The organism is Sagittula sp. (assembly GCF_052825245.1).
In genome coordinates this window covers 1-43,403 of the sequence record NZ_JBRBWD010000030.1, presented here as the reverse complement: position 1 = coordinate 43,403, position 43,403 = coordinate 1, and the positions used below count along the sequence as shown (strand labels likewise).

The 43,403-nt window shown below is 68.4% G+C and carries 37 protein-coding genes; 20 read left to right on the top strand and 17 right to left on the bottom strand.

Features of this window, described 5'->3' with window-relative positions; translation table 11 throughout:
• Positions 1-694: 694 nt before the first annotated feature.
• Positions 695-3,196, bottom strand: a complete 2,502-nt coding sequence (locus tag ACU0DV_RS10735) for an adenosylcobalamin-dependent ribonucleoside-diphosphate reductase (RefSeq protein ID WP_446242805.1) — start codon at positions 3,194-3,196, stop codon at positions 695-697.
• Positions 3,197-3,355: 159 nt separating this feature from the next.
• The gene (locus ACU0DV_RS10730; RefSeq protein ID WP_446242804.1) at positions 3,356-4,615 is read right to left on the bottom strand and encodes a SulP family inorganic anion transporter; all 1,260 of its coding nucleotides are present in this window, start codon (positions 4,613-4,615) and stop codon (positions 3,356-3,358) included.
• A 146-nt stretch (positions 4,616-4,761) separates the two neighbouring features.
• On the opposite strand from ACU0DV_RS10730, the gene ACU0DV_RS10725 reads away from it, so the two are divergent.
• The gene (locus tag ACU0DV_RS10725) at positions 4,762-5,193 is read left to right on the top strand and encodes a DUF1489 family protein (RefSeq protein ID WP_100929285.1); all 432 of its coding nucleotides are present in this window, start codon (positions 4,762-4,764) and stop codon (positions 5,191-5,193) included.
• A gap of 55 nt (positions 5,194-5,248) precedes the next feature.
• Here the strand turns inward: ACU0DV_RS10725 and ACU0DV_RS10720 are convergent, their stop codons facing one another.
• Both ACU0DV_RS10720 and ACU0DV_RS10715 read right to left on the bottom strand, forming a co-directional pair.
• Entirely contained in the window at positions 5,249-6,142 is an 894-nt protein-coding gene (locus ACU0DV_RS10720) for a hypothetical protein (RefSeq protein ID WP_446242803.1), read from the bottom strand.
• A 125-nt stretch (positions 6,143-6,267) separates the two neighbouring features.
• Positions 6,268-6,744 carry a YdcF family protein gene (locus ACU0DV_RS10715; RefSeq protein WP_446242802.1) on the bottom strand — a complete coding sequence of 159 codons (477 nt, stop codon included), beginning with the start codon at positions 6,742-6,744 and terminating at the stop codon, positions 6,268-6,270.
• Positions 6,745-6,813: 69 nt separating this feature from the next.
• On the opposite strand from ACU0DV_RS10715, the gene yghU reads away from it, so the two are divergent.
• Together yghU and ACU0DV_RS10705 are read left to right on the top strand one after the other, a co-directional pair.
• On the top strand, positions 6,814-7,647 hold the full coding sequence (gene yghU, locus ACU0DV_RS10710; protein WP_446242801.1) for a glutathione-dependent disulfide-bond oxidoreductase: 834 nt from the start codon (positions 6,814-6,816) through the stop codon (positions 7,645-7,647).
• A gap of 109 nt (positions 7,648-7,756) precedes the next feature.
• Positions 7,757-9,070 carry an ABC1 kinase family protein gene (locus tag ACU0DV_RS10705; RefSeq protein WP_446242800.1) on the top strand — a complete coding sequence of 438 codons (1,314 nt, stop codon included), beginning with the start codon at positions 7,757-7,759 and terminating at the stop codon, positions 9,068-9,070.
• A gap of 93 nt (positions 9,071-9,163) precedes the next feature.
• Here ACU0DV_RS10705 and hisG read toward each other — a convergent pair whose 3' ends face one another.
• From hisG to hisS, 3 genes are read right to left on the bottom strand one after another with little or no spacing between them, the layout of a single operon-like run.
• Entirely contained in the window at positions 9,164-9,859 is a 696-nt protein-coding gene (gene hisG / locus ACU0DV_RS10700; protein WP_100929280.1) for an ATP phosphoribosyltransferase, read from the bottom strand.
• Complete coding sequence (locus tag ACU0DV_RS10695; protein ID WP_446242799.1) at positions 9,856-10,950, bottom strand: ATP phosphoribosyltransferase regulatory subunit; 1,095 nt, start codon at positions 10,948-10,950, stop codon at positions 9,856-9,858. The genes hisG and ACU0DV_RS10695 overlap by 4 nt, the downstream gene beginning before the upstream one ends.
• A complete protein-coding gene (gene hisS / locus ACU0DV_RS10690; RefSeq protein ID WP_446242798.1) occupies positions 10,947-12,497 on the bottom strand; it encodes a histidine--tRNA ligase in 1,551 nt (516 codons plus the stop codon). The genes ACU0DV_RS10695 and hisS overlap by 4 nt, the downstream gene beginning before the upstream one ends.
• A gap of 141 nt (positions 12,498-12,638) precedes the next feature.
• Here hisS and ACU0DV_RS10685 point away from each other — a divergent pair, with 141 nt between their 5' ends.
• Positions 12,639-12,845 (top strand): SlyX family protein, encoded by a 207-nt coding sequence (locus ACU0DV_RS10685; protein ID WP_254698121.1) that lies wholly within the window; start codon positions 12,639-12,641, stop codon positions 12,843-12,845.
• A 253-nt stretch (positions 12,846-13,098) separates the two neighbouring features.
• Here ACU0DV_RS10685 and ACU0DV_RS10680 read toward each other — a convergent pair whose 3' ends face one another.
• The 3 genes from ACU0DV_RS10680 to dnaE all read right to left on the bottom strand — a co-directional run bounded on the left by ACU0DV_RS10680 (position 13,099) and on the right by dnaE (position 18,413).
• A complete protein-coding gene (locus tag ACU0DV_RS10680; protein ID WP_446242797.1) occupies positions 13,099-13,725 on the bottom strand; it encodes a glutathione S-transferase family protein in 627 nt (208 codons plus the stop codon).
• A gap of 75 nt (positions 13,726-13,800) precedes the next feature.
• The gene (locus ACU0DV_RS10675) at positions 13,801-14,760 is read right to left on the bottom strand and encodes an MGMT family protein (protein ID WP_446242796.1); all 960 of its coding nucleotides are present in this window, start codon (positions 14,758-14,760) and stop codon (positions 13,801-13,803) included.
• A 152-nt stretch (positions 14,761-14,912) separates the two neighbouring features.
• Positions 14,913-18,413: a DNA polymerase III subunit alpha gene (dnaE, locus tag ACU0DV_RS10670; protein ID WP_100929275.1), complete on the bottom strand. Its 3,501-nt coding sequence runs from the start codon at positions 18,411-18,413 to the stop codon at positions 14,913-14,915.
• A gap of 269 nt (positions 18,414-18,682) precedes the next feature.
• On the opposite strand from dnaE, the gene ACU0DV_RS10665 reads away from it, so the two are divergent.
• The gene (locus ACU0DV_RS10665) at positions 18,683-19,579 is read left to right on the top strand and encodes an alpha/beta hydrolase (protein ID WP_446242794.1); all 897 of its coding nucleotides are present in this window, start codon (positions 18,683-18,685) and stop codon (positions 19,577-19,579) included.
• A gap of 219 nt (positions 19,580-19,798) precedes the next feature.
• On the opposite strand, the gene ACU0DV_RS10660 is transcribed toward ACU0DV_RS10665, so the two are convergent.
• Positions 19,799-21,307 (bottom strand): MDR family MFS transporter, encoded by a 1,509-nt coding sequence (locus tag ACU0DV_RS10660; protein ID WP_446242793.1) that lies wholly within the window; start codon positions 21,305-21,307, stop codon positions 19,799-19,801.
• Positions 21,308-21,484: 177 nt separating this feature from the next.
• Here ACU0DV_RS10660 and ACU0DV_RS10655 point away from each other — a divergent pair, with 177 nt between their 5' ends.
• The 12 genes from ACU0DV_RS10655 (at position 21,485) to ACU0DV_RS10600 (ending at position 33,695) form a co-directional block, all read left to right on the top strand.
• On the top strand, positions 21,485-22,084 hold the full coding sequence (locus ACU0DV_RS10655) for a MarR family winged helix-turn-helix transcriptional regulator (RefSeq protein WP_100929272.1): 600 nt from the start codon (positions 21,485-21,487) through the stop codon (positions 22,082-22,084).
• An 89-nt stretch (positions 22,085-22,173) separates the two neighbouring features.
• Positions 22,174-22,506 carry an ArsR/SmtB family transcription factor gene (locus ACU0DV_RS10650; protein WP_446242792.1) on the top strand — a complete coding sequence of 111 codons (333 nt, stop codon included), beginning with the start codon at positions 22,174-22,176 and terminating at the stop codon, positions 22,504-22,506.
• Positions 22,503-22,958: an SRPBCC family protein gene (locus ACU0DV_RS10645; RefSeq protein ID WP_446242791.1), complete on the top strand. Its 456-nt coding sequence runs from the start codon at positions 22,503-22,505 to the stop codon at positions 22,956-22,958. Before ACU0DV_RS10650 ends, ACU0DV_RS10645 begins: the two co-directional genes overlap by 4 nt.
• A gap of 94 nt (positions 22,959-23,052) precedes the next feature.
• Complete coding sequence (locus ACU0DV_RS10640) at positions 23,053-23,550, top strand: SRPBCC domain-containing protein (protein WP_446242790.1); 498 nt, start codon at positions 23,053-23,055, stop codon at positions 23,548-23,550.
• 298 nt (positions 23,551-23,848) lie between these two features.
• Positions 23,849-25,207: a xanthine dehydrogenase small subunit gene (locus ACU0DV_RS10635; protein WP_446242789.1), complete on the top strand. Its 1,359-nt coding sequence runs from the start codon at positions 23,849-23,851 to the stop codon at positions 25,205-25,207.
• Positions 25,208-25,331: 124 nt separating this feature from the next.
• Positions 25,332-27,782: a xanthine dehydrogenase molybdopterin binding subunit gene (xdhB, locus tag ACU0DV_RS10630; protein ID WP_446273543.1), complete on the top strand. Its 2,451-nt coding sequence runs from the start codon at positions 25,332-25,334 to the stop codon at positions 27,780-27,782.
• Entirely contained in the window at positions 27,779-28,723 is a 945-nt protein-coding gene (xdhC, locus tag ACU0DV_RS10625; RefSeq protein ID WP_446242787.1) for a xanthine dehydrogenase accessory protein XdhC, read from the top strand. The genes xdhB and xdhC overlap by 4 nt, the downstream gene beginning before the upstream one ends.
• Positions 28,690-30,213: an ABC transporter ATP-binding protein gene (locus tag ACU0DV_RS10620; protein WP_100929265.1), complete on the top strand. Its 1,524-nt coding sequence runs from the start codon at positions 28,690-28,692 to the stop codon at positions 30,211-30,213. Before xdhC ends, ACU0DV_RS10620 begins: the two co-directional genes overlap by 34 nt.
• Before the next feature lie 39 nt (positions 30,214-30,252).
• The gene (locus ACU0DV_RS10615) at positions 30,253-31,341 is read left to right on the top strand and encodes an ABC transporter permease (protein WP_100929264.1); all 1,089 of its coding nucleotides are present in this window, start codon (positions 30,253-30,255) and stop codon (positions 31,339-31,341) included.
• The gene (locus tag ACU0DV_RS10610) at positions 31,338-31,580 is read left to right on the top strand and encodes a hypothetical protein (protein ID WP_446242786.1); all 243 of its coding nucleotides are present in this window, start codon (positions 31,338-31,340) and stop codon (positions 31,578-31,580) included. The genes ACU0DV_RS10615 and ACU0DV_RS10610 overlap by 4 nt, the downstream gene beginning before the upstream one ends.
• 6 nt (positions 31,581-31,586) lie before the next feature.
• On the top strand, positions 31,587-32,510 hold the full coding sequence (locus ACU0DV_RS10605; RefSeq protein ID WP_198521722.1) for an ABC transporter permease: 924 nt from the start codon (positions 31,587-31,589) through the stop codon (positions 32,508-32,510).
• Between the two features lie 111 nt (positions 32,511-32,621).
• Positions 32,622-33,695, top strand: coding sequence for a BMP family ABC transporter substrate-binding protein (locus tag ACU0DV_RS10600; RefSeq protein ID WP_100929262.1), 1,074 nt, complete (start codon positions 32,622-32,624; stop codon positions 33,693-33,695).
• A gap of 95 nt (positions 33,696-33,790) precedes the next feature.
• Here ACU0DV_RS10600 and ACU0DV_RS10595 read toward each other — a convergent pair whose 3' ends face one another.
• Positions 33,791-34,426, bottom strand: coding sequence for an MliC family protein (locus tag ACU0DV_RS10595; protein ID WP_446242785.1), 636 nt, complete (start codon positions 34,424-34,426; stop codon positions 33,791-33,793).
• Between the two features lie 483 nt (positions 34,427-34,909).
• Positions 34,910-35,608 carry a vWA domain-containing protein gene (locus tag ACU0DV_RS10590; RefSeq protein WP_446242784.1) on the bottom strand — a complete coding sequence of 233 codons (699 nt, stop codon included), beginning with the start codon at positions 35,606-35,608 and terminating at the stop codon, positions 34,910-34,912.
• A 237-nt stretch (positions 35,609-35,845) separates the two neighbouring features.
• On the opposite strand from ACU0DV_RS10590, the gene ACU0DV_RS10585 reads away from it, so the two are divergent.
• Entirely contained in the window at positions 35,846-36,775 is a 930-nt protein-coding gene (locus ACU0DV_RS10585) for an aldo/keto reductase (RefSeq protein WP_446242783.1), read from the top strand.
• A 66-nt stretch (positions 36,776-36,841) separates the two neighbouring features.
• Here ACU0DV_RS10585 and ACU0DV_RS10580 read toward each other — a convergent pair whose 3' ends face one another.
• From ACU0DV_RS10580 to ACU0DV_RS10570, 3 genes are all read right to left on the bottom strand, one after another.
• Complete coding sequence (locus ACU0DV_RS10580; RefSeq protein ID WP_446242782.1) at positions 36,842-37,522, bottom strand: nitroreductase; 681 nt, start codon at positions 37,520-37,522, stop codon at positions 36,842-36,844.
• The gene (locus ACU0DV_RS10575; protein ID WP_446242781.1) at positions 37,519-38,595 is read right to left on the bottom strand and encodes a CaiB/BaiF CoA transferase family protein; all 1,077 of its coding nucleotides are present in this window, start codon (positions 38,593-38,595) and stop codon (positions 37,519-37,521) included. The genes ACU0DV_RS10580 and ACU0DV_RS10575 overlap by 4 nt, the downstream gene beginning before the upstream one ends.
• 159 nt (positions 38,596-38,754) lie before the next feature.
• Positions 38,755-39,981 (bottom strand): M20 family metallo-hydrolase, encoded by a 1,227-nt coding sequence (locus ACU0DV_RS10570; RefSeq protein ID WP_446242780.1) that lies wholly within the window; start codon positions 39,979-39,981, stop codon positions 38,755-38,757.
• Between the two features lie 121 nt (positions 39,982-40,102).
• Between ACU0DV_RS10570 and ACU0DV_RS10565 the strand changes: the two genes are divergently transcribed.
• The gene (locus ACU0DV_RS10565) at positions 40,103-40,813 is read left to right on the top strand and encodes a FadR/GntR family transcriptional regulator (RefSeq protein ID WP_283981190.1); all 711 of its coding nucleotides are present in this window, start codon (positions 40,103-40,105) and stop codon (positions 40,811-40,813) included.
• A 36-nt stretch (positions 40,814-40,849) separates the two neighbouring features.
• Here ACU0DV_RS10565 and ACU0DV_RS10560 read toward each other — a convergent pair whose 3' ends face one another.
• Entirely contained in the window at positions 40,850-41,545 is a 696-nt protein-coding gene (locus tag ACU0DV_RS10560) for a DUF1028 domain-containing protein (RefSeq protein ID WP_446242778.1), read from the bottom strand.
• 120 nt (positions 41,546-41,665) lie between these two features.
• On the opposite strand from ACU0DV_RS10560, the gene ACU0DV_RS10555 reads away from it, so the two are divergent.
• Positions 41,666-43,243, top strand: coding sequence for an ABC transporter substrate-binding protein (locus ACU0DV_RS10555; RefSeq protein WP_446242777.1), 1,578 nt, complete (start codon positions 41,666-41,668; stop codon positions 43,241-43,243).
• The last annotated feature ends 160 nt before the right edge of the window (positions 43,244-43,403 follow it).

The window sequence follows — 43,403 nt, the reverse complement described above, 5'->3', positions numbered from 1 at the left end:
GGACCCTGACCACCGCAATCGCCCGCCCCGCTGCGCGAGATGAAAGCTCCGCGCGCCGGGCGATTGCTCAACCTGCGCCAACCGGCGTAAACACTAACCGGGCTCCGGTCGTGGCTGGATGAAAGTTCAGTGGCAGGTCAGCCTATGTCCAGATCCTATTTTAGCGATATTAAAGCGCGAAATCAGTCCGATGAAGGATGGTGCCCAGCTCCATTTCGGCCCGACGTGTCGTTGGGACGCGGCGCCTACCGACGCCTCCTTCTGTCCGAACACCTCCGCTGGCGCTTAGCTACCCTTACGGCTGACACCTTGCGCGGCAGTAGAACGTCGGCTCCCGGGAGTTCGGCCTACAAGAGCAGGTCGAAGCCGAGTCGCGCCTTCAGGCCGACACCGGCAGCAACCAGCGCCAAGATGAACGGGGCAATTAGCCTGCTCCTGACAAACTAAGATCTGATACAGGCGGAACCGCAACCACTTGCTGCGCCTGTCTTCGTTCATACGATCACACGATGCGCAACGAAGGTCGACTTCGCCTGCTGCCCAGCAAAACACCACTAGGCGTCGCCACAGCCAGACCTGCAAACGGCCTCGGGTACGCCCCGAGGCCGTTTCCTTATCACCTCAGCCAAAATGACCTTGTGAGACGGTTAGGTCATGTCGCGTGGCGCGCCACATGACTATCACAAGCCCCCACTCACCCGCACTTCGAGTGGCCGCAGGAGGCGCAGGTCATGCAGCCTTCGACCATCATCATCGTGAACTGGCCGCAGGAGGGGCAGGCCTTGCCGCGGGGGGCGTCGAGGCCAACGACCTTGGCGGTGGGGTCGGACTTCAGGCCCTTGCCCTCGCCCTCCAGGAAGCCGATCGCGATCATGTGGCGTTCGATCACGCCGCCGATGGCCGCGAGGATCGAGGGGATATACTTGCCCTGCACCCATGCGCCACCGCGCGGGTCGAAGACGGCCTTGAGTTCCTCGACCACGAAGGATACGTCCCCGCCGCGCCGGAAGACCGCCGAGATCATCCGGGTCAGCGCCACGGTCCAGGCGAAATGCTCCATGTTCTTGGAGTTGATGAAGACCTCGAAGGGCCGGCGCCGTCCGCCTACAATGATGTCGTTGATCGTCAGGTAGATCGCGTGTTCGCTGTCGGGCCACTTCAGCTTGTAGGTGTTGCCCTCCAGGTGCTCGGGCCGGTCGAAGGGTTCGGACATGTAGATCACGTCGCCGTGCGGGGTCTGGGGTTCGGCGTCGGAATTGGCGACGACCTCGGGAGGGGCGGCCCGGGACATGAACCCGTCAACATCGAGACCGAATGCACGGGCGATCGCGATCGCATTCTCGGCGTTGGTAGAGCTGCCCTCCCGTGAGAGAAGCTTGTTGATCACGTCACGCGAAACACCCGACTCGGAAACGACTTCGGTGATCTTCTTTCCGGTCGCTTCCATGCGCCATTTCAAAGCTTCACCGAAACCAATGAACTTCTCGGCCTTCTTCTCCTCCGACACGCTCAGCACCGACCCGGTCACGTCGTTGGGGCGGTAGGTGGTGCAGCCTTTGCAGCCCGTCTCGTAGGCCGCCATGTAGACTTCCTTGAAGTCCTCGAAGGAGATGTCCTCCGGGCAGTTGATCGTCTTGGAGATCGAGCTGTCGACCCACTTCTGGGCGGCGGCCTGCATCCGGACGTGTTCCAAAGGCGCCAGCGTCTGGGCGTTCACGAAGTAGTCGGGCAGCTCCGCTTCCTCGCCGTGCACCGCGCGGTACATCTGCACCGCGTAGTCGACGACCTCTTCCTCCGTCCGGGTGCCGTCCTTCTGCAGCACCTTGCGGGTGTAGGCGTAGGCAAAGACCGGCTCGATCCCCGACGACACGTTCCCGGCGTAAAGCGAGATCGTCCCGGTCGGCGCGATGGAGGTGACCAGCGCGTTGCGGATGCCGTGCGCGCGGACCGCCTCGCGGACGTCCTCATCCATCGCCATCATGTTGCCGGAGGCGAGGTACTTCTCGGCGTCGAAAAGCGGGAAGGCGCCCTTCTCCTTCGCCAGCTCGACAGACGCGAGGTAGGCGGCGCGGGCGATCCGTTTCAGCCAGCGTTCGGCCTGATCGGCGGCGGCCTCGGACCCGTAGCGCTGGCCCATCATCAGAAGCGCGTCCGCCAGCCCGGTCACACCCAGGCCGATGCGGCGCTTGTTCTTCGCCTCCTCGGCCTGCTGCGGCAGGGGGAAGCGCGAGGCGTCGACCACGTTGTCCATCATCCGCACGGCGCAGGTCACCAGTTCGTCCAGCGCCTCCTCGTCGAGGCGGGCGGCCTCGGTGAAGGGCTCGGCCACCAGCCGGGCAAGGTTCACCGATCCCAGCAGGCAGGCGCCGTAGGGCGGCAGGGGCTGCTCGCCGCAGGGGTTGGTGGCGGCGATCGTCTCCACGTAGTTGAGGTTGTTGGCCTTGTTGATCCGGTCGATGAAGATCACCCCCGGCTCGGCGTAGTCGTAGGTCGCGCGCATGATGCGGTTCCACAGGTCGCGCGCCTGCACGGTGTGATAGACCGTGCCGTCGAACTGCAGCTCCCACGGGCCGTCGGCCTTCACCGCCTCCATGAAGGCGTCGGTCACGAGCACGGAGAGGTTGAACATCCGCAGCCGGGCGCTGTCGGACTTTGCGCCGATGAAGGCCTCGATGTCCGGATGGTCGCAGCGCATGGTCGCCATCATCGCACCGCGGCGGCTGCCTGCGGACATGATCGTGCGGCACATGGCGTCCCAGACGTCCATGAAGGACAAGGGGCCAGAGGCGTCGGCGGCCACGCCCGTGACCGGCGCGCCCTTGGGCCGGATGGTGGAGAAGTCGTAGCCGATGCCGCCGCCCTGCTGCATGGTCAGCGCGGCCTCCTTCAGCATGTCGAAGATGCCGCCCATGGTGTCGGGGATAGTGCCCATGACGAAGCAGTTGAACAGCGTGACGGAGCGGGCCGTGCCGGCGCCCGCGGTGATGCGGCCCGCGGGCAGGTACTTGAAGTCCTCCAGCGCGGCGTAGAACCGCTCTTCCCAGGCCGACGGCTCCGCCTCGACCTTCGCCAGCGCGCGGGCGATGCGCCGCCAGGTGTCTTCCACCGACAGATCGACGGGTGTGCCATCCGCCTCCTTGAGGCGGTACTTCATGTCCCAGATCTGTTCGGCAATGGGCGCGGCGAAACGAGTCATGGCGGGTGATTCTCCTTCGACGAGGGAAGACAGGCTGAACGGGGGCAAGTCACGCAACTTGTTGGAGTCGGGGATCAGACGGACACCATATCGTGCGGAAGTGCTGTTGGCCAGCGAAGGTATTGCGACGTCACCGGAGGGGGCCTAGCTGTCCGGTACTCAGCGGTCGCGCGGCTCCCAGTCGGCGTCCGGCACCTGCCGCCGGGCGAGGCGCAGTGCCAGCCCCAGCGCCACGCCGGTCCCGATGGCCACCGTCAGGTCGGCCACCACCGTCAGCACGAAGGTCAGCACCAGCAGCACCTGATCCGAGCGGCGCTCTTTCAGGTAAGCGGCCCAGCGGTGCGGTTCGCTCATGTTCCACGCGGTGAGGATCAGCAGACCGGCCAGCGCGGGCATCGCCATGTACCCGGCCAGCGGCGCCGCCACCAGCATCACCACGAGGATGGTCACCGCGTGCACGAGCCCCGCCACCGGCGTCCGCCCTCCGGCGCGCACGTTGGTCGCCGTCCGGGCGATGGCGCCGGTGGCGGGCAGACCGCCGAACAGCGCCGACCCGACGTTCGCCGCGCCCTGCGCCAGCAGTTCCGCGTTGGGGCGGTGGTGGCCGCCGCTCATCCGGTCCGCGACCATGGCAGACAGCAGCGACTCGATCCCGGCGAGGAAGGCGATGATCAGGGCGGAGGGCAGCAGTTCCGCCAGCCGCGCCAGCGTGACCTCGGGCATGGCGGGCAGCGGCAGGCTGCGCGGCAGGTCGCCGAACCGGCTGCGGATGGTGTCCACCGGCAGGTCCACCACCGCCACCACGGCAGAGACCAGCGCCACCGCGACGATCAGCCCCGGCAGCTTCGGGAAGGCCCGGCGCAGCGCGACGATCAGCACCATCGCGGCGATCCCCGCCCCCAGGGCCGCACCGCTGACCGCGCCGCGCGCGTCCCAAAGCGCGCCCAGCTTGGCGAAGAACTCCGCCGGGACAGCCGCGTCGAGACCCAGCAGGTCCTTCAGCTGGCTGGTGGCGATGATCACCGCGATCCCGATGGTGAAGCCGTTTATCACCGGCTCCGGCACCAGACGGATCAGCCGCCCGGCCTTCAGCGCGCCCGCGACCAGCAGGATCAGCCCGCCCATCAGCGTCGCCAGAACCAGCCCGTCGTAGCCGTGCTCGGCGATCACCCCGTAGACCACCACGATGAAGGCACCCGTCGGGCCGCCGATCTGCACCCGGCTGCCGCCCAAGAGCGAGATCAGGAAGCCGCCGACGATGGCCGTCACCAGCCCCTTCTCCGGCCCGGCCCCGGATGCCACCGCGATGGCAAGGCTCAGCGGCAGCGCCACCATGGCCACCGTGATCCCCGCCAGCACGTCGGCGCGCAGGGTCTCCCGGTCGTATGTTTTCATCGTTGTCAGGATCTTCGGCGTCATCACGGCCTCCGCGCACACGCTTGACCAGTCATGCCCCCGCCGCGCCCGCCATGCAAGACGGTCGCGCGGGCTTGCGTCCGCAGGGCAACACCTTATCTTGTAGCTCCCGACAGGGGCACCCCAACCCAAGCGCCGAGGCCGTCACGATGCCTGCCACCGTCCACCTCCTGAAACTCTCCGTCGGCACCGAGTCGGTCGAGGACTTGGCCGCGTGGCAGACCGCGCAGGCGCCGCGCTGGCCCGAAGGGATGCCCCGCCACGTCACACGCATGTGGCCCCGGCGCGAGTCCGAGGTGCTGAACGGCGGCTCGATCTTCTGGGTCATCAAGGGCCTGATCCAGGCCCGGCAGCGAATCGCACGGCTCGACCGGGTCACCGGGCAGGACGGCATCGAACGCTGCGCCATCGTGCTGGAGCCCGGGCTGATCCGCGTGCAGACGACGCCCAAGCGCCCCTTTCAGGGCTGGCGCTACCTCGCCCCCGGCGACGCCCCCGCCGACCTGCCCGCCTCCCGCGCGGCAGAGGACCCGCTGCCGCCCGAACTGGCCGGCGCGCTGGCAGAGATCGGCGTGATCTGAAACGCAAAAGGGCGGCCCGCAGACCGCCCCCTCGCCGTAACGTGCCGACAGGCCTTCAGAACCCGAAGGACCCGAAAAGCCCCGACAGTCCGTTGCGCTCGCCGCGCAGCGTGTTGTGCGTGACCGTATGCGCCGGCGTCCGCTTCTGCTGCGCATCGCCCAGAAGGATCGTCGCGCCCAGCGACACGCGGTTGCCATCGGACGACCCCAGCATCGAGGACCCGCTGGCCGAGGCGTATTCGCCGCTCAGCATGACTTCCTGTCCGCCCACGAACGTCGTCCAGGACATGCCGATCGCCGCCACGTTCACGTCGCCGCCGGTGCCGTCGATCTCGCTCGACTGGTAGCTGGCGAAGGTGCTGAAACCGTCGTTGACCATCAGGCTGCCGCCGATTCCCCAAGTGCGGGCGTCCGAGTCGGTCTCCTCGATATCCGACCGCACCATGCTGCCCCAGACGCTCGCCTGCGGCGTGAGGTCGGCGCGCACCCGCAGGCCCACGTCCTTCGTGGTGGCGTCGAGCCCCAGCAGGTCCACGTCCGTCTCGCCGACGAACAGCGTGCCGCTCATCGCGGCCGCACGCACCTGCGCCTCGACACCGTAGCTGTTCAGGGTCAGGTCCGTGCCCTCGAAGTCGAGCGTGTCCCGCGCGCCGTAGACGCCGATGCCGAAGCCCGGGGTGAACCAGTAGGACGGCGCGATCTCGACCGATGTCTGGTCGACCCGCGAACCGTCTTCATTCAGCCGGTTGAAGCCAAGGTCGACCCCCGTCTCGATCTGACCGAAGCGCAGGATGCTCTCCCCTTCGAGGGAGTACGCATTCGCCCCCTCGCCGTCGAGCGACAGGTGGCTGTAGCCCAGCCCGATTGCCGTGGAATGGTCGAGTTGCTGCGCACCCGCAGGCACAGCCCACGCAAGGCCGCACAGGGCGACCGTCAAAATTCTGCTCATTACTGCCTCACAGTTTTTTCTGTTTGTTCTGGGGCGATGTTAACCTTCGCGGCACCATTCCGGCAAGCCGAAACGCCCCTTCGGCGCAACGCTTCGGATGGTGGCCCGTCCACCCGGCCCGCCCTTCAGCGCCCCGTTCCGCGCAGCAGGCACAGCGCCAGCGCCGCCCCCTCCCGCGCCCTGAGCAGCAGCCGTCGGCGCAGCGGCAGCGGCGGCGCCTCCGGACAGGAGAGCCGCACCGCCATCCCCATCCGCCGCGCCAGAAGCCGCACCCTGGGCGCGTGGAAGCCGTCCGTCACGACCACCACCTCGGCCGCGTCCAGCGCCTCCAGCAGCGGCCGCGACAGCATCAGGTTCTCCGCCGTCGACCGGGCCGCCTGCTCCAGCGTCAGGACCGCCTCGGGCACGCCCGCCTCCGCGCAGACCCGCGCGATCACCGCCGCTTCGCTCGGACCGCCCCACAGCGCCCCGCCGGAGGCAAGGATGCGGCCCACCTCGCCCCGCAGGTACAGACCGGCCGCGTGCTCTGCCCTGCGGCGCAGCGCGGGCGACGGCGCGCCGTCCTCCTGAACCTTCGCTCCCAGCACAAGTGCAACGCGCATCCGCACAGATCCCCCTCTGGCATTCCCCGTCCCATCCCTTACGTTGCAGGCAAGCGACAGGAGACCACAATGACCGAATACGTTCCCCCGAAAGTCTGGACCTGGGACCAGCCGTCCGGCGGCACCTGGGCCAACCTCAACCGTCCGGTTGCAGGCGCCACGCACGACAAGGTCCTGCCCGTGGGCGATCATCCCTACCAGCTCTATTCCATGGGCACGCCCAACGGCCAGAAGGTGACCATCCTCTTCGAGGAGCTGCTGGCCGCAGGTCACGCGGCGGAATACGACGCCTGGCTGATCAGGATCGGCGACGGCGACCAGTTCGGCTCCGGTTTCGTCGAGGCGAACCCCAACTCCAAGATCCCGGCGCTGATGGATCACACCGGCGACGCGCCCGTGCGGGTCTTCGAATCCGCCGCCATCCTCATGCACCTGGCCGAGAAGTTCGACGCCTTCCTCGGGCCCAAGGACCAGCGGGCCGAGATGCTCTCTTGGCTGTTCTGGCAGATGGGCAGCGCGCCCTACCTCGGCGGCGGCTTCGGGCACTTCTACGCCTACGCGCCGGAGAAGTACGAATACCCGATCAACCGCTTCACGATGGAGGTGAAGCGCCAGCTCGACGTGCTGGATCGCCACCTCGCCTCCAGCCGCTACATGGTGGGCGACCACTACACCATCGCCGACATGGCGATCTGGCCGTGGTACGGGCGCACCGTACACGGGCAGGCCTATGACGCGGGCGAGTTCCTCGACGTGCAGAGCTACAAGAACGTGCTCCGCTGGGCGGACGAGCTGCAGGAGCGTGAACCGGTGCAGCGTGGCCGCATCGTCAACCGCACCGGCGACGGCTTCGTCGAGGAGCGCCACAGCGCGGCGGACATCGACGCCGTCCTCAAAGGCTGACCCACACAAGGCAGGGCGGGGCTTTGCGCCGCCCAGCCCTCCCCACCGTCGCGTCACATCCGCGACAGCCCGTCTGGCCGGACCCGCGGACCCCGCTATCTGGCGCAGCATGGACCCCAAACGCCCCCGCGCCGTTCCCCGCTCCCGCTTCGCCCGTGCCGCCGGTCTGGGCTCCCTTGCCACCGGCATCGCGGGCAGCGCCGCGCTCGGCGCCGCGGGCAGCATGCTGCGCGGCGAGCGGCCCGACCGCCGCGCCCTCCTCCTGACCCCCGGCAACGTCAACCGTCTGACGCGCGAACTCGCCCGGATGCGCGGCGCCGCGATGAAGCTGGGCCAGCTCCTGTCGATGGAGAACAGCGACCTCCTGCCGCCCGACCTGGCCCGCGTGCTGGCCCGCCTGCGCGACGATGCCCACCACATGCCGCCCCGCCAGTTGAAACAGGTGCTCATGGCGGAATACGGCCCGGACGCGCTGAAACGTTTCCGGCAGTTCGATCCCCGCCCGCGCGCCGCCGCCTCCATCGGGCAGGTCCACCGCGTGACCGCCGCCGACGGGCGCGACCTCGCCCTCAAGATCCAGTATCCCGGCATCGCGCAGGCGATCCGCGCCGACGTGGCCAACCTCGGCACCCTGCTGCGCGCCTCGGGCCTCCTGCCCAGGACGCTCGACCTCGCGCCCCTGCTGGCAGAGGCCACGGCGCAACTGGAGGAAGAGGCCGACTATGCCCTCGAGGCCACCCGCCTCGCGCGCTTCCACGACCTCCTGAAGGACGACCCCGCCTTTGTCGTGCCCCGCCCGCACGCGGACCTCTCGACGCCGCGCATCCTCGCCATGGACTTCATCGAGAGCCATCCGATCGACACGCTGGAAGACGCAGAACAGGCACAACGCGACACCGCCCTCACCCGCCTCTTCACGCTCTTCCTGCGGGAACTCTTTCACTGGCGGCTCGTCCAGACCGACCCGAACTTCGCCAACTACCGGCTGACACCGGACGGCAGCCGCATCGTGCTCCTGGACTTCGGTGCCACCCGCGCCTTCACACCGGAAAGCACCGCCCGCTTCCGCGCCCTCCTGGACGCCACCCGCCGGGGCGACCCCGACGCGCTCCGGCAGGCACTGGCGGACACCGGCTTCATCACCGATACGACGCCCGCCGATCAGGTTAACACGATCCTCGACATGGCCGCGCTGATCCGCCCGGTGCTGACATCCGGGGCGCCCTTCGACTTCGGCGATACCACGCTGCTCAACACGTTGCGGCGGATGGGCGAGCACCTGACCCTGACGCAGGGCTACGCGGAGGTGCCGCACATGGACGCTCTCCACCTGCAGCGCAAGCTCGCCGGTCTGGTGCTGCTCGCCACGCGGATGCGGGCCCGTGTGCCGCTGGGCACGCTGCTGGACGATCACCTGCCCTGACGGCCGGTCGTCCGGGCCATCCCCGGGGGGCGCGCCACCGCGTAGGGCGGGGCTTTGCGCCGCCTCCCCCGTCAACACGCCGCCTGACGCTGGTTATTCGACCCCCAGGCAGTCACACAGCGCCCGCAGGGAGCTGCGCTGCCGGTCCGAAAGCTCCGCCACCCGCGACCGGTACAGCGTCGCCTGCGACCGCAGCACCGGCTCTTCGCCGAGGATTTTCAGCTGGTTGGCGCGCAGCGTCTCGCCGGTCGAGGTGATGTCTGCCACCGCCTCCGCCGTCAGGTTCTTCACCGTGCCTTCGGTCGCGCCCTGGCTGTCGACCAGCTGGTAGTCGGCCACACCGCCCATGTGCAGGTAGGCGCGCACCAGCCGGTGATACTTCGTCGCGATCCGCATCCTGAAACCGTGCCGCGCGCGGAAGGCCGCCGCCGCCCCGTCCAGATCGTCCAGCGTGTCCACGTCGACCCAGGCCTGCGGCACCGCCACGATCAGGTCCGCATGGCCAAAGCCCAGTTCCGCCAGCGGCGCGACCTTCTGATCCCACTGCACCAGCTTCTCCTGCACAAGGTCGGTGCCCGTCACGCCAAGGTGCACCCGCCCCGCCGCGAGTTCGCGCGGGATCTCGCCCGCCGACAGCAGCACCAGTTCGATGCCGTCCACGCCCTCGACCGCGCCGGAATACTCCCGCTCCGACCCGGTGCGCGACAGCATCACGCCGCGCGCGCCGAACCAGTCGAAGGTCTTCTCCATCAGCCGCCCCTTGGAGGGCACGCCCAGCTTGATCGTCATTGACCCGCCTCCCGCATCCGCTCCAGGTCGACCAGCAGGCCGGTGCGGATCACGCCGCCCACCGCCGGGATCTCGCGGCCCTGCCCAAGCTGCCGGGTCAGCGCGTCGTAGCGCCCGCCGGTCGCCACCGCCGGCCAGTCCGGCCGCTGCGGGCAGAGGAACCCGAAGACGAAACCGTCGTAATACTCCATCGAGGTGCGGCCATAGCTCGCCTCGAAAGACAGGTGCGTGACGTCCACGCCACGCGCCTCCATGGCGTCGCAGCGCGCGCCGAAACGGTCCACCGCCGCGCCGATGGCGGGCATGTCCACGGCGATGTCGCGCAGGTGTTCCAGCGCGTGCGGGCAATCCTCGGACACCTTCAGCAGCGTCTCGATCAGCGCCACCTCCTCGTCCGCCAGCGGCGGCTCCGACGCGTCGGCGCGCAGCACCTCGATCCGTTCGCGGATCTCCTCTTCGGAGCGCAGGCCGATCACCGGCCCCGCCCCCGCCATGGGATCGTCGGAAGCCAGAAGCGCCGTGCGCGACGCGGGCACCGGCACCCGGCCCGCGTAACGGTCCAGAAGCGCGCGGAACCGCCGGGGCCGCCAGATGTGCCGCATCAGCGCCGTGCGCCTTTGCTCGGTGGTGTTCAGTCCCCAGACCGCCGCCGTCAGGATGCCGATGTCGCCCACCACCGGGCGCAGGCCGTAGGGCGCCAGCGCATCGGCGAAGGCGGCAAAGACCTCTGCGTCGGAAAGCGCCGGATCGGCGCGGTCGAAGACCTCGTAACCCACCTGGAAATACTCCGGCGCGCGCTCGGGGTGATCCTCCTGCCGGCGAAAGACCTCGCCCGCGTAGGTGTAGCGCGCGGGCTCCGCGCCCTCGGCCATGTGCATCTGCACCACCGGCACGGTGAAGTCCGGGCGCAGCATGACCTCGCCGCGCACCGGATCGACGGTCACGAAGGCGCGCGTGCGCACGTCCTCGCCGTAGAGGTCCAGCAGCACCTCCGCCGGTTGCAGCACGGCACAGTCGACGGGCACGGCACCCGCCGCCTCGAACCGGTCGCGCAGCGCAAAGGCCTTCGCCCTGTATGCCTGCAGGGTCACGCCTGCCCCTCCAGGATCTCGCGCACCTTGGCCACGAGGTCGCCGCGGGCCACCTCGTACTGCGAGGGCCGTTCCTTCCATTCCTCGAGCGAGGCGTTCTCGGCGATCTTCGCGCCGAGGATCAGGTCCTTGATCTGCACAACGCCGCGCGCCTTCTCGTCACCGCCCTCGATGACCGCCACCGGCGAATGGCGCTTGTCCGCGTACTTGAGCTGGTTGCCGAAGTTCTTCGGGTTGCCGAGGTAGACCTCCGCCCGGATGCCCGCCTGCCGCAGCTCCGCCACCATCGCCTGGTAATCGGCCATGCGGTCGCGGTCCATCACGGTGACGACCACCGGCCCGGTCTCCGACCCGCCGACGCGGCCCTTCTCGCGCAGCGCCGCCAGCAGCCGGTCCACCCCGATGGAAACACCTGTCGCAGGCACCACCTGCCCGGTGAAGCGCTTCACCAGATCGTCGTAGCGCCCGCCGCCCGCGACCGAGCCGAACTGCCGCTTGCGGCCCTTCTCGTCGAGGATCTCGAAGGTCAGCTCCGCCTCGAACACCGGCCCGGTGTAGTAGCCCAGACCGCGCACCACCGAAGGGTCGATCACGATCCGGTCGGGGCCATAGCCCTGCGCGGCCAGAAGGTCGGCGATCTCCGCCAGTTCGTCCACGCCTTCCAAGCCCACTGCCGAGTGCGCAAGGATTTCTCTCAACCGGGCCAGCGTTTCCGCGTTTGTCTCACGCTTTGCCTGAAGAAAAGCGATAAAGCCGTCGGCCATTTCATCCGACAGATTGACGCCATCAATGAAAGCGCCGGAAGCGTCATGCCGCCCACCAGTCAAAAGATGCCTAACACCTTCCGCTCCAACTTTATCGAACTTATCCAGCTGGCGCAAAATCGAATCGAGTATCTCGTCGTTTTGCAGTCCCTGCATCTCGAAATCGCGATAAGCTCGACGTCCTTCCGCTGACATAGAAGCGATGTCGTTCTGTTCGGCTCCACGCGTGACGGAAGTTAGCACGCCGTTCAGGACCTTCCGGTTGTTCACCCGGATCAGGTAGTCGCCGCGCGGGATGCCCAGCTCTTCGAGGCAGTCCGCCAGCATCGCGCAGATCTCCGCATCCGCCGCCACGCTCGCCGCGCCCACGGTGTCCGCGTCGCACTGGTAGAACTGGCGGTAGCGCCCCGGCCCCGGCTTCTCGTTGCGCCAGACCGGCCCCATGGCAAAGCGCCGGTAGGGCAGCGGCAGGTCGTTGCGGTGCTCGGCATAGACCCGGGCCAGCGGCGCCGTCAGGTCGTAGCGCAGCGCCATCCAGTTGTCGTCCTCGTCCTGCCACGCGAATACGCCCTCGTTCGGGCGGTCCACGTCGGGCAGGAACTTGCCAAGCGCCTCGACCGTCTCCACCGCCGAGGACTCCAGCGCCTCGAAGCCGTACCGATGGTACACCCCGGCGATCTTCGACAGCATCTCGGTGCGCTCACGCACCTCGTGCCCGAAATAGTCGCGGAACCCCTTGGGCGTCTGAGCCTTGGGGCGGGGGGCTTTCTTCACTTTGGCCATGGCACCGGTCCCGGTTACACTGCTGCATTGTCGCGCACCCTCTACCGGGAAGGCGTGGCATGGGCAAGCAAGCCTGCCCTTGCGGAGACGGGCTCATGCAAATAACCATGAGCCCTCTGCCAACTGAAGGAGGACCAGGACATGACCGATGACATGAGTCGCCTCGAAGAGCAGATGGCCCACCTCCTCCGGACGGTCGACGACCTGTCCGACGTGGTGGCCCGACAGGACCGCGAATTGCGGGACGTTTCCCGGCGGGTGGAAATCCTGCTCCGCCGCGAGGCCCAGCGGGACGCCGACACCGCCGGCAGCATCTTCCTCGGCGACGAAAAACCACCGCATTATTAGGCCGCGAAAGCCCCGCCTTTCGCGGCCGGTGGGCAGGCGAGGTTTCCCCCGGAAACCTCAGCGCCCACACCCATGACATGCCGGGTGCACCAGTCCCGAAAGCCCCGTCTTTCGCGGCCGGTGGGCAAGCGAGGTTTCCCCCGGAAACCTCAGCGCCCACACCCATCCCATGCCGGGTACACCAGCCCCGATATCCCGGCCTTTCGCCACCGACGAGCGGACAGATGCACCACGAACGGCGTCACGCCCCCTCTCACCCCCACGAGGCGTGCGACGTGCAGACCTCCAGCGCGCGCCTGAAGCCGTCGCGGTCGCGGCAGCGGTCGAGGTAGGCGGCCTCCGGCGCCTCCAGCGCGATCCCGGCGCTTTTCCACGATTGGAGCAGCGCATAGGCGACCGAGATGTCGGCGGCGGTGAAACCGTCTCCGGCAAGATACCGCGTGCGTTCGAGCTGGCGGCGCACCAGCTTCATCCGGTTGTGATACTGGCGCAGCGCGTGGCGGACGGTGGGGTTGTCGCGCTCGGCCTCCGTGGGCAGGAACCGCGCGTTCAGCACCCAGTAGGACGCGCCCGCAAGCCCCGCCTCGCCCATCATGAGGAACTGCCGGTAAGGCGCGAAGGCGTCCGACTGCGGCTCCGGTGCAAGCGGGTGCGGACCGTAACGGGCCAGAAGGTAGTCCATGATGGCGATGGATTCGACCATCACCGTGTCGCCGTCCACCAGCGCCGGGATGAACCCGCTGGGGTTGATCTGCAGGAACTCCGGGTCCTTCTCCACCCCGGCCAGCATGTCGACCGGGCGGAAGCGGTAGGGCAGGCCCATCTCCTCCAGCAGCCAGACGACCCGGAATCCCCGGCCCTCGCCATAGACGGTCAGCATCTGCCCCTCCCGGATCGGTTTGATATCAACCTAACGGAACGGGCCGAAAGCACAAGGCGTCACCGCCGCCGTGCCTCAGTTCTTCATGTCCATGGCGACCACTTCGCCGTCGTGCAAAAGGATGTTCTTCCAGCGGGTGTTGTCCTCGAACCGCTCGTAGACCGAGACAAAGACCGTGTCCCGCTCCAGCGCCTTCATGCGCGAGCCGCAGGGCTTGCCCTTGCCGACGCGGCAGACCTTGGACTTCACGCCCTCGTAGGCCACGTCGGTCGCCAGCACCGGCAGGGATTCGCCCGCCGGGCCGTAGTGGATCTGTTCCCAGCTTTCCGGCGAGCCGAAGATCACCAGCGCGGCGGTGAACTGCCGTGCGCAGCCGTCCTTGAAGCCGGTCATGTAGAACGTATGCGCGCCGGTCGAGCCGGGCGTGCTGTCGTGCAGCTGGTATCCCCGGCCGCCTTCGGGCCATGTCTGCGTGACCGGCCCCAGCTTTGCGCCCGGCACGCCGCAGACCCGGGCGATCTGCCCGTAAGGCACGGTGGTGCCATAGGCGATCTCGCGCGCGTCGGGGGCGCCGGGACGCGGCGCCGCACGGCGGTTGACCCGGGGCGCGCCAGACGTTGTGGCCGCCGCAAGCTGCACATCGCCGCCGCCGCCCAGCCCGAAGAGACCGCGCCGCCGCGGCGCTTCCTCCGCTTCGACGACAACCACCTCCGCGTCGTCAGGGGCAGAGCCCACGTCGTCCAGATCGTCGGTGACGGCCTCGTCCGCAGCAGCGTCTTCCGCAGCAGCCACCGTCGTCGTGGCCTGCGCAGCGTCGGCCTTGCCCTTCAGGAAACCCAGCAGGCCCCGCTGCGGCGCGGTGTCGGCCACGGGCGCGACGGGAAGCGTTTCGGCATCGGCACTGGTGGCAAGGACATCGGCCTGCCCGGCCTCGGTCTCCACCGGCACATCGGCCAGGCGCGGCACGTCCTTCAGGGGATCGCCGCAGCCCGAGGCCAGCAGGACCAGTGACATTCCGATGAAAACTTTGCGCATTTCGTCCCCTGGCGGTTTCGACCCTCGTACAGCAGCAGCGCACGCGAGGTCCACTCTCCCATGGGATAGGTCTGCCCGTCAGGCGGGAAACCGCCCCTTTCCGCGGCGGCCTCCGCACACCGCGCAGCCCCCGTGCGATCGCCGGGACCGGCTCAGAAGTCTTCGACCGCCAGCACCCCGTCGAGCGATTTCACCGCGCCCTTGATCTCCGGCGTGACGGGGAAGCGTTCGGAAAGGTCCATCTCCACCTCGCCCGGCAGGCCCGGCGCCGCGAGCCGCAGCACGATCGGCGCGCGCGGCGCCTTCGGCAACTGCTCGGCGGCGCGGCCCAGCACGCTGGCGATCTGGCTCAGCGCCATCTCCGTGTCGACGAAGATCCGCATCCCCGAAGGGCCGCCCTGCGCCGCAGCCGCATCCACCGGCATCACCGCCCGGCCCAACAGCTTCAGCTGATCGCTCTCCATCGTCGCCTCGACGGTGACGACAACCTTCGATCCGGTCTCGAGGTGTTCGCGCGACTTTTCCAGCGTCTCGGAGAACAGCGTCACCTCGTAGGCGCCGGTCGGGTCCGACAGCTGCGCAAAGGCAAAGCGGTTGCCGCGCGCCGACTTGCGTTCCTGCCGTCCGGCGACGACGCCCGCCAGCTTGGCCACCAGCGGGCCGCGCTCGGCCTTGGCCATGACCTCGTCCAGCGTCACCACGTCCTGCCGCTTCAGCGCGGGCATGTAATCGTCGAGCGGGTGACCGGACAGGTAGAAGCCCACCGCCTTGAACTCCTCCGCCAGCCGTTCGGCGGGCAGCCAGTCGGACACAGGCGACAGGCGCGGCTCCGGCAGGTCGTCGCCCGCCTCGCCGAACAGCGACACCTGGGCGGAGCTCTTCTGCTCGTGGATCGCCGCCGAATAGGCCACCAGCGCGTCGAGCGAATCGAACAGCCGCCGGCGGTTCGGGTCGAGCACGTCGAAACAGCCCGCCCGCGCCATCATCTCCAGAGGCCGCTTGCCGATCTTCTTCAGGTCCACGCGGCGGGCAAAGTCGAAGACGGTCGAGAACGGCCGCCCGTCGCGTCCCTCCACCACCAGCTTCATCGCTTCGAGGCCCACGTTCTTCAGCGCGCCCAGGGCATAGACAAGCTGCCCCTCCACCACGTCGAAGGTCGCGAGCGAACGGTTCACGCAGGGCGGCACCCACGGCAGGCCCAGCCCCTTGCGGACCTCCTCGAAATAGACGGCCAGCTTGTCAGTCAGGTGGATATCGCAGTTCATGACGCCCGCCATGAACTCCACCGGGTGGTTCGCCTTGAGCCACGCGGTCTGGTAGCTGACCACCGCGTAGGCCGCCGCGTGCGACTTGTTGAAGCCGTAGTTGGCGAACTTCTCCAGAAGGTCGAAGACCTCGGTGGCCTTCTTCTTCTCCACCCCGTTCTTCGCCGCGCCCTGTTCGAACTTGGGCCGTTCGGCGTCCATCGCCTCCTTGATCTTCTTGCCCATCGCGCGGCGCAGCAGGTCGGCGCCGCCGAGCGAGTAGCCCGCCATCTCCTGCGCGATCTGCATCACCTGTTCCTGGTAAACGATGATGCCCTGCGTCTCGGCCAGGATGTGGTCGATGGACGGATGGACGGACGTGATCTCGCGCAGGCCGTTCTTGACCTCGCAATAGACCGGGATGTTCTCCATCGGGCCGGGGCGGTACAGCGCCACAAGCGCCACGATGTCCTCGATGCAGGTGGGCTTCATGCGCTTCAGCGCATCCATCATGCCCGAGCTTTCCACCTGGAACACCGCCACCGTCTTGGCCGAGGCATAGAGCTTGTAGGTGACCTTGTCGTCCAGTGGGATCAGGTTGATCTGGTTCTCCGCCCCCTCCGGCGGCTCGTACAGCTGCGTGCCGTCGGCGGCGACATGCAGCGGGCGCCCGGATTTGAAGATCAGGTCCATGGCGTTCTGGATCACCGTCAGCGTCTTCAGGCCGAGGAAGTCGAACTTCACCAGACCGGCCTGCTCCACCCACTTCATGTTGAACTGCGTCGCCGGCATGTCGGAGCGCGGGTCGCGGTAGAGCGGCACCAGCTCGTCCGTGGGGCGGTCGGCGATGACCACCCCCGCGGCGTGCGTGCCCGCGCTGCGCAGCAGCCCCTCCACCTGCATCCCGTACTTCAGCAGACGGTCGACGACCTCCTCGTTCCGCGCCTCCTCGGCCAGCCGCGGCTCGTCCCGCAGCGCCTGCTCGATGGAGACGGGCTTCACCCCCTCCACCGGGATCATCTTCGACAGCCGGTCCACCTGCCCGTAAGGCATCTGCAGGACCCGGCCCATGTCGCGCACTGCCGCCTTCGACAGGAGCGCGCCGAAGGTGATGATCTGCGCCACCCGGTCGTGGCCGTACTTCTGCTGCACGTACTGGATCACCTCCTCGCGGCGATCCATGCAGAAGTCGATGTCGAAGTCGGGCATCGACACGCGTTCCGGGTTCAGGAAGCGTTCGAACAGCAGCGAATAGCGCAGCGGGTCGAGGTCGGTGATCGTCAGCGCGTAGGCCACCAGCGACCCCGCGCCCGACCCCCGCCCCGGCCCGACCGGGATATCCTGGTCCTTCGCCCACTGGATGAAGTCCGCAACGATCAGGAAGTAGCCGGGGAAGCCCATCCCCTCGATGATCCCCAGCTCGAAGTCGAGCCGCTTCTGGTATTCCTCCACCGGCACGGCATGCGGGATCACGGCCAGACGCGCCTGCAGCCCCTCGTTCGCCATGCGCCGCAGTTCCGTCACCTCGTCGTCGGCAAAGCGCGGCAGGATCGGGTCGCGGCGGTAGGCCATGAAGGCGCAGCGCTTCGCGATCTCGACGGTGTTTTCCAGCGCCTCCGGCAGGTCGGCGAACAGCACCGCCATCTCCTGCGGGGTCTTCAGGTAGTGCTGTGGCGTCAGGCGGCGGCGCGGTTCCTGCTGGTCGACATAAGCGCCTTCCGCGATGCAGATCATCGCGTCATGCGCCTCGTACATGGTGGACTTCGGGAAATAGACGTCGTTCGTCGCGACCAGCGGCAGGCCCATCTCGTAGGCCATCTCGACAAAGCCGCGCTCCGTCAGTTGCTCCGCCTCGGGCGGCGTGCCGTCCTCGCCGGGGTGGCGCTGCAGCTCGACGTACAGCCGGTCTTCGAAGATCGAATGCAGCCGGGTCATCAGCGTCTGCGCCGCCGCCCGCGAATTGGTGCGCAGAAGCCTCCCCACCGGCCCGTCCGGCCCGCCCGACAGGCAGATCACGTCCTCCGAATGCGCCTCCAGTTCGTCCAGCGTCACATGCGCCAGTTCGTTGTCGCGGCGCAGGTACAGGCAGGAATTGAGCTTCATCAGATGCTCGTAGCCGCGCTCCGTCTGGGCCAGCAGCACCACCGGCGCCGGCGGCCTGATCCGCTCGCCCGGGGCGTGCTCGAAATAACGCAGGTCGATCTGGCAGCCGATGATCGGCTGCACGCCCGCCCCGGCGGCGCCGACGGAAAACTCCAGCGCGGCGAACAGGTTGTTGGTGTCGGTGACCGCCACGGCGGGCATCCCCATGTCGGCGCACATGCCCGGCAGCTTCTTCAGCCGGAGCGCGCCTTCGAGCAGGGAATATTCGGTGTGGGTGCGGAGGTGGATGAATCGCGGATCTGCCATGGCCGCAGACTACAGCGTTTCACGGACCGGCTGGAACACCCCGCGACGCGAAAGATGACAGAAACCCGGAGGTCGGCTACACGAATTGGTGTCTCCCCTTCCCCCAGACACGCCGGTCGCGTAGACTACCCTGAGATGTAACCCGTGTCCCGCTGTGCGCAAAATATCAACAATCCGGCCCCACTCATGCCTTTATTCGCCCTCAGGCTGGATTTTGTGAAAACGTCCCGTAGGTCCCCGCTCTTCAGCAAGTACACCGTTTCCCCGCCATGAACGACGCAACAGAACTCTCCAGCGCCGCCCTCGCGGAGCAAGAGGCCGCATTCGATCCCGCGCCCCCGCTCACGCTGAAGGCGCGGCTCAAACGGCTTGCGCTTGTCGTGGCGGCTGCCGTCGCGCCGTCGCGCACGGCGGACGTGCTGGCGAAACGTTATCTCAGTTCGACCCACGGCTTCATCGACGAGCTCTCCGCCAAGGGCCGCCACCGTTTCGAGATCCTGCCGATCGACGACGACATGGCGATCATGCGCCACAGCCACCGCCCCGGCGCGCGCCGCGTGCTGGTGGTGCCGGGGCACGACGGCCATTACCGCCAGTTCACCCGCCTTCTGCGCGCGCTGGATCAGGCCGGGCTGTCAGTCGACGTGACCGTGCTGCCGGGGCACATGTACCACGCGCAGACCGTCTGTTCCATGCGCGACATCACGGAGGCGATCCACCGCTCCTGCGCGGCGCACGGCCCCTATGACGGCATCGTGGGCCATTGCGTCAGCTCCAACGCCGCGCTCTTCGCGCTCGACGGCGGGCTGCGCTGCGACCGTGTGGTGCTGGTGTCCACGCCGCTGGACCTCGTGCGGCTGGTGCGCAACGGCGGCGAACAATACGGGCTCTCCGGGCGCTGCCTCGACCTCTTCGTGGACCGCGTCAGCGAACTCGGCGCGCCCTTCCACCTGTCGCTGCCCTGGCATCCCATCGCCGCCGAACGGACCGAGCGCCTGCTGGCGGTCCACGCGCAGGACGACTGGGCCGCGCCGGTCAGCGACGTCGAGAAGCTGAGAAACCTCAGCCCCAATACGGAGGTCGCGGTCTTCCCGCACGGCGGTCACAACTCGATCCTGAGCGTGAAGGCGGCGGTCAACCGCATCGCGGACTTCCTCAAGTCCTGAGCGACAGGACACGTCGCGAAACCCGCCCACATCGGACGGGCAACGGCATCCATCACGATATCACATTACGCGGCATGACCAGCCCAACAGGGCACAGCCCCCGTCCTCATCCGCGCCCCCATCCGGCCAAAAAAAGGCCGGTCCCCGAGAGGATTCGAGGGACCGGCAAACCCGCGCACACCTCACGCGGGCGGGGAGACACCGCAGACCGCGGCGGGCTTATTCGCCCGCCAGCGGCAATTCCTTCAACATCATCGACATCACGCAGGCCAGGGCCGCCGCAGCCGCCGCCACCCAGAAGACCGGGTGCAGCGCGGCGCTGAAGCCGTCCATGACGCGGACCTGCACCTCGGGCGGGAGGCTCTGCACCATCTCCGCCCCGATGGACCTCAGGCCGCCCTCACCGGCGCCCGGCACCTGCCCCGCAAGGTTGCGCGCGAGGCCGGCGCTGAACAGCGCACCGAAGGCCGCCGTTCCCAGCGCGCCGCCGATCAGCCGGAACATGTTGGCCGAGGCGGTGCCCACGCCCATAAGCGAGTTCGGCACCGCGTTCTGGATCGCCGCCACGCCGACGGAGAACACCGGTCCGAGCCCCAGCCCGACCAGCACCATCGTGCCGCCGATCAGCCACAGCGGGCTGTTTGTGCCGACGGTGGTCAGCACGACCATCGCCAGCGCCAGCACACCGGTCGAGATCGCCGGCATCAGCCGGTAGCGCCCGGTCTTCGACATGATCCGCCCCGCCATGGTCGAGGCAAAGATCAGCCCCCCCATCATCGGCACGAGGAACAGGCCCGATCCGGTGGGCGACACGCCCTTAACCACCTGCAGGAACAGCGGCAGGAAGGTGATCGTGCCGAACATGCCCATGCCGACAAGGAAGCCCACCGTGTTCACCACCACGAATGTGTTGTTGCGGAACAGGCTCATCGGCAGGATCGGCTCTTCCGCGCGGGTCTCGGCCAGCACGAAGCCCGCCATCGTCAGCACGCCGATCGCGGCCAGCGCCAGCACCGCGGGGCTGCCCCAGCCGCCCGCGCTCTGCGCCGCGTTGGGCAAGAGCACGATGGCCGCCAGCAGGGAGGCCAGCAGCGCGGCGCCCAGGTAATCCACCTTGCGCTTCGTCAGGTCGTCGCGGCGCGGCAGCGCCATGCCGAGGATGACGAAGGCCAGAAGACCCACCGGCAGGTTCACGAAGAAGATCCAGTGCCACGACCAGTGCTGCACGATGAAGCCGCCCAGCAGCGGCCCGATCACCGTCGACACGCCAAAGGCCGCGCCCATCATGCCCTGCGCCATGCCACGCTGGCGCGGCGGCAGCAGGTCGCCCACAGTCGCCATCGAGGTGACGATCAGCGTGCCCGCGCCAAGCCCCTGGACCGAGCGTCCGGCAATGACCATGCCCATGTTCATCGCCACGCCGCAGATCACGGCGCCGATGGTAAAGACGATGATGCCCGACTGCAGCACCAGCTTGCGCCCGTACATGTCGCCCAGCTTGCCCGCCAGCGGCGCCGCGATGGTCGAGGCCAGCAGGTAGGCGGTGATGACCCACGTCAGGTGGTCCATGCCGCCAAGGTCGGCGACCATGATCGGCAGCGCGGTCGAGACGATGGTCTGGCCAAGCGAGGCAAACAGCAGCGTCGCCGCCACGGCGCCCAGAACGAGCCGCACCGCGACATCGTCGGGCGCCTCCTCGTAATGGGCGGTTGTTTCGGTAAGTGACATTTCACGCGTTCCCAAGATATCAACACTGAAACCGCCCGTGCCGCCCTGTCCGGGAGGACAAGACAGGGCAGGCGCGGGCGGTCCGGATTTGAAACTGAATATGTGCCGATTGCAGATGCATGTCAATGTCATGCATTTGGTTGGGACAAGCAAATACGCACATGCTATGTGGAGCACATGAACCGAGACGATATCCTGAAGCAGAAGCTGGCCCGGGCCGGCGTCGACGCGGAACACACCCAGGCCGCGCTGGACATTGATGCCGTTCTGCAGGTCTGGCGCCGCCGGGTCTTCAAACGCGAACTGGGCTACCGGGCGCTGGACGAACTGGGCCTGCCCATCGACCTCGCGCAGCTCGACGTGCTGATGGCCGTCTGGGCGCCCGCCAACGAATTCGGCGACGAGGACAGGTCGGAAACGATGGTCTCCACCGTCGCGCAGCGGCTGAACATCGACCCCTCGCGCGCCAGCCGCATGACCTCCGAGCTGATCGGTCGCGGGATGCTCAAACGCTCCGTCAGCCAGGCCGACGCCCGCCGCACCGTGCTGGAGCTGACGGACAAGGGCGTGCGCATCGTCGACGCCGTGCGCAACTACAAGTTCCTCGTGCTGGGCAGCTACCTGCAGGCCTGGACCCGCGAGGAGATCGCCACCTTCCTGCCGCTCCTGGAACGGTTCAGCGCCTGGTCGGAAAGCGCCGCCTGCCCCTCCGGTCCGGTGGCTGACGAAATCGCCATCCTGCGCAACGGGCTTTCGGACCTCTCCGACACGGACTGACGCCGCCTGCCGCGTGCCGCCCGGCCAAACCTTGCCGGTTGGCTAACTTATCCTTTGACCAATAGTTATCCATGTGGAAAGCTATCCACATGGCTCAGCAACTCGATTCCTTTTTCGCCGCCCTCTCCGATCCGACCCGCCGGGCGGTGATCGAGCGGCTTGCGCGCGGACCGGCCGCCGTCTCCGACCTGCACGACGGTCACGACATGGCGCTGCCCTCCTTCCTCAAGCACCTCAACAAGCTGGAGGCGGCGGGCATCGTGCGCTCGATCAAGACCGGGCGCACCCGCATGGTCCACATCGAACCGGCGCCGCTTGCCGCCGCCGAGGACTGGCTCACCCGCCAGCGCAGCATCTGGGAGGGACGGCTCGACCGGCTGGCCCTTCTGGCCGAACGTCTCGAACAGGAGGACAGGACATGACTGACTTCACCACCATGACGCTGGAACGGCAGATCGCCTGCGCGCCCGACCGGCTGTTCCGCCTCCTGACCACGAAGGACGGGCGCGAGGCATGGGGCGCCCCCTCCGACACCGCCGTCGTGATCATCGACGCATTCGACTGCCGCCCCGGCGGCCACGAGAAGGCCCGCTGCGGCCCGAAGGAGGCGCCGGAGTTCGAGACCCACACCGCCTTCCACCGCGTCGACCCGGCCTGCCTCGTGTCGACGGAATCGCTGATCATCGGCGGCGAGCTTCTGTCGACCTCGCTCTGCACCCACGACATCGCGGCGCAGGACGGCGGCACGCACCTGACGGTCACGCTCCAGATCGCCAGCTTCGCCGGGCCCGACCTCTTCGACGATTACGCGCAGGGCTGGACCGGCGCGCTCGACTCGCTCACCCGCCTCGCGACCGAACCCGCCAACGCCTGACCACATACGAAATCACCTGCACGCAGGCCCGACCGCCGCCGCCCCACCGCGGACGGCGACCGGCGCCCCCGTGCCCGATCCGAAGGAGACCGCCATGACCACCACGGCCCACCACCACCAGAGCTTCACCCTCACCCGCGACATCGCCGCCGCGCCCGACACCCTCTGGCGGGCATGGAGCGACCCGGCCCTGAAGCGCGCCTGGTTCGCCGACAACGACGGCCCCGGCTGGGAAACGCTCGACCACACCCTCGACTTCCGCGAAGGCGGGACGGAAACGGGCCGCTTCCTGCACACCTCCGACGACCCCGCCATGGCCACCTTCAGGGGCGAGCACCGCAACGCCACCACCTACCTCGTTATCGAGGACAGGGCCCGCATCGTCTTTGCCTACACCATGTCGATCAACGGGCGCGTGCACTCCGCCTCGCTCGCCACCGTCACCTTCGAGCAAAGCGGCAAGGGCACCCGCCTCACCTTCACCGAAACCCTTCAGGGCATCGGCCAGACCGACGGCCCCGAGGGCCGCAAGCATGGCTGGACGGCCCTTCTGAACAACCTCGAACAAAGCGTCACGCAGCCGGCGCACTGACCGCCACGCCGCCCATACCGGCCCGCCGGACCGGCACCATTGCAACACCAGGTTGAAGAACGCCACCGCCGGACAGCATCCCGTTGCCCGCCCGCCGCACCTGCCCCGCCGCGCGGCCTTGCAAACAGGCACCTCCGGCCCGCATGGCGCATAAAAAGGCAAAAACCCCTTGCCAAGCCGCTTTTCACCCGCCTAGCCTGATGGAAACAGGGACAATTGTGCGCTTTCTACGCCGCATCGAGGGCGCACACCCCGTCACCAAACGGCGGGGCAATGGGTAAGGCGGCGGGCTTTCTGAATGGACATCACCTTTCTTCTGAACGGAGAGAGCGTGCACCTCGCGGGCGTCTCCCCGACGGCGACGCTTCTCGACTGGCTGCGCGAGGAACGGGGCCTGACCGGCACCAAGGAAGGGTGCAACGAAGGCGACTGCGGCGCCTGCACCGTCATGGTCACCGACGACCGCGGCGCCCGGGCACTCAACGCCTGCATCCTCTTCCTGCCCCAGTTGCACGGCAAGGCGGTCCGCACGGTCGAAGGCATCGCCGCCCCCGACGGCACGCTGCACCCGGTGCAGGAGGCGATGGTCGAGCTGCACGGCTCGCAATGCGGCTTCTGCACACCCGGCTTCATCGTCTCCATGGCGGTGGCACACCTGAACGGCGATGACGCCCACGACGACGCGCTGGCGGGCAACCTCTGCCGCTGCACCGGCTACGCGCCCATCGTCCGCGCCGCCCGTGCCGCCACCTCCGCCGCCGTCCCCGGCCACATGACGGACACCCCGCCCGAGGCCACGCCGCAGGAATTCGCCCCCGAAACGACCGAAGCGCTGGCCGACCTCTGCGCCCGGCACCCCGACGCCACGCTCGTGGCAGGCGCCACCGACGTCGGCCTCTGGGTGACGAAGGCGCTGAAACAGCCGCAGCCGCTGATCTTCCTCAACCGCTGCACCGGCCTCCAGCAGATCGAGGTGACCGACGACACGATCACCATCGGCGCGGGCGTCACCATGGACCGCGTGCGCGACCTCATGGCCGAACACCACCCCAGCTACGCCGAGATGATCCGCCGCTACGGCTCCGCCCAGGTGCGCAACGCCGCGACCATCGGCGGCAACGTCGCCAACGGCTCGCCCATCGGAGACAACCCGCCCGCCCTGATCGCGCTCGGCGCCACGCTGCACCTGCGCCACAGGGACGGCCCCCGGCAGATCCCGCTCGAGGACTTCTTCCTCGCCTACGGCAAGCAGGACCGCCGCCCCGGCGAATTCGTGGAGGCGATCTCCATCCCCCGCCAGCCCGACCGCCTCAGGGTCTACAAGCTGTCCAAGCGCTTCGATCAGGACATCTCCGCGGTCTGCGGCGCCTTCAACATCACGGTGGAGGACGGCATCGTCACCGGGGCCCGCATCGCCTTCGGCGGCATGGCGGCCACGCCGAAACGCGCCACCCATGTCGAACAGGCGATCACCGGCCAGCCCTGGGACGACCAGACCCTGATCGAGGCATGGGACGCCTGGGAGGCGGACTTCCAGCCGATGTCCGACATGCGCGCCTCCGCCGACTACCGTATCACCGCCGCCTGCAACATGCTCTCCCGCGTCTACCTCGACCAGATCGGGGCCCGGACCAACGTGCTGGAGGTGACGCCATGACCAGCTCGCCAGACCGCGTCCCAAACAGAGTCCCCCGCCGCCATGCCGGGCGCGCGCCCCTGCTTCTCTGCTTTGCAAATACTCATACTTCCCGTCGCGGCGGCCTGTCACGGGGCACCGCACGATGACCGTCCGCGCCCCGCTGCCGCACGACACCGCGCACCTGCACGTCACCGGGCAGGCCCGCTACACCGACGACATCCCGCTGCCCAAAGGCGCGCTGCACTTGGCCTTCGGCCTCTCGCCCGTCGCCCGCGGCACGCTGACCGCGCTCGACCTCGACCCGGTGCGCGCCGCGCCGGGCGTCGTGGGCGTCTGGGCCCATGGCGATCTGCCCTCCGACTGCGACTGCTCGCCCTCCAACCATGACGAGCCGATGCTCTCCGACGGCACCATCCACTACCTCGGCCAGCCGCTCTTCCTCGTGGCGGCGACAAGCCACCTCGCCGCCCGCCGCGCCGCCCGCCTCGCCGGGATCGAGACGGAGGAAGAGGCGCCGATCCTCACCGTCGACGACGCGCTCGAGGCCGGCAGCCGGTTCGAGGGCGGCCCGGTGGTCTGGTCGAAGGGCGACGCCGATGCGGCCATCGACGGCGCGCCCCATACGCTCGACGGCCGGATCGAGATCGGCGGCCAGGAACACTTCTACCTCGAAGGACAGGCCGCCGCCGCCGTGCCGATGGAGGATGGCGACATGCATGTCTACTCCTCCACCCAGCACCCGACGGAGATCCAGCACAAGGTCGCCCACGCGCTCCACATGAACATGCACAAGGTCCGGGTGGAGACGCGGCGCATGGGCGGCGGCTTCGGCGGCAAGGAAAGCCAGGGCAACGCGCTGGCCATCGCCTGCGCCGTGGTCGCCGCCGCGACCGGCCGCCCGGCAAAGATGCGCTACGACCGGGACGACGACTTCACCATCACCGGCAAGCGCCACGATTTCCGGATCGACTACCGCGTGGGCTTCGACGACGCGGGCCGGGTAGAGGGCATCGCCTTCACCCAGTGTGCCCGCTGCGGCTGGGCACAGGACCTGTCGCTGCCCGTGGCCGACCGGGCGATGCTGCACGCCGACAACGCCTATCACCTGCCCGCCGTGCGCATCGAAAGCCACCGGCTGAAGACCAACACCCAGTCCGCCACCGCCTTCCGCGGCTTCGGCGGCCCGCAGGGCATGGTCGGGATCGAGCGGGTGATGGACCACATCGCCCACACGCTGGGGCTGGATCCGCTCGCCGTGCGGCAGGCGAACTACTACACTGCCGCGCCCGCGGACGCGGCCGAGGCGCCCCCCGCCACCGCGCCGGGCCAGCCGGAAGACACCTCCACCGACGGACGGCAGCACCACGCCCCCGACCCTTCGGTCGAGCATACCTCGCGCGGGGACACCCAGGCGGGTCCCGAAGGCGACACCCCCGTCGCGCCCGAAGGCGTGCAGACCACGCCCTACGGCCAGCCGGTCGAGGACTTCCTGCTGCACGAAATGACGGAGGCGCTGATCGAGTCGTGCGACTACCACGACCGCCGCGCCGCGATCGAGCAATGGAACGCTCAGAACCCGATCCTGCAGAAGGGCATCGCCCTCACCCCGGTGAAGTTCGGCATCTCCTTCACGCTGACCCACCTCAACCAGGCGGGCGCGCTGGTGCATGTCTACCAGGACGGCTCCATCGCGCTGAACCACGGCGGGACGGAGATGGGACAGGGCCTGTTCCAGAAGGTGGCGCAGGTGGCAGCGTCGGTCTTCGGCGTGCCCATGTCCGCCGTGCGCATCACCGCCACCGACACCGCCAAGGTGCCCAACACCTCGGCGACCGCCGCCTCCTCCGGCTCCGACCTGAACGGCGCCGCCGTGGCCAATGCCTGCGCCAAGCTGCGCAATGCCATGGCCGCGCACCTCGCCCGGCTGCACGACGCGCCGGCCGAGAAGGTCGTCTTCGCCGATGGCCACGTCATCCTGGGCGACACGCGGCTGACCTTCGCGGAGGCCGCCGCGCAATGTTACCAGGGCAGGGTCGGGCTGTCGGCCACCGGCTTCTACGCCACGCCGGACATCTCCTGGGACCGGGTGAAGGGCCAGGGCCGGCCGTTCTACTACTTCGCCTACGGCGTCGCCTGCACGGAGGTCGTCCTCGACACCCTGACGGGCGAGAACCGCATCCTGCGCACCGACATCCTGCACGACGCGGGCAGTTCGCTGAACCCTGCCATCGACATCGGGCAGGTGGAGGGCGGCTACGTGCAGGGCGCGGGCTGGCTCCCCACCGAGGAACTGGTCTGGGACGACGAGGGCCGCCTGCGGACCCACGCGCCCTCGACCTACAAGATCCCCGCCTGCTCCGACCGGCCGGACGTGTTCAACGTGGCGCTCTGGGACGGGCGCAACGTGAAGCCGACGATCTACCGCTCGAAGGCTGTGGGCGAACCGCCCCTGATGCTCGGCATCTCCGCCTTCCTCGCGCTGTCGGACGCGCTCAGCTTCTGCGGCCCCAACTACCCGGCGCTCGACGCGCCCGCCACGCCGGAACGGCTGCTGATGGCGGTCCGCCGGGTCCGCGGCGAGGACGGCGCATGAGCTTCGACCGCGACGCCCTCGCCCGCGCCTGCGCCGCACATGGCCGGGTGGCGCGGGTCGTGGTGGCGGCGACGCAGGGCTCCACCCCGCGCGAAACCGGCGCGTCGATGCTGGTCTGGGCCACGCCGGAGGGCTTCGGGCAGGAGGGCACCATCGGCGGCGGCGCGCTGGAGCTGGAGGCCGCGCAACGCGCCTTCTCCCGCACCGGGCTCAGCCGCCACCCGCTCGGCCCCGCCCTGGGCCAGTGCTGCGGCGGCGCCGTGACGCTCCTGACCGAACAGTTCACCACCGAAACCCTGCCGCCGCCCGCCGCCCTCTACGCGCGCGGCCCGGGCGAGGCGCCGCTGCCCGTCCGCCGCCTCGCCGACCGCGCCCGCGCGCAGGGCGAGACGCCTGCCCCGCAGCTTCTTGGCGACTGGATGGTGGAGCCGATGACCCCGCCGCGCCGCCCCCTGTGGATCTGGGGCGCGGGCCACGTCGGCCGGGCGCTGGTCAACACCCTTGCCCCCCTGCCGGACCTCGCGATCACCTGGATCGACACCGCGCCCGACCGCTTCCCAGCCACCGTGCCGGACGGCGTCACGCCCCTCCCCGACGCCGAACCCCAGCGCCTCATGCGCCACGCCCCGCCCGACGCGCACCACCTGATCCTGACCTACAGCCACGCGCTCGACCTCGCGCTCTGCCATGCGGCGCTGTCCCACCGCTTCGCCTTCTGCGGGCTGATCGGGTCGGACACGAAGCGCGCCCGCTTCACCCGCCGACTGCGTGACCTCGGCCACACCGACGCCCAAATAAACCGCATCTGCTGTCCGATCGGGCACAAAGCCTTCGGCAAGCACCCGCAGGCCATTGCCATCGGCGTCGCCGCGCAGATACTCCGCCCCGACAGTGAGAAAGATCAAAAGTGGACGATCCCCTCCTCCGCATCGACGGCCTGACCAAGGCCTACCCCGGCGTGATCGCCAACAGCGACGTGTCCTTCGACATCGGCCGCTCGGAGATCCACGCGCTCCTGGGCGAGAACGGCGCGGGCAAGTCGACGCTGGTCAAGATGATCTACGGGCTGGTGAAACCCGACAGCGGGACGATGACGCTCGACGGCCAGCCCTACCGGCCCGCCAAGCCCTCCGAGGCGCGGCAGGGCGGCGTCGCCATGGTCTTTCAGCATTTCTCTCTTTTTGAAGCGCTGAACGTGGCCGAAAACGTGGCGCTCGGCATGGAAAACCCGCCGCCCATGCGCGATCTCGCCCGGCAGATCCGCGAGGTCTCCGAAAATTACGGCCTGCCGCTCGACCCGTCGCGCACCGTCGGCACGCTCTCCGCCGGCGAACGTCAGCGGGTCGAGATCATCCGCTGCCTCCTGCAGGAGCCGCGCCTGCTGATCATGGACGAACCCACCTCGGTGCTGACCCCGCAGGAGGTGGACATCCTGTTCGAAACGCTGCGGAAACTGAAGTCCGAAGGCACCTCGATCCTCTACATCTCCCACAAGCTCGAAGAGATCCGCGCGCTCTGCGACACGGCGACGATCCTGCGCCTCGGCAAGCTGGTCGACACCTGCACGCCCGCCGACACCACTGCCCGCGAACTGGCCGAGATGATGGTCGGCACGACCTTCGCCACACCCGAATCCCGCGCCACCGAAAAGGGCGAGGTGCTGCTCGAGGCGCGCGACCTGACGCTGCCTGCCCCCGGCGCCTTCGGCACGCCGCTCCGCGGCGTGACCTTCGAGGTCCGCGGCGGCGAGGTGCTGGGCATCGGCGGCGTCGCGGGCAACGGGCAGGACGAATTGCTGATGGCGCTTTCGGGCGAACGGCTCTCTGCCCCCGGATCGCTGTTCCTCAAGGGGCAGGACATGTCCCGTCAGGGCCCCGCCGCCCGCCGCGCCGAAGGGCTGCTGACCGGGCCCGAGGAACGCCTTGGCCACGCCGCCGCCCCCGACATGAGCCTGACGGAAAACGCCGTGCTCACCGCCGCCCTGCGCAAGGGGCTGGTGAAAAGCGGTTTCATCGACTGGTCGAAGACCCAGACCTTCGCCGAGGAGGTCATCAGCCACTTCGACGTGCGCACCCCCGGCCCCGGCACCGCCGCCCGCGCGCTCTCGGGCGGGAACCTGCAGAAATTCGTCGTCGGCCGCGAGATCGCCCAGAACCCCGACGTGCTGATCCTGAACCAGCCGACATGGGGCGTCGACGCCGCCGCCGCCGCCTTCATCCGTCAGTCGATCCTCGACGTGGCCGCCCGGGGCGGCGCTGTCGTGGTCATCAGCCAGGACCTCGGCGAATTGATGGAAATCTCCGACCGTTTCGGCGCCCTGAACGAAGGCCGCCTTTCCGCCACCCGCCCCGTCTCCGACCTCGATACCGAGAAGATCGGCCTGATGATGGGCGGCGCGCATGACATGGAGGTGGCCCATGTGCACGGCTGACCCGCGAACCGCCGCCCGCGCATGCACCGGAGCCGCCGCATGATCCGGCTGGAGAAACGCCCGCAGCCGTCGCGGCTCTGGTCTGCGCTGACGCCGGTGATCGCGGTGATCCTGACCATGATCGCCGGGGCCGCGCTTTTCGCCGCCCTTGGCGCCAACCCGTTCGAGGCGATCCGCACCCTGTTCTGGGACCCGCTCTTCCACCCGCAGTTCGCCGCCTACTCGCGCCCGCAACTGCTGGTAAAGGCCGCGCCGCTGATCCTGATCGCCATCGGCCTGTCCATCGGCTTCAAGGCCGGGATCTGGAACATCGGCGCCGAAGGCCAGTACATCATGGGCGCGATCTGCGGCGCCGGGGCGGGCCTTGCCTTCTACCCGTCCGAAAGCCCGCTGATCTTCCCGCTGATGATCCTTGCGGGCGCGCTTGGCGGCTGGGCCTGGGCAATGATCCCGGCGATCCTGCGCACCACGCTCGGCACCAACGAGATCCTCGTCTCGCTCATGCTGGTCTACGTGGCCGAGACCATCCTCGGCTCCGTCTCCACCGGGCTTCTGCGCAACCCCGAAGGCATGGGCTTCCCCGGATCGCGCAACCTGAAACAATGGGACGCCGCCCACAACGCCGAGATCATCTCGGGCACGGGCGCGCACTGGGGGGTGGTCGCGGCGCTGATCGCGGTGATCTTCGCCTACATCATGCTGTCGCGGCACATGCTGGGCTTTCAGGTCCGGCTGACCGGCGAGGCGCCCCGCGCCGCGCGCTTCTCCGGCGTGAACCCGGCGCGAATCGTGCTGTTCTGCCTCGGCCTCTCGGGCCTGCTGGCGGGTATGGCAGGCTTGTTCGAGGTCTCCGGCCCCGCGGGCCAGATCAGCATCGACTTCAACTCCGGCTATGGCTTCACCGCGATCATCGTGGCCTTCCTCGGGCGGCTGAACCCCATCGGCATCCTGCTGGCCGGGCTGCTGATGGCGCTGACCTACATCGGCGGCGAACTGGCGCAGCTGATGCTGGGCCTGCCGGGCGCCTCGATCCAGCTCTTCCAGGGGATGCTCCTGTTCTTCCTGCTGGGCACCGACGTGTTCATCAACTACCGCCTGCGCTTCGGCCGGGGGGAGGTCGCCGCATGACCGCCGCCCTCCGCCGCACCGACATCGCCACGGCAACCGTGGCCTCCGGCCTCCGTCACCAGACCGGGCGCAGCGGCCCGGCCGTCCCGCCCTTCCCCGCCGCGCCGCTCCGACGCACCGTGCAGGCGGCCCCCGGGCTGGCGGGCACCCTGCCGCGCGGCCCGCTGCGCCTCTCGGCGGTCGCGGCGGTCGGGATCGCGCCCGGATCTGCCGCGTCGTTTCTCTGGATCAAGGTGTAGACCCGCATGGACCTCAGTTCGATCAGCCCCGTCCTCCTGATTGCCTCCATCATGGTCTCGGCCACGCCGATCCTGCTGGCCGCCATCGGCGAGATGGTGGTGGAAAAGGCCGGCGTCCTGAACCTCGGCGTCGAGGGCATGATGATCATCGGCGCCGTTACCGGTTTCGCCACCGCCGTCAGCACCGGCTCGCCGTTCCTGGGCTTCGTCGCCGCCTCCCTGGCCGCCGCGATCTTCTCCATGGCGTTCGGCCTGCTCACCCAGTTCCTGCTGTCCAACCAGGTCGCCACCGGCCTCGGGCTGTGGATGATCGGGCTGGGCGTGTCCTCGCTGGTGGGCAAGTCCTACGAGGGGATGAAGTCCCCGCCCACCCCCAAGCTCGACATCCCCGTGCTGTCTGACCTGCCGGTCGTCGGCCGGATGCTCTTCAGCCACGACGCCATGGTCTACCTCTCGCTGCTGCTGGTGCTGGCCGTCTGGGCCTTCCTCAAGTTCACCCGCGCCGGCCTGATCCTGCGCGCCGTCGGCGAAAGCCACGACAGCGCCCACGCGCTCGGCTACAAGGTCGTGCTGATCCGGCTGGCCGCGATCTTCTTCGGCGGCGCCTGCGCGGGCCTCGGCGGCGCCTACATCTCGCTCGTGCGCGTCCCGCAATGGACCGAGGGCATGACCGCCGGGATCGGCTGGATCGCGCTCGCCATCGTGGTCTTCGCCTCCTGGCGGCCGGGCCGCGTGCTGATCGGCGCCTACCTCTTCGGCGGGATCAACGTGCTCCAGCTCAACCTGCAGGCCGTCGGCGCCAACGTGCCCGTCGCGCTGCTCTCGGCCTCGCCGTTCATCGTGACGATCCTCGTGCTTGTCATCATCTCCGCACGCGGGCATCACGGCGCGCCGGCCTCGCTCGGGCGACCGTTCCACGCCACCACCTGACCCATGGCCCGCGACACCGACACCGGGCTATCGTGCACCACGACGGACAGGCCGCACCGGACACGACGCTCAACGACACACCGACACAACGACAACCAAGGGAGTTGAAACATGAACCGCAGAACCCTGCTGACCACCGCCGCGCTCGCGCTCTCGCTCGGGCAGGCCGCCTTTGCACAGGACCCGGTGACCGCCGGCTTCATCTACGTGGGCCCCGTCGGTGACGGCGGCTGGACCTACGAACACAACCAGGGCCGCCTCGCGGTCGAGGAGCACTTCGGCGACAAGGTAAAGACCATCTTCCAGGAAAGCGTGCCGGAAGGCGCCGACGCCGAACGCGCGATCACCCAGATGGCCCTGTCGGGCGCCGACATCATCTTCACCACCTCCTTCGGCTACATGGACCCGACCATCGCCGTCGCCGAGAAGTTCCCGGACGTGAAGTTCGAGCACGCCACCGGCTACAAGACCGCCGACAACGTGGGCGTCTACTCCGCGCGCTTCTACGAAGGCCGCGCGATCCAGGGCCACATCGCCGGCAAGATGACCAAGACCAACAAGATCGGCTACATCGCCTCCTTCCCGATCCCCGAGGTCATCCGCGGCATCAACTCCGCCTACATCCACGCCAAGAAGGTGAACCCCGATGTCGAGTTCTCGATCATCTGGGCCTACACCTGGTTCGATCCGGCGAAAGAGGCCGACGCCGCCCGCGCGCTGATCGAGAACGGCGCGGACGTGATCCTGCAGCACACCGACTCCACCGCGCCGCAGGCCGCCGCACAGGAAGCCGGTGACGTCATCACCTTCGGCCAGGCCTCCGACATGATCGAATACGCGCCGACGCCGCGCGTCTCCTCGATCATCGACAACTGGGCGCCCTACTACATCGACCGCATCCAGGCGGTGATGGACGGCACCTGGGAATCGGACAACACCTGGGACGGCATCGGCGCCGGCATGGTCGGCATCGGCGAGATCACCGACGCCGTGCCCGAAGACGTGAAGGCCGAGGCGCTGGCCCTGAAGGACAGCATCGCGTCGGGCGAATACCACCCCTTCACCGGCCCGTTGAACAAGGCGGACGGCTCCGTCTGGCTGGCCGAGGGCGAAACCGCCTCCGACGCCGACCTCGCAAGCCTGAGCTTCTATGTCGAGGGCATCGACGCGGAAATCCCGCAGTAAGCCCGGAAACGACCGGCGCCGCGCCCTTCGGGGCGCGGCGTCATCATCCCTTCGCAAAACAGGCCTGCAACCGCCGGTGCGCCCGGCCCCGGCCCTCAGCCGATCTCGTCCTCCATGCAGTTCAGTTGCCCCGTCTCGGGCGTGGTCAGAAGCGCCTCGCGGCCCTTGGTCCAGAACTCGTAGGCCCCGTCGAAACTCTCGCCCTCGTAACGCGCCCCTGACCCGGAAATCGCCTGCGTCAGGGCCACGTCCTTGTCGCTCCACTTGAGCGAAACCAGCCCCTCTGCCCCGTTCACGAAGACGGCAGAGATCCCGGCGTTCAGCCCGCCGCAGACATAGGCCAGCGGCCCGATGGTGATGCCTGCCGCGTCGTCGCTGCGGGCGTTGGCATAGCCCATGCGCAGCTCGTGCATCCGCATGGCGTAATTCTCCGCCACGCAGCCGGCCATGTCGTCCGCCTTCCAGCAGTCGTTGCGGCCCTTGATCCAGCCGCGCTGCATCGCCTTCAGCTCGTTCATCCGGTCCGCGCCAAGGTTCGGGTCGTTCACCGCAAGCCCGTAAAGCCGCGCCATCTCCCGGTCGAGTTCGGCCAGCACGTCGTTGTTGCAGATCATCTCCTCGACGGAGCCGTCGGCCTTGCTGCAGTCAAAGGCCGGATCGGCGGCAAGCGCCACGCCCGGCGCGGTGGCAGCAAGGGCGGCGAAAATCAAAGATGTCGGAATGCGGGTCATGCTCACTCTCCCTGAAGGTGCACGATTGTCCGCTGTCCCGGCCGGGCCTGTCAAAGGAAATGCAGCGCGGTCCAGTCCGCGACAGATCCGCCCGTTAACCACCTTTTCCCGCCTGTTGCGCAACGCACGGTGCAAAAGGTTACCAACCGGCCGGAACGAGGGGTCGAAACGGCCGGTTCACCAGTAACGGCGCGTCCATCTTCGTGAAGACTTCCTTGCGCCTAGATGTGCCGGAACGGGGCCCCACAAGATCTGGCCCGTTGCAGGCAGGCGCACGCTCCATCAACCCGTGCGTGCGCTGGGTTAACTGCGCCCCCTCGCGGCGCAGAGGTGAATTTGCCTTAACTCTCGGCTGTCTGGGGCTTTTCCGGACTGTTCCCGACACGCGCCCAGCGCCTTTGACAGGCGTGCACAGCTTCGCCCCTGCAGGCTCTCACGCGGCGTCTGTCACAGGCCTACCGGCCCGCGGACCGATGCGCCACTTCACTCGATCTCCGTAATATTCTCCAACGATCCTAAGACGTTGCACCCGAGCGTCACGCGCAGCGCACCGATCAGATCGTCCACCGTTTCGGCGTTCAGGTACTGCCCGCCGGTGTCGTCGGCAAGGCAGCGCGCCACGCTCTCCGTCTCCGTGTCGGGCGTATTCCAGTCCCAGTGATCGCTCCGCACCTTGAAGCCGATGACATGCACCGTCAGCCCCGGCGCCTCCCGCGCGAATTCCGCCGCCAGCTGGCACGGCGTCCCCCCGCAGGTCTCCTTCCCATCCGTCACCAGCACCACCGCACCCGGCGTGTGGAGGTAGTCGAGCGTCTCCGCCGCCAGCCGCACACCATCCGTGAGGGCCGTCCCACCGGCCGGTCTAAGCCCCTCGATTTCCGAGATAATCGGCGCATCCGCCTGCCATTGCGGCCTCAGCCGCAGGTCAACGTTCCGGCAGGTCCGGTCGCCGCCGGGGCCGTAGATCACCAGTCCCAGCCGCCGCAGCACCGCGATGTCCGGCAGCACCTGACGCATCGCCTGCCGCGCCTGAACGATTCGCGGCTCGCCTATCGCGTTGAACCCGATCTCCGCCATCGACCCCGACCCGTCGAACACGATCATCGCATCCTCCGTACAACTCTCCCCCGCCGACACGGGCAAGGCGGTCATCGCGGCAAGCGTCAGACAAAGAGCTTTCATGAAACTCCTCCTCCCCGACAGCCTGCCCGCCCCCCGTGAGTCTGTCGAGTCCCGCGCACACCACCGGACCAGCCGCCGCCTTAACCCGCTGACAGAAAGCCGTTTTCCCGGCATTGGACAATGGTCGCATCCGCGGCATTCCACGCGAGACACCACCGGGCGCCCCTGACACGCCAAAGCAAACGCCTCCTCATATCTCGCTTCCCGTGCGGCCCGCGCCGTGCCAGTCTCTGCGCCATGACCCTGACCACGATCTCGGGCGACACGCCCGCCCGCTTCGCCTTTGGCACCATGCAGTTCGGCGGCACCGCCGACGAACGCGCCAGCGCCGAAATGTTCGAGGCCTGCCGCGCCGCAGGCATCCGCCACTTCGACACGGCCTACGTCTACACCGACGGCGCCTCCGAGACCCTGCTGGGCCGATTCGCGGCGGCCGAGCGCGAACGGCTGTTCATCGCGACGAAGGCCAGTTTCCCCGGCGGCGCCTCCCGTCACAACATACTGACAACGCTCGACGAAAGCCGGAAACGGCTGGGCATGGACACGGTCGATCTCTACTACATGCACCGCTGGGACGCCGACACGCCGCTGGAGGAAACCTTCGAGACGCTGGCCGAGGTGCAGGCCGCGGGCAAGATCCGCTACATCGGCGTCTCGAACTACGCCGCCTGGCAGGTGATGAAGGCCCAGGCCACAGCCGTGCGCTTCGGCACGAAGATCGACGTCATCCAGCCGATGTACAACCTCGTGAAACGGCAGGCCGAGGTCGAGATCCTGCCCATGTGCCAGTCCGAAGGCATCCTCCCCGTGCCCTACTCGCCGCTGGGCGGCGGCCTCCTGACAGGGAAGTACGCGCGCGGCGGCAGCGGACGGCTCGCCACAGATGAACGCTACGCCAAACGCTACGGCGAGGCACAGATGCACGAGACCGCCCGCGCGCTGGCCGACCTGGGCGAAGAGATCGGGACCGACGCGGCGACGCTTGCGGTGGCCTGGGTCGCGCTGCATCCTTCCCGGCCCGCGCCGATCCTGTCAGCCCGGTCGGAGGCGCAGCTTCGCCCTTCGCTCGCGGCGATGAACTGGCCGATGGACAAGGACCTCTACGACCGCATCACCGCGCTGGGACCTACGCCGCCCCCCGCCACGGACCGGCTGGAAGAGGCCTGATCCCTAGGCGTTACAGGGTGTAGGGTGGGGGTTCCGGGCCTGTCGGGCCCGGGTTCGCCACCCGTCTTACCGCCAGCGCACGACCTCGTCGGGACTGGCGCGCTCGGTACGGAAGCTGTTCGCCGGATGGTCGCGGTCGGGCATCCCGAAGGCGATCCCGCACAGCACGTCCCGGTCATCGGCCACGTCGAACCACTCCCGCATGAAGGGCGAGAACCCGGCGACGGAGGCCATGGCCACGGCACCGATACCCCGCGCCTCCAGCCCCAGCAGCACCGCGGTCACATAGGCGCCGCAGTCGAGCACGCCGTAGGCGCCCAGCACCTTCGGAGTGGTGATCAGCAGGAAGCCCGTGGCGCCGAACAGCCGGAAGTTCTCCTGCATCTGCCGGCCCGAGGCCACGCGGTCGCCCTTCTCGATCCCCAGCGCGCCGTAAAGCTGCCAGCCGCACGTCCTGCGCCGGTCCTTGTAGACACCGTCCCAAGCCTTCGGGAACGGGATGTCGGTCGCGTGTGCGCCGGACTGCGCATGCTCGAAGAAGGCGGGGGCCAGACGGGCGGTTTCCTCCGGCCCGCAGGCGTGGACCTCCCACGGCTGCGAGTTGCACCACGACGGCACCTGCTGCGCATCGCGCAGAGCCGCCTCCACAAGCGCCCGGTCGACAGGTTGATCCGTGAACGCACGGCAGGAGGCCCGCGCGCGCAGAAGCGCTCCGAAGCTGGCGGCCAGCGTATTCTCCTTCGTCATATCAGACCCTCCTGTCTCAAGGTCTCGCGTATCTCCGCCCCTTTTGCGCCCCGCGGTGCGATGTCGCCGGTGCCGAGCACCACGCCGTCGAAGCGCGGTGCCGGTGCGGGCACACCGTCCTGCCAGATGCCCCGCGCCGCGATGTGGGGATCCTGCTGCGCCTCGGCCGGGCTCAGCACCGGCGCGACGCAGGCGTCGGAGCCGTCGAACAGCGACACCCATTCATCCCGCGGCCGCGCGGCGAAGAGGCCCGCCAGCCGCGCGGTCTGAACCGGCCACTGCACGGGATCGAACTGTTCGGCAAAGGCCGGATCGCCCCCGAGCCCCATGATCTCCAGGAACTCCGCGTAGAACTTCGGTTCAAGGCATTGCACCGCGACATGGCCTCCATCGGCGCAGACATAGCAGCGCGACCAGTGTGGCCCGTCCAGCAGCGACGCGCCACGCGCCTCGCGTGAGAACATCGGCCCCATGGAGAGCAGCAACGACAGCATGTGTGAGGTGCCGTCGACGATGGCCGCGTCCACGACACAGCCCTTGCCGGTTCTCCGCGCGTTCAGCACGCCGCTCAAGATGCCGACCGTGAGGTAGAGCGCCCCACCGCCGATATCGCCCAGCAGGGTCGGCGGCACGCCGGGGACATCGCCCGGAAGGCCGCCGTAAAACAGCGTGCCACTCAGCCCGGCGTAGTTCAGATCGTGCCCGGCCTGTCGCGCGCGCGGCCCGTCCTGTCCCCAGCCCGTCATCCGCCCGTAGACCAGCCCCGGGTTCAGCGCGTGCGCCACCTCCGGCCCGAGGCCGAGCCGTTCCATCACCCCGGGCCGCATCCCCTCGATCAGCGCGTCGGAACGGGCGATCAGGGCCTTGGCGACAACGATGTCCTCTGGCGTCTTCAGATCCAGCACGATGGACCGCTTGCCCCGGTCGAGCAGGTTATTCGGCTGTTTCGACGGGTTGTCGGGGGTGGCACGGTGGATGACGGTCACCTCCGCACCAAGGTCCGCCAGGTGCATGGCGGCGAAGGGGGCGGGGCCAAGGGCCTCGAACTCGAGGATGCGCAATCCGGTCAGCATGCCCGCACTGGAGCGCAAGTCGGACCGGAAGGAAAGGGGATTTGCGCCGTTCGGCGGCCAGCCAAGGCGGCGCACAGCCCCGCCCTGCATCCGGTTTCGCGACGACTGTGCCGGGGCCGCACCGACAGCCCGTGCCCGGAACCGTCCGTGCGCGCCCTCTCAGCCGAGTTCGTCCGCGTAGGCCAGGATCGCGCCTGCCATCACCCGCACCGCCAAGTCCATGTCGGCGGCGGAGGCGAATTCGTCGGGTCGGTGGCTGATACCGCCCCGGCACCGCACGAACAGCATCGCGATCGGGCAAAGGTCTGCCATCGCCGACGCATCGTGGGTGGCTCCCGAGGGGATGGTCAGCGGCACGAGGTCTGCCTTGCCGATAGCCCCTTCCAACGCCCGCGTCAGACCGGGATCGCAGACCGCCGCAGGCTGCGCGTAGGTCCGGACCGCACTCAGGTCGCAGTTGGAGTCGAAACAGATATCCCGCGCCAGCGCCATGGCCTCCGCCTCGAAGGCCTCGCGGAGGGTGTCCTGCGGCGCGCGTATCTCAAGCGGGAAGCGGACATCGGCGGGGATGGCGTTCACCGCGCCGGGTTTCAGGGCCAGCGTGCCTACCGTTGCCCGCAGGTCCGGAACCTGCCCCGCCGCGTCGCTGATAGCCGCAATGATCCGCGACGCCGCCACCAATGCATCCCGCCGCCCGTCCATGGGCACGGTCCCGGCGTGGCCGGTCTCTCCGGTGATGCGCATGTCGAAGCGGGAAATCCCGCAGATCGCACTGACGGCGGCGACGGGCAGGTCCTCGGCCTCGAGCACCGGACCCTGTTCGATGTGTGCCTCCAGATAGGCCACGACATCCCGCCGGGCGCGTTGCACCGCGCCGATCTTGTCCACCGCCACACCGAAGGCCCGCATCGCGTCGCGCATCGCCACATCGTCGCGGTCGGTCATGTCCAGCGCCTCGGCCTTCAGCGTGCCGGCCAGCGCGCGGGGGCCGATCAGGGCCGTCGGGAAGCGCACGCCCTCCTCGTCGGCAAAGGCCAGCACCTCCAGCGCGAAAGGCAGCGCGGGCAGGCGATCCTTCAGCGCGCCGGCTACAAGGCATCCGAGCGCGATGCCCATGATCCCGTCGAAGGCACCGCCCGAGGGGACGCTGTCCTGATGCGACCCGATCATCAGGACCGGCTTGCCTTCCGGGTTCGGACTGCGGCCCACCAGCGTTCCGGCGGCGTCCTGCGCGGGCTCCAGCCCGGCGTCCGTCATCCACGACGCGATCTGGTCGAGGGCTGCGCGGTGGTGTTCCGTCCATGGCAGGCGAGTCACACCTTCGGCACTTGCCGAGGCGCGTGCAATCGCGTCCAATCGGGAGGCGGCGGTCTCTCCGTAGGTCATCTCACCCTTGTATTTATCATGATAAATTGATTCACTTGGTATCTTAACGCATTCGCCCCAGCAGTCACGTCCGCATTCCATGTCCTCCCTTCCCACCCCTCCTCAACGCCGATCCCGCCCCGTGCGGGTGGCCGACGCGATCAAGGACTGGGTGGTGGAACAGGGACTGAAACCCGGGGACCGGCTGCCCGGCGAGACCGAACTGATCCAGCGCTTCGCCATGTCCAAGGGCACCATCCGCGAGGCGCTCCGGCTGTTGCAGGCGCAGGGGCTGGTGGAGACCAAGACAGGCCCGGGCGGCGGCCTCTTCGTCGGTGAAGTGTCACGCGAGCGGGCGCGGGCGCTGCTGGCGAATTTCTTCTACTTCCAGCACATCACCATCGACGACATATACCAGGTCCGCATCGCGCTGGAGCCGGAGATGGCAGCCAGTCTTGCCGGGCGCCTGACCGAGGACCAGTTGGCAGAACTGTCCGCGATCATGGAGGACTACGCCCAGCCCGCCGCCGACGCGGAGGAGGAGCGGGTGCAGCATGTCTCGTCACTGAAGTTTCACGCCCGTCTGGCGGACTTCGGCGAGAATGCGATGCTCGGGTTCTTCATCGGCTTCATGGCGCAGATCCTGACCGACCTGACGGTCTACAAGCGGCTTTACACCCAGCCGAACCACGACCTCTGGCGGAACGGACGCGAGCACCAGATCGACCTGATCGCCGCGCTGCGCGATGGCGACGCGGAAGCCGCGCGGCGCATCATGCGCGAACACATGCAGGAGGCGCGGCAAATGATGGAAGATCAGGAAGCCGAAGTGATGAAGCGGTTCATCGTGTGAAGCGGCCTGCGTTGTTGCCGTGAAACCCGTTGCAGGTCAGGTATCGGCGACCGGCAGTTCGGTCGAGGCGAACGGCAGCGCGCGGTAGGGATCGTCCGCCACGGGCACATGGCGCAGCCAGTCGGCATAAAGGCCGTTGGTCGCGTGGCCATGCAGGACCCGCAGGGCCGCAAGCGGGGCTTCGGAGTAATCCACGCGCAACGTCATCGGCGGCGTCGTCCGGCTGACCACCAGCAGCGCCGCGGACAAGAGCCCCCGACTGTCGCCACCTGCGCGCGAGGCCGTCTCCAACGCGGTCAGAAGCCGCTCATCCAGCCCGCCTTTGCCGGTCAGGAACCCCTCGAGGCAGGCATCCAGCACCGACTCGGAGGCAAGGAGGTTGCCTGCCACCACGACGCCCGGCGCCTCGCGCGCCCCGGCGACAGAGATGCTGTTCGCTCCTGTGAAATGGGCGGTCGCCCCGGTCAGGTCGAGCGCCGACATCTGCCGTTCGGCCTTTCCGGTGTCTGGCGTGGTGACGCGCGCCACGGCCTCCGCTGCCGGAACTCCGCTGCGCATGAGGGCCAGCGCCTCCGTCCCCCACATCGTCGAGGGGAGAGACCCCTGTGAGGCGGTCATGCCCGATTCGGCGTCTCCGCGCAGGACCCAGCCCCCGACACACAGGCTGCCCGTGGTGGCCGCCCCCCCGCAAGCGCCCGTTTTTTCGTCGTATGCGAGGATCGAAATTGTCATGGATGGGTCCTTTCGTCGTCGGACTTGAATTTATCATGAAAATTTGCCCCATTTCAATTTATCATGATAAATTAACCGCAGCCGGTGACGGCCCGGATGAAAAAACAGGAGAGGAACCCAATGTTGCTACTCAAAATGACCCGCCGCGGCCTGATGGCTGCCGGTACGGCGCTGGCGTTGACCCTGGCCACGGTGCCGGGCGCGCAGGCGCAGACGCCCCCGGGCGTGCTGATCGTCGGCCAGATCGCCGAGCCCAAGGCGCTGGACCCGGCAGCGGTGACGGCGGTGAACGACTTCCGCATCCTGATGAACGTCTACGACGGGCTGGTGCGCTACAAGGACGGCACGCTGGAGGTCGAACCTGCGCTGGCGGAAAGCTGGGAGATCTCCGAGGACGGGACCGAGTATACCTTCAAGCTGCGCGAGGGCGTGAAGTTCCACGACGGTTCCGACTTCAACGCCGAGGCGGTGAAGTTCAACTTCGACCGGATGCTGAACGAGGATCACCCCTACCACGACACTGGCCCCTTCCCGCTCGCCTTCTTCTTCTCGGCGGTGGAGAACGTCGAGGCGGTGGACGACCTGACGGTGAAGTTCACGCTGGGCAGCCCCTACGCGCCGTTCCTGTCGAACCTCGCCTATCCCACCGGCCTGATCGTGTCGCCCGCGGCGGTGGAGCAACACGGCGCGGACTTCGGCCGCAACCCGTCCGGCACCGGCCCCTTCAAGTTCGCCGAGTGGCGGTCGAACGAGGCCGTGGTCGTGGAAGCCAACCCAGACTACTGGGACGGCGCGCCCGAACTGCAGGCCGTCGTCTTCCGCCCGATCACCGACGCCAACACCCGCACCGCCGAGATGCTGGCAGGCGGCATCGACCTGATGGTCGAAGTGCCCCCGGTCGCCTTGTCGGAATTCCAGTCGGATGCCTACCAGGTCTTCGAACAGGCCGGTCCCCACGTCTGGTTCCTGATCCTGAACGCCAAGGAAGGCCCATTCGCCGACAAGGCCGTGCGGCAGGCGGCGAACTACGCGATCAACAAGGAAGCGCTGGTCAACGAGGTGCTGGAAGGCACCGCGGACGTGGCCGCGGGACCCACGCCGCCCGCCTTTGCCTGGGCTTACAATTCCGAGCTGGAGCCCTATCCCTATGACCCGGAGAAGGCCAAGGCGATGCTGGCGGATGCCGGGGCCGAGGGGGCCGAGCTTACCTTCTACGTGACCGAGGGCGGGTCCGGGATGCTCGACCCGATCGCCATGGGCACCGCGATCCAGGCGGACCTGGAGGCCGTGGGCTTCGACGTGAAGATCGAGACCTACGAGTGGAACACCTTCCTCGGAGAGGTGAACCCCGGTCTCGAAGGCAAGGCGGACATGGCCGAGATGGCGTGGATGACCAACGACCCGGACACCCTGCCCTTCCTCGCGCTGCGCACCGACGCGTGGCCCGACAAGGGCGGCTTCAACTCCGGCTACTATTCGAACCCGGAGGTAGATGCCCTGCTGGAAGAGGCGCGCGTCGCCACCGACCAGGACAAGCGCGCCGAGCTTTACAAGGAGATGCAGACCATCGTGCAGGAAGATGCGCCCTGGGTCTTTGTCGCCAACTGGAAGCAGAACGCCGTGACATCGGACCGGGTGGAGAACTTCGCCCTGCAGCCGTCGTTCTTCCTGCTGCTCGACGACGTCGTGAAGAACTGAGGTTTCGGCGCGTTCCGCACCGATCCGGGGGGGGGGGGGGGGGGGGGGGGGGGGGGGGGGGGGGGGGGGGGGGGGGGGGGGGGGGGGGGGGGGGGGGGGGGGGGGGGGGGGGGGGGGGGGGGGGGGGGGGGGGGGGGGGGGGGGGGGGGGGGGGGGGGGG

Coding starts and splice junctions, on each gene's coding strand:
- ACU0DV_RS10580 (WP_446242782.1), bottom strand. CDS start 37,522: ATGACGAAGGAGAATACGCTGGCCGCCAGCTTCGGAGCGCTTCTGCGC.
- ACU0DV_RS10645 (WP_446242791.1), top strand. CDS start 22,503: ATGACTGACTTCACCACCATGACGCTGGAACGGCAGATCGCCTGCGCG.
- ACU0DV_RS10720 (WP_446242803.1), bottom strand. CDS start 6,142: ATGAGCAGAATTTTGACGGTCGCCCTGTGCGGCCTTGCGTGGGCTGTG.
- ACU0DV_RS10610 (WP_446242786.1), top strand. CDS start 31,338: ATGACCGCCGCCCTCCGCCGCACCGACATCGCCACGGCAACCGTGGCC.
- ACU0DV_RS10570 (WP_446242780.1), bottom strand. CDS start 39,981: ATGACCTACGGAGAGACCGCCGCCTCCCGATTGGACGCGATTGCACGC.
- ACU0DV_RS10575 (WP_446242781.1), bottom strand. CDS start 38,595: ATGCTGACCGGATTGCGCATCCTCGAGTTCGAGGCCCTTGGCCCCGCC.
- ACU0DV_RS10650 (WP_446242792.1), top strand. CDS start 22,174: ATGGCTCAGCAACTCGATTCCTTTTTCGCCGCCCTCTCCGATCCGACC.
- ACU0DV_RS10595 (WP_446242785.1), bottom strand. CDS start 34,426: ATGACCCGCATTCCGACATCTTTGATTTTCGCCGCCCTTGCTGCCACC.
- ACU0DV_RS10600 (WP_100929262.1), top strand. CDS start 32,622: ATGAACCGCAGAACCCTGCTGACCACCGCCGCGCTCGCGCTCTCGCTC.
- ACU0DV_RS10725 (WP_100929285.1), top strand. CDS start 4,762: ATGCCTGCCACCGTCCACCTCCTGAAACTCTCCGTCGGCACCGAGTCG.
- xdhB (WP_446273543.1), top strand. CDS start 25,332: ATGACCGTCCGCGCCCCGCTGCCGCACGACACCGCGCACCTGCACGTC.
- xdhC (WP_446242787.1), top strand. CDS start 27,779: ATGAGCTTCGACCGCGACGCCCTCGCCCGCGCCTGCGCCGCACATGGC.
- ACU0DV_RS10730 (WP_446242804.1), bottom strand. CDS start 4,615: ATGACGCCGAAGATCCTGACAACGATGAAAACATACGACCGGGAGACC.
- ACU0DV_RS10685 (WP_254698121.1), top strand. CDS start 12,639: ATGACCGATGACATGAGTCGCCTCGAAGAGCAGATGGCCCACCTCCTC.
- ACU0DV_RS10590 (WP_446242784.1), bottom strand. CDS start 35,608: ATGAAAGCTCTTTGTCTGACGCTTGCCGCGATGACCGCCTTGCCCGTG.
- dnaE (WP_100929275.1), bottom strand. CDS start 18,413: ATGGCAGATCCGCGATTCATCCACCTCCGCACCCACACCGAATATTCC.
- ACU0DV_RS10680 (WP_446242797.1), bottom strand. CDS start 13,725: ATGCTGACCGTCTATGGCGAGGGCCGGGGATTCCGGGTCGTCTGGCTG.
- ACU0DV_RS10705 (WP_446242800.1), top strand. CDS start 7,757: ATGGACCCCAAACGCCCCCGCGCCGTTCCCCGCTCCCGCTTCGCCCGT.
- ACU0DV_RS10735 (WP_446242805.1), bottom strand. CDS start 3,196: ATGACTCGTTTCGCCGCGCCCATTGCCGAACAGATCTGGGACATGAAG.
- ACU0DV_RS10715 (WP_446242802.1), bottom strand. CDS start 6,744: ATGCGCGTTGCACTTGTGCTGGGAGCGAAGGTTCAGGAGGACGGCGCG.
- ACU0DV_RS10605 (WP_198521722.1), top strand. CDS start 31,587: ATGGACCTCAGTTCGATCAGCCCCGTCCTCCTGATTGCCTCCATCATG.
- ACU0DV_RS10615 (WP_100929264.1), top strand. CDS start 30,253: ATGATCCGGCTGGAGAAACGCCCGCAGCCGTCGCGGCTCTGGTCTGCG.
- ACU0DV_RS10665 (WP_446242794.1), top strand. CDS start 18,683: ATGAACGACGCAACAGAACTCTCCAGCGCCGCCCTCGCGGAGCAAGAG.
- ACU0DV_RS10640 (WP_446242790.1), top strand. CDS start 23,053: ATGACCACCACGGCCCACCACCACCAGAGCTTCACCCTCACCCGCGAC.
- hisS (WP_446242798.1), bottom strand. CDS start 12,497: ATGGCCAAAGTGAAGAAAGCCCCCCGCCCCAAGGCTCAGACGCCCAAG.
- hisG (WP_100929280.1), bottom strand. CDS start 9,859: ATGACGATCAAGCTGGGCGTGCCCTCCAAGGGGCGGCTGATGGAGAAG.
- ACU0DV_RS10585 (WP_446242783.1), top strand. CDS start 35,846: ATGACCCTGACCACGATCTCGGGCGACACGCCCGCCCGCTTCGCCTTT.
- ACU0DV_RS10635 (WP_446242789.1), top strand. CDS start 23,849: ATGGACATCACCTTTCTTCTGAACGGAGAGAGCGTGCACCTCGCGGGC.
- yghU (WP_446242801.1), top strand. CDS start 6,814: ATGACCGAATACGTTCCCCCGAAAGTCTGGACCTGGGACCAGCCGTCC.
- ACU0DV_RS10655 (WP_100929272.1), top strand. CDS start 21,485: ATGAACCGAGACGATATCCTGAAGCAGAAGCTGGCCCGGGCCGGCGTC.
- ACU0DV_RS10675 (WP_446242796.1), bottom strand. CDS start 14,760: ATGCGCAAAGTTTTCATCGGAATGTCACTGGTCCTGCTGGCCTCGGGC.
- ACU0DV_RS10560 (WP_446242778.1), bottom strand. CDS start 41,545: ATGACAATTTCGATCCTCGCATACGACGAAAAAACGGGCGCTTGCGGG.
- ACU0DV_RS10660 (WP_446242793.1), bottom strand. CDS start 21,307: ATGTCACTTACCGAAACAACCGCCCATTACGAGGAGGCGCCCGACGAT.
- ACU0DV_RS10555 (WP_446242777.1), top strand. CDS start 41,666: ATGTTGCTACTCAAAATGACCCGCCGCGGCCTGATGGCTGCCGGTACG.